40 protein-coding genes (1 of these 40 cut by a window edge) are annotated in these 42238 nt (G+C 72.2%); 21 read left to right on the top strand and 19 right to left on the bottom strand.

Annotation, left to right across the window (positions count from 1 at the left end; all coding sequences use genetic code 11):
- Positions 1 to 481: TRAP transporter large permease subunit (locus WDW90_RS10585; RefSeq protein ID WP_336487342.1), on the top strand; the 481-nt coding region annotated here is incomplete at its 5' end.
- Positions 482 to 566: 85 nt separating this feature from the next.
- On the opposite strand, the gene WDW90_RS10580 is transcribed toward WDW90_RS10585, so the two are convergent.
- From WDW90_RS10580 to WDW90_RS10555, 6 genes are all read right to left on the bottom strand, one after another.
- Entirely contained in the window at positions 567 to 1367 is an 801-nt protein-coding gene (locus tag WDW90_RS10580) for an enoyl-CoA hydratase/isomerase family protein (RefSeq protein WP_336487341.1), read from the bottom strand.
- Between the two features lie 190 nt (positions 1368 to 1557).
- A complete protein-coding gene (locus WDW90_RS10575; RefSeq protein WP_336487340.1) occupies positions 1558 to 2787 on the bottom strand; it encodes a CaiB/BaiF CoA transferase family protein in 1230 nt (409 codons plus the stop codon).
- A gap of 7 nt (positions 2788 to 2794) precedes the next feature.
- Positions 2795 to 4090: an MFS transporter gene (locus tag WDW90_RS10570; RefSeq protein WP_336487339.1), complete on the bottom strand. Its 1296-nt coding sequence runs from the start codon at positions 4088 to 4090 to the stop codon at positions 2795 to 2797.
- A 278-nt stretch (positions 4091 to 4368) separates the two neighbouring features.
- On the bottom strand, positions 4369 to 5619 hold the full coding sequence (locus WDW90_RS10565; protein WP_336487338.1) for a TetR/AcrR family transcriptional regulator: 1251 nt from the start codon (positions 5617 to 5619) through the stop codon (positions 4369 to 4371).
- 131 nt (positions 5620 to 5750) lie between these two features.
- The gene (locus WDW90_RS10560) at positions 5751 to 7007 is read right to left on the bottom strand and encodes a nitrate/nitrite transporter (protein ID WP_336487337.1); all 1257 of its coding nucleotides are present in this window, start codon (positions 7005 to 7007) and stop codon (positions 5751 to 5753) included.
- Positions 7008 to 7306: 299 nt separating this feature from the next.
- Positions 7307 to 7555, bottom strand: a complete 249-nt coding sequence (locus WDW90_RS10555) for a hypothetical protein (protein WP_336487336.1) — start codon at positions 7553 to 7555, stop codon at positions 7307 to 7309.
- A gap of 351 nt (positions 7556 to 7906) precedes the next feature.
- On the opposite strand from WDW90_RS10555, the gene WDW90_RS10550 reads away from it, so the two are divergent.
- Positions 7907 to 8815 carry a L,D-transpeptidase gene (locus tag WDW90_RS10550; RefSeq protein WP_336487335.1) on the top strand — a complete coding sequence of 303 codons (909 nt, stop codon included), beginning with the start codon at positions 7907 to 7909 and terminating at the stop codon, positions 8813 to 8815.
- Here the strand turns inward: WDW90_RS10550 and WDW90_RS10545 are convergent.
- Positions 8770 to 10635 (bottom strand): chloride channel protein, encoded by a 1866-nt coding sequence (locus WDW90_RS10545; RefSeq protein WP_336487334.1) that lies wholly within the window; start codon positions 10633 to 10635, stop codon positions 8770 to 8772. The genes WDW90_RS10550 and WDW90_RS10545 overlap by 46 nt on opposite strands.
- Before the next feature lie 274 nt (positions 10636 to 10909).
- Here WDW90_RS10545 and WDW90_RS10540 point away from each other — a divergent pair, with 274 nt between their 5' ends.
- On the top strand, positions 10910 to 11344 hold the full coding sequence (locus WDW90_RS10540) for a MarR family winged helix-turn-helix transcriptional regulator (RefSeq protein WP_336487333.1): 435 nt from the start codon (positions 10910 to 10912) through the stop codon (positions 11342 to 11344).
- 18 nt (positions 11345 to 11362) lie between these two features.
- Here the strand turns inward: WDW90_RS10540 and WDW90_RS10535 are convergent, their stop codons facing one another.
- The 3 genes from WDW90_RS10535 to madL form a co-directional block, all read right to left on the bottom strand.
- Positions 11363 to 12031, bottom strand: a complete 669-nt coding sequence (locus tag WDW90_RS10535; RefSeq protein WP_336487332.1) for a GntR family transcriptional regulator — start codon at positions 12029 to 12031, stop codon at positions 11363 to 11365.
- A 62-nt stretch (positions 12032 to 12093) separates the two neighbouring features.
- Entirely contained in the window at positions 12094 to 12858 is a 765-nt protein-coding gene (madM, locus tag WDW90_RS10530) for a malonate transporter subunit MadM (protein ID WP_336487331.1), read from the bottom strand.
- A 5-nt stretch (positions 12859 to 12863) separates the two neighbouring features.
- A complete protein-coding gene (gene madL, locus WDW90_RS10525) occupies positions 12864 to 13325 on the bottom strand; it encodes a malonate transporter subunit MadL (RefSeq protein ID WP_336487330.1) in 462 nt (153 codons plus the stop codon).
- A 246-nt stretch (positions 13326 to 13571) separates the two neighbouring features.
- Between madL and mdcA the strand changes: the two genes are divergently transcribed.
- The 7 genes from mdcA to WDW90_RS10490 are packed head-to-tail and all read left to right on the top strand — an operon-like array spanning position 13572 to position 19619.
- Entirely contained in the window at positions 13572 to 15218 is a 1647-nt protein-coding gene (mdcA, locus tag WDW90_RS10520; RefSeq protein ID WP_336487329.1) for a malonate decarboxylase subunit alpha, read from the top strand.
- Between the two features lie 12 nt (positions 15219 to 15230).
- Positions 15231 to 15539, top strand: a complete 309-nt coding sequence (gene mdcC / locus WDW90_RS10515; RefSeq protein ID WP_336487328.1) for a malonate decarboxylase acyl carrier protein — start codon at positions 15231 to 15233, stop codon at positions 15537 to 15539.
- 1 nt (position 15540) lies between these two features.
- A complete protein-coding gene (locus tag WDW90_RS10510) occupies positions 15541 to 16461 on the top strand; it encodes a biotin-independent malonate decarboxylase subunit beta (protein ID WP_336487327.1) in 921 nt (306 codons plus the stop codon).
- Positions 16448 to 17176: a biotin-independent malonate decarboxylase subunit gamma gene (mdcE, locus tag WDW90_RS10505; protein WP_336487326.1), complete on the top strand. Its 729-nt coding sequence runs from the start codon at positions 16448 to 16450 to the stop codon at positions 17174 to 17176. Before WDW90_RS10510 ends, mdcE begins: the two co-directional genes overlap by 14 nt.
- Entirely contained in the window at positions 17160 to 17828 is a 669-nt protein-coding gene (gene mdcG / locus WDW90_RS10500) for a malonate decarboxylase holo-[acyl-carrier-protein] synthase (RefSeq protein WP_431311011.1), read from the top strand. Before mdcE ends, mdcG begins: the two co-directional genes overlap by 17 nt.
- Complete coding sequence (gene mdcB / locus WDW90_RS10495; protein WP_431311010.1) at positions 17825 to 18688, top strand: triphosphoribosyl-dephospho-CoA synthase MdcB; 864 nt, start codon at positions 17825 to 17827, stop codon at positions 18686 to 18688. The genes mdcG and mdcB overlap by 4 nt, the downstream gene beginning before the upstream one ends.
- A 7-nt stretch (positions 18689 to 18695) precedes the next feature.
- Entirely contained in the window at positions 18696 to 19619 is a 924-nt protein-coding gene (locus WDW90_RS10490) for an acyltransferase domain-containing protein (RefSeq protein ID WP_336487325.1), read from the top strand.
- A 4-nt stretch (positions 19620 to 19623) separates the two neighbouring features.
- On the opposite strand, the gene WDW90_RS10485 is transcribed toward WDW90_RS10490, so the two are convergent.
- Positions 19624 to 19965, bottom strand: a complete 342-nt coding sequence (locus tag WDW90_RS10485; protein WP_336487324.1) for a hypothetical protein — start codon at positions 19963 to 19965, stop codon at positions 19624 to 19626.
- A gap of 100 nt (positions 19966 to 20065) precedes the next feature.
- Positions 20066 to 21106: an alpha/beta hydrolase gene (locus WDW90_RS10480; RefSeq protein ID WP_336487345.1), complete on the bottom strand. Its 1041-nt coding sequence runs from the start codon at positions 21104 to 21106 to the stop codon at positions 20066 to 20068.
- Between the two features lie 399 nt (positions 21107 to 21505).
- Here WDW90_RS10480 and meaB point away from each other — a divergent pair, with 399 nt between their 5' ends.
- From meaB to WDW90_RS10465, 3 genes are all read left to right on the top strand, one after another.
- The gene (meaB, locus tag WDW90_RS10475) at positions 21506 to 22495 is read left to right on the top strand and encodes a methylmalonyl Co-A mutase-associated GTPase MeaB (protein WP_336487323.1); all 990 of its coding nucleotides are present in this window, start codon (positions 21506 to 21508) and stop codon (positions 22493 to 22495) included.
- A complete protein-coding gene (locus WDW90_RS10470) occupies positions 22495 to 23115 on the top strand; it encodes a pyroglutamyl-peptidase I family protein (RefSeq protein ID WP_336487322.1) in 621 nt (206 codons plus the stop codon). Before meaB ends, WDW90_RS10470 begins: the two co-directional genes overlap by 1 nt.
- 221 nt (positions 23116 to 23336) lie before the next feature.
- The gene (locus WDW90_RS10465; protein WP_336487321.1) at positions 23337 to 23681 is read left to right on the top strand and encodes a CsbD family protein; all 345 of its coding nucleotides are present in this window, start codon (positions 23337 to 23339) and stop codon (positions 23679 to 23681) included.
- 49 nt (positions 23682 to 23730) lie between these two features.
- Here the strand turns inward: WDW90_RS10465 and WDW90_RS10460 are convergent, their stop codons facing one another.
- Complete coding sequence (locus WDW90_RS10460; RefSeq protein ID WP_336487320.1) at positions 23731 to 24516, bottom strand: 3-hydroxybutyrate dehydrogenase; 786 nt, start codon at positions 24514 to 24516, stop codon at positions 23731 to 23733.
- A 294-nt stretch (positions 24517 to 24810) separates the two neighbouring features.
- Here WDW90_RS10460 and WDW90_RS10455 point away from each other — a divergent pair, with 294 nt between their 5' ends.
- The 3 genes from WDW90_RS10455 (at position 24811) to WDW90_RS10445 (ending at position 28145) form a co-directional block, all read left to right on the top strand.
- Entirely contained in the window at positions 24811 to 25764 is a 954-nt protein-coding gene (locus WDW90_RS10455) for an acetyl-CoA carboxylase carboxyltransferase subunit alpha (protein ID WP_336487319.1), read from the top strand.
- Complete coding sequence (locus WDW90_RS10450) at positions 25761 to 26504, top strand: DUF1796 family putative cysteine peptidase (RefSeq protein WP_336487318.1); 744 nt, start codon at positions 25761 to 25763, stop codon at positions 26502 to 26504. Before WDW90_RS10455 ends, WDW90_RS10450 begins: the two co-directional genes overlap by 4 nt.
- A gap of 144 nt (positions 26505 to 26648) precedes the next feature.
- On the top strand, positions 26649 to 28145 hold the full coding sequence (locus WDW90_RS10445) for a L,D-transpeptidase family protein (protein ID WP_336487317.1): 1497 nt from the start codon (positions 26649 to 26651) through the stop codon (positions 28143 to 28145).
- Positions 28146 to 28452: 307 nt separating this feature from the next.
- Here the strand turns inward: WDW90_RS10445 and WDW90_RS10440 are convergent, their stop codons facing one another.
- From WDW90_RS10440 to WDW90_RS10430, 3 genes are all read right to left on the bottom strand, one after another.
- A complete protein-coding gene (locus WDW90_RS10440) occupies positions 28453 to 28704 on the bottom strand; it encodes a hypothetical protein (RefSeq protein ID WP_336487316.1) in 252 nt (83 codons plus the stop codon).
- Between the two features lie 134 nt (positions 28705 to 28838).
- On the bottom strand, positions 28839 to 29555 hold the full coding sequence (locus WDW90_RS10435) for a PhoH family protein (RefSeq protein WP_336487315.1): 717 nt from the start codon (positions 29553 to 29555) through the stop codon (positions 28839 to 28841).
- 427 nt (positions 29556 to 29982) lie between these two features.
- The gene (locus tag WDW90_RS10430; protein WP_336487314.1) at positions 29983 to 32361 is read right to left on the bottom strand and encodes an ATP-dependent helicase; all 2379 of its coding nucleotides are present in this window, start codon (positions 32359 to 32361) and stop codon (positions 29983 to 29985) included.
- A gap of 125 nt (positions 32362 to 32486) precedes the next feature.
- On the opposite strand from WDW90_RS10430, the gene WDW90_RS10425 reads away from it, so the two are divergent.
- Together WDW90_RS10425 and WDW90_RS10420 are read left to right on the top strand one after the other, a co-directional pair.
- The gene (locus WDW90_RS10425) at positions 32487 to 32723 is read left to right on the top strand and encodes a hypothetical protein (protein ID WP_336487313.1); all 237 of its coding nucleotides are present in this window, start codon (positions 32487 to 32489) and stop codon (positions 32721 to 32723) included.
- A 164-nt stretch (positions 32724 to 32887) separates the two neighbouring features.
- Positions 32888 to 36535, top strand: a complete 3648-nt coding sequence (locus WDW90_RS10420) for an AsmA family protein (protein WP_336487312.1) — start codon at positions 32888 to 32890, stop codon at positions 36533 to 36535.
- Between the two features lie 49 nt (positions 36536 to 36584).
- On the opposite strand, the gene WDW90_RS10415 is transcribed toward WDW90_RS10420, so the two are convergent.
- A complete protein-coding gene (locus WDW90_RS10415; protein WP_336487311.1) occupies positions 36585 to 38738 on the bottom strand; it encodes a S9 family peptidase in 2154 nt (717 codons plus the stop codon).
- Between the two features lie 475 nt (positions 38739 to 39213).
- Here WDW90_RS10415 and WDW90_RS10410 point away from each other — a divergent pair, with 475 nt between their 5' ends.
- From WDW90_RS10410 to WDW90_RS10400, 3 genes are all read left to right on the top strand, one after another.
- Positions 39214 to 39648, top strand: a complete 435-nt coding sequence (locus WDW90_RS10410) for a Ros/MucR family transcriptional regulator (RefSeq protein WP_336487310.1) — start codon at positions 39214 to 39216, stop codon at positions 39646 to 39648.
- 161 nt (positions 39649 to 39809) lie between these two features.
- Positions 39810 to 40007 carry a hypothetical protein gene (locus tag WDW90_RS10405; protein WP_336487309.1) on the top strand — a complete coding sequence of 66 codons (198 nt, stop codon included), beginning with the start codon at positions 39810 to 39812 and terminating at the stop codon, positions 40005 to 40007.
- Positions 40008 to 40105: 98 nt separating this feature from the next.
- Positions 40106 to 40957: a DUF6456 domain-containing protein gene (locus WDW90_RS10400; protein WP_336487308.1), complete on the top strand. Its 852-nt coding sequence runs from the start codon at positions 40106 to 40108 to the stop codon at positions 40955 to 40957.
- A 7-nt stretch (positions 40958 to 40964) separates the two neighbouring features.
- On the opposite strand, the gene WDW90_RS10395 is transcribed toward WDW90_RS10400, so the two are convergent.
- Together WDW90_RS10395 and WDW90_RS10390 are read right to left on the bottom strand one after the other, a co-directional pair.
- Positions 40965 to 41387, bottom strand: coding sequence for a SufE family protein (locus WDW90_RS10395; RefSeq protein WP_336487307.1), 423 nt, complete (start codon positions 41385 to 41387; stop codon positions 40965 to 40967).
- A gap of 79 nt (positions 41388 to 41466) precedes the next feature.
- Positions 41467 to 42238 carry the 3' portion of a sensor histidine kinase gene (locus WDW90_RS10390; RefSeq protein ID WP_336487306.1) on the bottom strand. 272 nt of this gene lie beyond the right edge of the window, so 772 of the gene's 1044 nt are visible here — the last part of the coding sequence; its start codon lies beyond the right edge, outside the window; the stop codon is at positions 41467 to 41469.

Raw genomic sequence — 42238 nt, 5'->3', positions numbered from 1 at the left:
GCTCAGGGAATCGACCATGCTGATGCTGATCATCGGCATGTCGCTCCTCTACGCCTACGTGATGAGCTACCTCCACATCTCGCAATCGGCCGCCGCGGCGATCGTGGCGATGCAGCTCTCCAAGTGGGTGCTGCTGGTGACGATCCTGGCGCTGGTGATCGTACTCGGCTTCTTCCTGCCGCCGGTCTCGATCATCCTGATGACGGCGCCGATCATCCTGCCGCCGCTCAAGGCCGCGGGGTTCGACCTCGTCTGGTTCGGCGTCGTGATGACGATCACCATGGAGATGGGGCTGATCCACCCGCCGGTGGGGCTCAACATCTTCGTGATCAAGAACATCGCGCCCGACATCCCGCTCTCGAACATCATCTGGGGGACGCTCCCCTTCGTGATCCTGATGGCGGTGGCGATCCTGATCCTCTGCCTGGTCCCCGGCATCGCCATGTGGCTGCCGAACACCCTGCTGCCGACGACGCGGTAGGACGGCTCAGGAACGACGGGAACGGCCCGGACCTTTCGGTCCGGGCCGTTCCCGTTCAGGCCTTTGCCGGGGGGCTCCTGCGAGCCTACCGCCCCGTCCAGTTCGGCGGCCGCTTGGCGAGGAAGGCCTCCATGCCCTCGCGGAAATCCTGGCTCATGTAGCACTGGAGGATCAGGTCCTCGCCCGCGCCCGCGTCGCCCTCCTGCAGGCGGCGCAGGCCCTCCTTGGTGGCCTGGAGCGTCAGCGGCGCGTGGCCGGCGAGCAGCGCCGCGAGCTCGGCCGCGCGCGCCTCCAGGGCGGCGGCATCCGCCACGACCTCGCTGACGAGGCCGATTGCGAGCGCCTCCTCGGCGCCGACGAGGCGGGCGGTGAACAGGATGTCCTTGACGCGGGCCGGGCCGATCAGGCCGGAGAGACGCTTCAGGTTGCCCTGCGACAGGCAGTTGCCCAGCGTCCGGGCGATCGGGAAGCCGAAGCGGGCGTCCCGCGTGGCGACGCGCAGGTCGCAGGCCGCCGCGATCGCGGCGCCGCCGCCCGTGCAGGCCCCCGCCACGGCCGCGATCGTCGGAACGCGCAGGCGCTCCAGGGCGCCGAGCACGCGATCCATGAAGCGCTCGTAGCCGAGCGCGTCCTCGGCCGTCTCGAAGCTCCGGAACTGCGCGATGTCGGTGCCGGCCGCGAAGGCCTTCTCGCCGGCGCCCGTGATGATCAGCGCCTTGACCGTCGCGTCGGCCTCGACCTCCCGCGCCAGGGTGATCAGGCCCTCGTACATCGCGAAGGTGAGGGCGTTGCGCGCCTGCGGCCGGTTCAGGACGATGCGGGCGATGCCGGACGCGTCCCGGCTGAACAGAAGCTCGTCGGTGAGCGGGGCGGCGGCGTCGGTCATCGCGGGGTTCCTGCTGGTTGATGTCCGTGCCGGCCCCTCGCGGCTTGAGGCCGTCCATGCCCCCGGGACCTGCGCCCGGCGGATCCGCGCCAACGGACCGGGAGAGGGATCAGGTCGGAGGCCCGCATCGTTGACGCCGCGCGGAAACCGGGAGCCCGCACCGGTGAGGGGCGGCGCAGGCCCGTCCCTATCACGCCAGCGTCTCGCGCACGATGCCCCGCGCGATCAGCCCGTCGATCTCGTCGTCCGGGTAGCCGGCCCCGCGCAGGATCGCGCGGCTGTGCTCGCCGAGGAGCGGCGCCGGCCCGTGCACCCGGCCCGGCGTGCCCGAGAACTTCACGGGCAGCCCGAGGGTCTGCATGGGGCCGATCCGGGTATGGTCGACCTCCACCACCATCTCGCGGGCGAGCGTCTGCGGGTCGCGGTGCATGGCGGCGACGTCGAGGACGGGGCCGGCCGGCACGCCGCCGGCCTCGAGCCGCGCGAGCCAGTCCCCGGACGGGGCATCTCGGAAATGGGGAGCGAGCGCGGCGGCCAGCGCCTCGCGGTTCGCCATGCGGTCGCGGTTCTGCGCGAAGCGCGGGTCGCCCGCGAGATCCTCGGCGCCGATCACGTCGAGGAGGCGCAGCCAGTTCGTCTGGTTGGCAGCCCCGATGGTGATCCAGCCATCCGCGGTCTCGAAGGCCTCGTAGGGGGCGTTCAGCGGATGGGCGGAGCCCATCGGGCCGGGCGGCACGCTGGTCGCCATGCTGATGGCCGATTGCCAGTAGGTCAGGGTGATGCCGGCCTCGAACAGCGAGGTGTCGACGACCTGCCCCTCCCCGGTCCTGAGCCGGTGCGCGTAGGCCGCGAGCACCCCCATGGCGGCGAGGATGCCGGCCGTGATGTCGGTGACGGGCGGGCCGCATTTCATCGGCGGCCGGCCCGGCCCCTCGCCGGTGACGCTCATCAGGCCGCTCATGCCCTGCGCCACGAGGTCGAAGCCGGCGCGGTCCGCGTAGGGGCCGGAGCGGCCGAAGCCCGAGAGCGAGCAGTAGATCAGCCCCGGGAACTCGGCCCGCAGCGCCTCGTAGCCGAGCCCGAGCCGCTCCATCGTGCCGGCCCGGTAATTCTCGATCAGGATGTCGGCGCCCTGGAGCAGGCGGCGCAGGATCGCCTTGCCCTCGGGCGCCTTGAGGTCGAGGGCGATGCCGCGCTTGCCGCGGTTCATCATCAGGTAGGCGGCGCTCTCGCCCTCGAGCGCCGGGGGGACTGAGCGGCGGGTATCGTCGCCGCCGTCGATCTTCTCGACCTTGATCACCTCGGCGCCCATGTCGCCGAGCATCAGCCCGCAGACCGGGCCCGCCATGATGTGGGCGAGCTCGACGACCCGCACGCCGCTGAGCGGGCCGCTGCGCTTCGAACTGGTTGCCTCCGCCATGTCGGCCTCAGCGCGTCGCCGCGGCGGCGGCCGGGATCGGCGGCGCCGCCTCGTCCGCCGCCTCCACGAAGGGGCGCTCCGGGTGCATGGTGAAGGCCAGCACCGCGCCGAGCAGGCACAGGCCGATCGAGCCGGCGAACGGCAGCGTCCAGTCGCCGGTCATGTCGACCACGAGGCCGAACACGATCGGCGAGACGATGGCGGCGATCGCCGAGCCGGTGTTCATCAGGCCGCTCGCGGTGCCGGCATATTTCGGAGCGATGTCCATCGGCACCGACCAGATCGGGCCGATGACGAGCTCGGCGAAGAAGAAGCCGGAGGACAGGAGCAGCGCCACCGCGGTGAGGTCCTTGGTGAAGAACACGCCCGCGAGGCTCGCGGCCGCGCCGAGGAAGCCGACCACGATGACCGAGAGCCGGGCGAGCTTCACGCTGCCGGTGCGCTTGAGGATTCCGTCCGAGAGCACGCCACCGAGCGTGTCGCCGACCACGCCCGCGAAGAAGACGCCCGAGGCGAACAGGGCCGAGTTCTTGAGATCGAGGCCGTAGCTCTGCTTGAAGAAGGTCGGCAGCCAGCCGAGGAACAGCCACAGAGTCCAGCCGTAGCAGAAATACGTGACGGTGACGGGCAGGATGCGCTTCGTCAGGCGGCCCCACGGCACGGATTGCTTGGCGCCGACCTTGCGGGGCGGCGGCAGCACGTCGAGCTCGGCCTGGGTGATGTTCTTGTGATCGGCCGGATCGTCCCGGAAGTAGAGATACCAGATCACCACCCAGATGAAGCTCGCGAGCCCCAGGACGACGAAGCTGTAGCGCCAGCCGAAATGGTAGATCAGGAAGGCGACGATCGGCGGGGCGACCGCGTTGCCGAGCCGCGCGAAGGCGTGGGTGATGCCTTGGGCGAAGCCGCGCTTGCCGGGCGCCGTCCAGTTCTGCATCGCCCGCGTCGCGGTCGGGAAGGTCGCGCCCTCTCCGAAGCCGAGGAGCACCCGAGCCAGAAACAGACTGACGATGCCGCCGACGAGGCCGGTCAACACCGTCGCCGCCGCCCAGATCACGCCGCAGACGAGGAGCGTCAGCCGGGCCCCGAAGCGGTCGCCCACCGAGCCGCCGATGACCTGAAAGATCGCGTACGGGTAGGCGAAGGCCGAGAGGATCAGGCCGAACTGCGTGTTCGTGAGGCCGAGATCCTTGCTGATCACCGCGCCGGCCGTGGCGATGTTCACCCGATCGAGATAGGTGATGAAATACATCAGGCAGAGCAGGAACAGCACGCTGTTCGTGGCGCTCAGGCGCTTCATCATGGGCGTTCCCTTTCGCTTCCAAACCGTCCGCCGGTTATCACCCGGCTTGGCCCGTGGCGCGGCCGCCCCCGTTCGGGATGCTCGCCGCGCGCGATCCGCGGCTGAACCTGGCCAGCCGCTCCGCATCACGTATAATGCATTCAATATCCGATGGTATGCGCGGATTGCAACCGATCGTCACACGTTTCGGTGCCCGGATCCATCCACGTCCTGTCGAGGAACGGTCCGCAGGCGCACGAATTTTTTGCAACCGAAGCGTGTAAATCCTCCGGATCGGCTCAGCGGGGCGGCGGCGCGTAGAGGCCGGCGAAAAGCGGGAAGACATAGTTCGCCTGCGCGGCCGCGCCGTCGATGTCCCGCGCCCAGCGGTCGAGCTCGGACGCCGCGTCGATCGCGCTGTTGACGACCTGCGCCGCCATGGACGGGTCGCAGGGACGGATCGAGCCGTCGGCGATGCCGTCGGCGATCGGGAAGGCGACGCGCTCCCAGAGGCGCTGCATCGTGCGCGTCACGTCGGCGCGCAGGCCCTCAGGCAGGGCCCCGACCGCGATCCAGCGCAGGAGCGGCCCGGATTCCGAGAGCTGGTGCCGCACGAGGGTGCCGGTCGCCGCCGTGATGCGTTCCCAGCCCGTCCCGCCCGCCGCGTCGGCCGCGTCCTGGGCCCGGCGGATCCGGTCGAAGGTCCGGGCGAAGCAATGGGCGACGAGGTCGTCCTTGTTGTCGTTGTGGTGGTAGAACGAGCCCTTGGTGACGCGCAGATGCGCCGAGATCTTCTCGACCGAGGCGCCGCGATATCCCTGCTCGTTGATCAGGATCGTGGCGGCGCGCAGGAAGGCGTCGCCCGGCGCCGTCTCGAGCGCCGCGGTCTCTTGCGGCGGGACGGCCAGGGCGCGGGCGGGCGGCCAGGGACTGGCGGGGCCGGCGAGCCCGCGCAGCAGCAGGTCCGCCACGCGCGCGCCGACGCGGGGGTAGTCGTTCGGCTCGTAGCGGTCGATCCAGACCCGCATGGTCTGCACCACCGAGACGAGGAGGTGCGTGCGGGTGTTGCGGGCGACCCGGTCGAGATCGGGGACCGCGTCCGCCTCCAGGCAGAGCGCGCGCATGCGACGGAAGAAGCCGTTATAGGCCGCGAACACCGTCTCGGCCTGCGGGCTCGGAAGGGCCCGCACGTCGTGGAAGCGGATCAGGGCCGGGCGCTCACCCGTCGCCATGGCCGCGAGCCCCCGGCAGTAGAGATCCAGGAAGGTGCGCAGGCGGGCCTCGGGCGGCCCGGCACCCTCGGCCTCGCCGATCAGCGCGTCGAGCCAGCCGATCTTCGCCAGGAAGCAGGCCGCCGCGAGATCCTCCTTGCGGCGGTAGTAGTAGGTGATCGAGTTCGTCATCAGGCCGACGCCGGAGGAGACGTCGGCGAGCGAGGTGCCGCGGATGCCCCGCTCGTTGAAGCGCTTGGCGGCGGCGTCGAGGATCGCCTCCCGCTTCTGCTCGAAGCGCTTGGTCTGGCGCGGTGCGGTCGGGCTGGCGTCTGGCATGGCGCGGGTTGAGCATGGCCGCGCGGGGCTGACAAGCGCGCGGGCAAGCCCGTACGGACCGCGCGCCCGCCGGTCCCGAGGGCGGGAACGGGGGCGCCCGGTCCCCGATCCCGCGCCCGGCGCGATGGCGGTCACACCGCGGCGGGCTCCAGCCGGCCCTCGGGCAGAGGCGCGCGCGCGGGCGGCGCCAGGACCTTGCCGCGCGGGCCGACCCAGGCGCCGACCCAGTTGCGCTGCCACAGGTAGAGGCAGCCGAGGACCAGGGCCGCGATGGCCGCGTAGGCGATGAAGCCCACCGCGAAGGAGCCGGTATACTGCTTGGAGAAGCCCATCACGTTCGGCAGGATCGCGCCGCCGAGCGCCCCGACCTCGCCGATCATGGAGCCCGCCACGGCCGTATTGGTCGGCCAGCGCAGCGGCACGAGCTGGAACAGCGCGCCGTTGCCGGCGCCGAGCGCCGCGAAGCAGAGCATGAACAGGATCGTGGTGAGCGCGAGCGAGGGCGCCGAGGTCAGGAGCAGGAACGACGCGATGGCCGCGAGCAGCACCACCGACAGGACCAGGATGCCGCCGACCCGGTCCGCGAAGTAGCCGCCGACGATGCGGATCCCCGAGCCCATGATGGCGGCGAGCATGGTGAGGCGCCCGGCCTCGATCTTGGTGACGGCGAACTGCTCGTAGAAGAAGGTCGGCAGGAAGTTCGACAGGCCGATGAAGCCGCCGAAGGTGATGACGTAGACGAGGCTGAAGGCCCAGCCGTCCTTCTCGAACAGGCAGGCGACGTGCTCCTTCAAGGACTGGTGCTCGCGGTCGGGCGGCTCCTTGGCGAAGACGATCATGACGAGGAGCGGGATCAGCATCACCAGCCCGGCGAAGCCGTAGACGGCCTGCCAGCCATAGGCCTGGGCGAGCGGGGGCGCGAACAGGACCGCCAGCACCGTGCCCGAGTTGCCGGCGCCCGCGATGCCCATGGCGAGGCCCTTGTGCTCGGGCGGGAACCAGCCGGAGCCCAGCGAGAGCGCGACGCCGAAGGAGGCGCCCGCGATGCCGAGCAGCACGCCCATCGCCAGCACCTCGTCGAAGGTGTCGACGAGGAAGAATCCGAACGCCATCGCGGCGATGATGAGGCTCATCTCCGTGATCGCCGCGTTCTTGCGGCCGATATACTGGGCGAGCACGCCGAGGGGGAAGCGCATGATCGCGCCCGCCATGATCGGCAGCGAGATCATGAAGCCGGTCTGGGCCGGGGTCAGCTTGTAGGTCTCGGTGATGAACGGGCCCATGGCGCCGTTCAGGACCCAGATCGCGAAGCAGAAATCGAAGTAGAGGAACGCGGCGAACAGGGTCGGGGGGTGCCCCGACTTCATCACGGTCTTGAAACTGGCCATGGGGGTGCTCGTCTCGCTGGGGCGGCGCGCCGCTAGGCTTCCGCTCGGGTCGGGGGACCGGACTCACACCGTCCGCGATGCGGGGCGCCGTTGCCCCGCGCGCCGCTTCGCGCGGCGACGCGGCGTGCCTTGCAGCAAGCGTGCCAGGCGGCGCGGCGCGCCGGCGCCCCGGTGCGGCGCGCGCCTTCACCCGCCCGGGTGCTCGTCCTTGCTGCAGCGCAAGGCAGCCTTGCCCAGGAAAGAGGCGCCCGCCAAGCCTGCCCAGGAAGGCGGCGCTGTCGCCAGTCGAAGCGGCGGCCTCAGCGGCAGGCCGTGATCGTGCGCACCACCCAGCCCTCGCCGGCCTGCCAAAACTTGCGCCGGCCGCGGGTGCAGTTCGGGGGCTGCGCCTCGCCCGAGGCCCAGGCGACGCCCGGCTGCGCGTCCGGCTGAGCCGCGGCGGAGGTCGCCGAGCGCCGCGCCTCGGCCGGTCCGGCACACAGGCAGAGGGCCGCACCCGCGAGCAGGAGGAAGCGCGCGCGCGAGGGCCGAGGCAGGAGAACCGGCACGGGATGGATCCGGGATTCGGGGGCGAGACGACCTGCGATATGCGCCTGGCTCCGCCGTCCCGCAATCGCCGGAGACCGGCTTTTCCACGCTCTCATCCGGAATGGTGAATCGGCCCGCCGCACCATCCTCGGCGAAATGGAGCCTGCCCGTTGACGGACCGTCGACCGCGTTCCGAAGGTGCGCGGCCGTCGACGCCGCCATGCAGATGTCGAGACGTGACGCGGGGCCCTCAACTTTGCTAGGACGCTCTCAAAGTCGAGCTTGGCCGCGTTGGGGCGGCCCAGGACTGATTGAGACCCCGGACCTCCCCGCGAGGATTGGCCGGGGCGCGAAGGGACGTCTCGAAACCCATGTCCAGACTGACGCGCCGCACCCTGCTCACCGGCTCGATGACGGGCCTCGTGCTGCTTCGATCCACGCTCTCCGGCCTCGCGCAGCAGGGCGGTCCGCTCCCCGACGGCGCCATCGACGGCTTCGGGGGCTACGACGACGACCGCCTCTACCGCGACCAGAACGGGGCGCTCTACCGCCGCCGGGGCGGCGAGTACGTGCCCTATTCGGGCCGCGAATCCTACGGCCGGCCGGTGCCGGGCTCCGAGCCGCCGCGCCGCCGCGCCGAGGAGCCGGCGCCGCAGCCGGGCATCCCGGGCGAGCCCCGGCAGAGGGCCGCCGTCGATCGGCCGTTGGATGACGGGCCGATCGACTATGCCCGCGCCTACGCGGCGATCACCGACGACCCGTTCCCAGTCCAGGCCTTCAACTGGCGGAAGGCGAACCCCGTCTTCCTGCGCCAGGAGGTCTCGTATTCGGGCCGCCACGAGCCCGGCACCATCGTGGTCGACCCGCGCGCGCATCACCTGTTCCTGGTGCAGTCCGGCGGCCGGGCACGCCGCTACGGCGTGGGCGTCGGCAAGCAGGGCTTCTCCTGGTCGGGCGCCTCCACGATCAACTCGAAGCAGGCCTGGCCGGACTGGTACCCGCCCAAGGAGATGATCGCCCGCACGCCGAAGCTCGCCCGCGAGGTCAGCCAGCTCCAGAGCGGCCTCGGCGTGCCCGGCGGCACGCGCAACCCGCTGGGCGCCCGCGCGCTCTACCTGTGGCAGGACAACAAGGACACGCTCTACCGCATCCACGGGACGCTGGAGCCGAACTCGATCGGCCACAGCGTCTCGTCGGGCTGCATCCGGATGATCAACCAGGACGTGATCGACCTCTACGGCCGCGTCGCGGTCGGCACCAAGGTCGTCGTGCTGACCTGAGCCTCCGCCGCCGCTGCGCCGGCGCCGCGGCGGCGCCGGACGTGACGGCGGTAGAAGCGCTCCCGCCGCCGTTCCAGGTGCCCGCTCGCCTCGCGGATGCGCAGCAGGTCCTTGCGCGCCACCAGCCCGACGAGGCGGCGGCTGCCGGGCTCGACCACGGGCACGCGCCCGTGATCGCCCGCGACCATCAGGTCGGCGAGGTGGCCCACCGTGTCCTCCGGATGGGCGAGCGGCAGCGCCGCGTCCGAGACGAGGTCGGCAAGGCTGCCGGTCACGGCGCCGCCCGAGCGCCGCCAGCGCATCAGGTCCCGCAGGGTGACGAGCCCGACCGGCACCCCGGCGGCGTCGAGGACCGGGTAGGCCCGGTGGCGCGGCGCCTCCGACGCGAAGAAGCGCAGGGCCTCCTCGACCGGCATCTCCGCCCGCAGGGTCTCGACCTCCCGGACCATGATGGACGAGACCCGCGTCAGCTCGAACGGGTCGACGGCGTATTCGCGGGTGATGTGCACGCCGCGCCGGGCGATCTTCTCTGTGAGGATCGAGCGCTTCAGGAGCAGCACCGTGACGGCGTAGGCGGTGGTCGTCGCCGCGAGCAGCGGCGCCAGGGCGTGCATGTCGCCGGTCAGCTCCACGGCGAAGAGCGCGCCGGTCAGCGGCGCGCGCATGGTGCCCCCCATCATCGCCGCCATGCCGATCAGCGCCCAGAAGCCCGGCGTGCCCGGCAAGACGGCGCCCTCGATGTAGCCGAGCGACCCGCCGAGGATCAGGAGCGGCGCCAGCACCCCGCCCGAGGTGCCGGAGGCCAGCGCCACGAGCCAGATCGCCGCCTTGACGACGAGGATGGCGGCGGCCGCGCCGAGGAGCAGGTGTCCGTCCAGGAGGTCGCCGATCACGTCGTAGCCGACGCCGAGCGCGCGCGGCTCGATCAGGCCGCCGAGGCCGACGACGAGGCCGCCGAGGGCCGGCCACCACATCCAGTGGATCGGCAGGCGCTCGAACGCGTCCTCGGCCCGGTACAGCAGCGTCGTCAGCAGGCCCGATTGCAGGCCCGCCACGGCCCCGGCGACGATCGCGAGCCCGAACAGCCGAGGCGAGAGGGGCAGGCCCGCCGCGAAGGGGAAGAGCGGGCCGGCCTCGAACAGGAAGGGCCGCCAGGCCGTCGCGATCACGCAGGCGACCGCGACGGGGATGAAGCTGCGCGGCTTCCACTCGAACAGCAGCAGCTCGACCGCGAGGAGAACCGCGGCCACCGGCGTGCCGAAGATCGCCGTCATGCCGGCGGCCGCGCCCGCGACGAGGAGCGTCTTCCGCTCCGCCGCGCTCATGTGGAAGAACTGCGCGAAGAGCGAGCCGATGGCGCCGCCCGTCATGATGATCGGCCCCTCCGCGCCGAACGGGCCGCCGGTGCCGATCGAGAGGGCCGAGGAGACGGGCTTCAGCACCGCGACCTTCGGGGACATCCGGCTGCGCCCGATCAGGATCGCCTCGATCGCCTCCGGGATGCCGTGGCCCCGGATCTTCTCCGAGCCGAAGCGGGCCATCAGGCCGATGGCGAGGCCGCCGAGAACGGGGGCGGCCACCATCCAGGGCGAGCGCGCGACGGCCGCGAAGCTGATCGGGTGCGTGCCGAGCCGGCCGAGCCAGACGAGGTTCGAGACGACGGCGATCAGCGTCACGAGCCCGTAGGCGGCGAGCGCGCCGCCCGACCCGATCACCACGGCCATCGCCGTGAGGATCAGGGTGCGCCGGTCGGCCGTGAAGTCGCCGAGCGCCCTGCGCGACGGTGCCGTGCCGCCATCCGCTCCCGTTCCCGTCGTCATGTCGTCCACCGGCTCCCGTTCGAGGATCGTCCGCGCGGCATCGACCCGACGCTGCAGCGCACATAGCAGCCGATTTATATCGTAATACGATGCAATCAAGTGTTTTGAGGGCGAGTGTTGCGCGGCCAGATGCTAGGAGGGGTTGCGCGGCGCGCATCCGTTCCCGGGCGCTGCCGTCGCGGTTGGGTTGCGCCCGGGCGACGATCCGCGAGTGACCGCGGGGCCGCGATCGGGATTGCCCCGAACGGGACGGCAAGCCTGGGAGATCCGATCGATGGCGCGGACCGAGGACCCGACGCTGGCGCAGGCCGATTACGCGGCGCTCGCGGCCTTCCGCCAGGCGCTGCGGCGGTTCCTCGCTTTCAGCAAGGCGGCGGCGCGGCGGGCGGGCCTGCCGCCGCAGCAGCACCAGGCGCTCCTCGCGATCAAGGGCGCGGAGCCGCCGGTCAGCGTCGGGCAACTCGCCGAGAGCCTGATCATCGCCCCCCACACGGCAGCGGAGCTGGCCGACCGGCTCGATGCCGCGGGCCTGGTCACCCGCTCGCCCTCGGCCGCCGACCGCCGCCGGGTCGAGCTGGCGCTCACCGAGAAGGCCGAGGGGGTGCTGCGGACCTTGAGCGAGGCGCACCGCACCGAGCTGCGCGCGGTCGGGCCGCTCCTGCGCGAGCTTCTGCAGGCGATCGAGGGCGGGCGCAGGGAGGCGGAGTGAGCGGCCGGTCCCTACGGATCAATCGCCCGTATGCTCGGCGATGTAATGCCCGAGCGCGCTCGCGGCGTTGAGCATATGCGCGCGCATGCGGCGCGACGCGGCCTCGCCGTCGCCCTCCGCGACCGCCGCCAGGATCTCGCCATGCTCGGCACGCGACCGGCGGATGCGCTCGCCCTGGCGCAATTGCGTGCGCCGGAAGGCCGAGAGGCGGGTGCGGATGGCGAGCGCCTGCTCGGCCATGAAGCCGTTGTGGGTCGCCCGGTAGAGCGTCTCGTGGAACTCGCGGTTGAGGGCGTCGTAGGCGTCGAAGTCGTTTGCCTCGACGATGTCGCCTGAGCGCTCGTGCAGGTCCATCAGGGCGCTGCGCTCCAGCGGCGTCATCCGGTAGGTGGCGAGCCGCACGCACATCGCCTCGAACTCGGCGGTGGTCTCGAACATGTCCATGATGCGCTCGGGCGTCATCCGGGTGACGACGACGCCGCGACGGGGGCGCACTTCCACGAGGCCGTTGAAGGCGAGCTGGCGCAGCGCCTCGCGGACCGGCGTGCGCGAGGCGCCGAAGCGGTCGGCGAGCTCCTGCTCGTCGAGGGCGATGCCGGCCGCCAGCGTCCCGGCCGCGATCTCGTCGGTCAGCGCGTTGCGGATCTGATCGGACAGGAGCCCGCGGCCCTCGACGATTCCGTCCATGCTGTCACCCCCCGGCTCGGCGCCGCACCGTCCCCGTCGGAAAACGTGCGGCGAGGCTCGGCTCATCCCACCAGCGCCCGCACGATCAGGAAGAACAGCGACGGGCCGACGAGGCACCCGATGCCGGTGTGGAACGTCGCCGTCAGCGCGCCGTAGGGCACGAGCTTCGGGTCGGTGGCGGCGAGCCCGCCGGCGACGCCGCTCACCGTGCCCATCAGGCCGCCGAATGCCATGGCCGAGCGCGGATTGTCGAGGCCGATCAGGCGGGCGACGAGCGGCGTGCCGACCATCACCATCACGGCCTTGGTGACGCCGGTGGCGATGGAGAGCGCCATGACGGTGGAATCGGCGCCGAGCGCGGCCCCCGTCACGGGCCCGACGATGTAGGTGACGGCACCGGCCCCGATCGTCGTGATCGAGACCGCGTCGTGGTAGCCGAAGGACACGGCGGTCGCCGCCCCCACGATGAAGGGCAGCACGGTGCCGAGAGCCAGCGCCACCACGCCGAGGATGCCGGCGCGGCGCGCCTCGACGACGTCCACCTCGAAGGCGGTCGCCACGATCGCGAAGTCCCGCAACATGGCACCGCCCATCAGGCCGATGCCGGCGAGCGCCGGGATGTCGGCGACCCCCTTCTGCCCGCCCGTGATGCGCCCGCCGACATAGGCGAGCACGAGGCCCAGCACGATCGCGATGGCGGATCCGTGGACGCGCCCCTTGGTCAGGCGCTTGCCCGCGAAGTTCGAGACCAGCATCAGCGCGCCGACCGCCGCGAAGGCGGTGACGAGGCTCTGCTCGACGAAGACGTGCTCGATCATGTGCATCATGGCGCTCACCTCCCGGTCGCCGGGAGGGCGGGCGCGGGATGCGCCGGCTCGCCGTCCGTGTCGCCGCCGATGACGGAACCGCCGTGCTCGACCTCCGGGCTCGTCCCGTCCGTGCGCCGGCCGAACCGGCCGAGGAGCGCCACGAAGGCGAAGCACAGGAGCAGCGACCCGGTGGCCGCGATGATCACGATCGGGCCGCCGCTCACCGCCGCCACCACGTTCTGCTGGGCCGCCATCGCGACCACGATGGGGATGTACATGGTCGCCCAGAACTCGACCCCGAGCTTGGTGCCGTGGCCGAGCTTGCCCTGCCGGACCATCCAGACCCGGGCCGCGATCAGCAGGATCATGGCGAGGCCGACGCCGCCGACATTGGCCTTCACGCCGAGCAGGATGCCGAGGAGATCGCCGAGATACACCCCGACCAGGGTGCAGATGGCGAGGAGCGCGACACCGAAGATGGTCATCGGCAATCCTCCGCTCCCGGGCATGTCGGGGGAGCCGATTTGGCTCCGACGCGCGTTGTGTATGCACACGGCATGGGGCGCTTCCTTCCTGTATCCCTTGATTCGTTTTTATTGGCCCAGAGTATACTTGCTATTGACTTTTTGGCAAGGCGGCATACAAGTTCATGAAGAAGCGCACATTCCGTATGCAACGAGGGCCTCCGGGAACTCTCCCGCATATGCGGGCCCAAACCAGGGAGCGGATGGATGACCGGCTGGCGTCAGGAGCGGGCAGCCCGCGACGCGCGGATCGAGGCGGGGCGGGCGCACGCGGCCGGCAAGGTCGTGGCCGCCGAGCAGGTGGTCGGCCTGCTCGAGGCGATCCTGCGGCCGGGTGACCGGGTCTGCCTCGAGGGCGACAACCAGAAGCAGGCCGACTGCCTCGCCAGGGGCTTGAGTCAATGCGACCCCAGCCGCGTCCACGACCTGCACATGGTGCAGTCGGGCATCGTCCTGCCGGAGCATCTCGATGTCTTCGAGCAGGGCATCGCGAAGCGGCTCGACTACTCGTATTCGGGCCCGCAGGGCGGGCGCATCGCCCGGATGCTCTACGGCGGCGAGATCGAGCTCGGGGCGGTGCACACCTACCTGGAGCTGTTCGCCCGCTACTTCGTCGACCTGACGCCGAACGTGGCGCTGATCGCGGGCGTCTCGGCGGACCGGGAGGGCAACCTCTACACGGGGCCGAACACCGAGGACACGCCGACGGTGGTCGAGGCCACCGCCTTCAAGAACGGCGTCGTGGTGGCCCAGGTCAACGAGATCGTGGACAAGGTGCCCCGCGTCGACATCCCGGGTGACCGGGTCGATTTCGTGGTCGAGGCCGACCGGCCCTTCTACGTGGAGCCGCTCTTCACCCGCGATCCCGCGGCGATGACCGAGACGCAGATCCTGATGGCCATGATGGCGATCAAGGGGATCTACGCCGAGTACGGCATCCGCCGCCTCAACCACGGCATCGGCTTCGGCACCGCGGCGATCGAGCTTCTGCTGCCGACCTACGCCGAGCGGCTCGGGCTGAAGGGCAGGATCGCCACCCACTGGGCGCTCAACCCGCACCCGACGCTGATCCCGGCCATCGAGTCGGGCTGGGTGCAGCAGATCCACTGCTTCGGCTCCGAGGTCGGCATGGACCGCTACATCCGCGAGCGGTCGGACGTGTTCTTCACGGGAAGCGACGGCAGCCTCCGCTCGAACCGGGCCTTCTGTCAGACGGCGGGCCTCTACGCCTGCGACCTCTTCATCGGCTCGACGCTGCAGATCGACCTGTCGGGCCATTCCTCGACCGTCACGCAGTCGCGGGTGGCGGGCTTCGGCGGCGCGCCCAACATGGGCTCGGACCCGCACGGGCGGCGCCACCCCTCCGACACCTGGATGAAGGCGGGCCGCGAGGCGCGAACCGGCGGCGATCCGGCCCTGATGCGCGGGCGCAAGCTCGTGGTGCAGATCGTCGAGACCTTCGGGGAGAAGCTGGTGCCGGCTTTCGTGGAGAAGCTCGACGCGCTGGAACTCGCCAGGAAGCTCGGGCTCGAGCTCGCCCCCGTGATGGTCTACGCCGACGACGTGACCCACATCGTCACCGAGGAGGGCATCGCCAACCTCCTCCTCTGCCGCACCGCCGACGAGCGCGAGCAGGCGATCCGCGGGGTGGCGGGCTACACCGAGATCGGCCGGGGCCGCGACCGCGCCATGGTGGAGCGCCTGCGCGAGCGCGGCATCGTGCGCCGCCCGGAGGATCTCGGGATCGAGCCCCTCGACGCCGACCGCTCGCTGCTCGCCGCCCGGTCGATCAAGGATCTCGTGCACTGGTCGGGCGGCCTCTACGAGCCGCCCGCCAAGTTTCGGAACTGGTGAGGGACCGTCGCGATGGAAAAGCTGACCTTCCGCCACACGACGAAGAAGCCGCTCGCCGGCGCGAAGCCGCAGGCGATCACCGGCGTCGTGGCCTCCGGCAACCTCGAAGTGCTCCTCGAGCGCGCGCTGCCGCCCGACGCCTGCACGGTCGAGGTCGAGACTCCGATCCACGGCTACGGCGACGTCTGGGAGGCGGTGGTCGCGGATTTCGTCGCGCGGGCGCAGCCCGGCGGCCTCCGCATCACCGTCAACGACGGGGGCGCGCGCCCCGACACCGTGTCCCTGCGCCTGCTCCAGGGCGCCCGGCTGATGGAGGCCTGACGTGAGCGAGCGCATCACCGACCCGCGCACCGCGAGCTGGTACGAGGCGAGCGCCCGCGCGCGCGTCGACGGCCTGCTCGATCCGGGCACGTTCCGCGAGTTCATCGGCCCCGAGCAGCGGCGGATGAGCCCGCACCTGCCGCTGTTCGACCTGCCGCGCGCCTTCGACGACGGCATGGTCGTGGGCGCCGGTGCGCTCGACGGCGAGCCGGTGCTCGTCGCCGCGCAGGAGGGCCGCTTCATGGGCGGCGCCTTCGGCGAGGTGCACGGCGCCAAGCTCGTCGGGCTGCTGCGGGCCGCCCTGGCGGTGAGGCCGTCCGCCGTGCTCATCCTGTTCGACACGGGCGGCGTGCGCCTGCAGGAGGCCAATGCCGGCGAGACCGCGATCGCCGAGGTGATGCGGGCGATCGCCGAGGTCCGGCGCGCGGGCATGCCCGTGATCGGCCTGATCGGGGGCCGCGCCGGCTGCTACGGCGGCGGCGGTCTCATCGCCGGCACCTGCTCGCGGCTCGCCGTCTCGGAGGGCGGGCGCATCAGCGTCTCCGGACCGGAGGTGATCGAGACCAACAAGGGCGCGGAGGAATTCGATTCCCGCGACCGGGCGCTCGTCTGGCGCACCATGGGCGGCAAGCACCGCCGGCTCACGGGAGGCGCCGACGCCTTCGCGGACGACACGGTGGCGGCCTTCCGCGCTGCCGCGCTCGACCTGATCGGGCGGGCGCCAGCCTTCGACCTCGCGACGCTCGAGGCCGAGCAGGCGCGCCTGGAGGAGCGCCTCGGGCGCTTCGGCGCGTGCCGCGACGCCACCGAGATCTGGGCGCGGCTCGGCGTCAACGACCCGGCCGCCGTGCCGGCGATGACGACGGGCGACTTCGACGCCCTCGTGGCCAGCCTCGCGGAGACCACCCATGACGCTCGCTGAGATCCTAACCTCGCTCTTCCCCGACGGCCACGCGGTCTCGGTCGCGGACGGGCTCGTGAGCGGCGACGGGCCGTTCCGGGACGGGCGCCTCGCGGTGGTGGGCGTCGACGGCAACACGCCGCTCGGCATCGAGGGCGCCGCCTGGCTGAGCCGCCACGTCCTCGACGTGGTGCGGGAGGGCGGCGGCACGCCGATCCTCGTGGCGATCGATTCCGACAGCCAGCGCATGAGCCGGCGCGACGAGCTGCTGGGCCTGAACGAGTACCTCGCGCATCTCGCGAAGTGCCTGCTGCTCGCCGATGCCGGCGGCCACCCGACGGTCGGCCTCGTCTACGGCCACACCGCGGCCGGCGCCTTCATCGCCACCGCGCTCGCCACGCGCGTCCTCGTCGGGCTGCCCGGCGCCCATCCGAGCGTGATGGACCTGCCTTCCGTGGCCCGCGTCACCAAGATGCCCCTCGACAAGCTGGAAGCCATGGCGAAGGACACGCCCGTCTTCGCGCCGGGGCTCGACAACATGGTGCAGACGGGCGCCGTGCAGGGCGTCCTCGATCCGGCCGCGCCCCTCGGGCCGCAGATCGCGGCCGTGCTCGACGCGCTGCCCGCGGCCGACACCCGCGACGCCGTCGGCCGCGAGCGTGCCGGCCGGCCCGTCGCGCAGGAGATCGCCGCTCAGGTGATCCGGGAAGCGAGGCAGCATGCCGGCCGTGCCTGACGGGCACCGGCGCCACGACCTCCTCGACGTGGAACCCGCCGCCTGGGCAGCGGCGCTCGCCGGGCGCCCCGACCTCGCGGGAGCGCCGCACCTGGCCGGCTGGGCCGAGCGGGGCTTCCCCGTGATCGTGCGCCGCCGCCATCCCGGCGAGGCGAGCGCGCGGGTCCCGGTCGGCCTGCCCCTGCCGCCGGCCGACGGCAAGCGCCGCATCGGCCTCGGCCTCGCTCCGGAGGCGGTCCGGCCGCGCGCGCCGGTCACGGTCGCGCGGGCGCTCGATGCCGCCCCGGAGGCATGGCATCCGACGCTTCGGGCCGTCATCGGGCTGGGCGAGCGCCACGGCCTGATGCCGCGGGTGTTCGGCGGCCTGCTCTGGCAGAGCCTGACCGGGTTGCCCTACCTCTCCGCCACCTCCGATCTCGACCTGCTCTGGCCCGTCTCCGGTCCGATCGCGCGCGGATTCCTCGACGCCATCGCGGCGATCGAGGCGCGCGCGCCGATGCGCCTCGACGGCGAGATCCTGCTCGCCGACGGCAGCGGCCTGAACTGGCGCGAGTTGCGCGCGCCGGGCGAGGCCGGCACGGTGCTCGCCAAGCATCGCGACGGGCTTGCCCTGCGCGCGGTCGGACCGGTCCTGCTCGGAGCCGACGCGTGAGCGCGCTGCCGGCCGCGCAGGCGCGCCCAGCCGAGGCCGGCCGGCCCGGGACCATCGCCCGCATCGCGGTCGCCTGCCTGGGCGAGGAGCTCGAGACCTACCCGAAGCCCGGCCTCGTCAGCCACGTCGACAGCGGCAGCCACGCCGACATGGATGCCGGCACCTTCCGGGCGAGCGCGGCGGCGCTCGAACCCTGGTTCTCGGAACTCGCGCGGGCGGGCGCGGCCGGCGCGCCGATGCCGGCCCTGCGCCGCATCGGCATCGCCGCGGAGGCCGCCATGCGTGCCGCGACCGGCGGCGTGAACACGCATCGCGGCGCGATCTTCGGACTCGGCCTGCTCTGCGCCGCGGCCGGGGGAAGCGCGTGTCGCCCTGCCGGTCCGGACGGCAGCCTCGGCGCCCTGGTGCGGGCACGCTACGCAGACGGCATCCTCGACGGGCCGGTGCTGCTGCACGCCCCCGGCGCGCGGGCGCGGCGGCGGCACGGGGTCGGCGGCGCGCCGGCCGAGGCGGCCGCGGGCTTCCCGACGCTCTACGGCGTCGGCCTGCCGGCGCTGCGCCGAGGCCGTCGCCTCCGGCCCGGCGACCCGGAGGCCGCACGGGTCGAGGCGTGCCTGGCGCTCGTCGCGCATCTTGAGGACACGAACCTCCTCCACCGTGGCGGCCCGGAGGGCTACGCCTTCGCGCGAGGAGCGGCGGCCCGGTTCATCGCGGAGGGCGGTGTCGGGCGGGCGGACTGGCGTCCTCGGGCGGAGGCGCTGCACCGCGCCTTCGTCGAGCGGAACCTCAGCCCCGGGGGTGCGGCCGATCTCCTCGCCATGACGCTGTTCGTCGGCGCGGTCGAAGGCGCGCCGGCATGACCCGCACATGACACTCGCGGTGCTGCTCTCGGGCCAGGGCGGCCAGCATCCCGGCATGTTCGACCTCACGGCCGAGCATCCGGCGGCGCAGCCCGTCTTCGCCGCGGCGGCGCCGCTCCTCGGCGCGGATCCCCGCGAGGTAGCGCGCGCGGGCGGCCCGCGGCTCCACGAGAACCGGACCGGGCAGATCCTCGTCTGCGCGGCGGCTCTGGCCGCCTGGACGCTGGTGCGCGCCGTAAGCCCGGCCCGGGTGATCGTTGCCGGCTACAGCGTCGGGGATCTCGCCGCCTGGGGCTGCGCCGGCCGGCTCGCGCCGGAGACAGTCCTCGCGCTCGCGGCGGCGCGGGCGGAGGCCATGGACGCGGCCGCCGCGCCCGGCCAGGGCCTCGCCGGCCTGCGCGGCTTGCCGCAGGCCCGCTTCGCAGCGATGGCCGAGGCCCGGGGCTGCCACATCGCCATCCGCAACGCCCCCGACAGCGTGGTGGCGGGGGGACCGCACGACGCGCTCGAAGCGCTCTGCGCGGAGGCGATCGCGGCCGGCGCGCAGCGGGCGATCCTGCTGCCGGTCCACACGCCCTCGCACACGCCGTTGCTGGCCACGGCGAGCGCGCGCTTCCGCGACGTGCTGGCGCGAGCCCCCCTGACCGGGCCGCCGCGCGGAAGCCCGCGGCTCCTCAGCGGGCTCGACGGCGCCCCGGTCTTCGACGCGGCCGCGGGCCTGGACAAGCTCGCCCGGCAGATCTCGCGGACGATCGACTGGGCCGCCTGCCTGGAGGAGGTCCTCGAGTACGGCGCGGACTCGGTGATCGAGCTCGGCCCGGGCCACGCGCTCGCCACCATGGCGCGGACCGCGCTGCCCGCGGCCCGGATCCACGCGATCGAGGATTTCCGCTCGGCGGCGGGCGTGACCGAATGGCTCGGCGCGGCCTGAACGCTCAGGAATGGAGCGTGTCGGTATCCTCGTCCTCGTCGATGTCGAGCAGGAATACGATGTCGGCCTCGTCCTCGTCGTCGCCCGCCGAATCGGCGTGGCGCGGGTCGGACTCGAAATCGCCCTCCGAATCGTCCTCGGCCAGCGCGTCCTCGAAGATCTCGACCTCGTCCTCGCTGGCGGGCCGCACCTTCAGTTCCGAGGTGCCGTTCCAGAGCGGCCGGCCGTCGCTCGTCATCGCCTGGATGTCTTCCTTGAAGCCGTCGCAGGTGAAGAGGTCGCGCGCGACCTCCTCGGTGCCGTTGATGACCGCCACCGCGATGCCGTCGATCTCGAGGGTGAACATGGAGGCGACTCCTTGGCTGCCGAGGCGTCCGTGTACGAGGGATGCTCCCCCGCGCCAACCCTCCCGCGCACCGACTTTCGGCCGCGGATGCCCGAGGGGATCAGGCGCCGCCGCCGCCCCGCACGATCGCGCGCTTGACCACGCCCTGAACCTCGGGATTCGACAGGAACAGATCGTGGTTGATGAGGCCGCCGCCGTAATCGGACGCGTCGGCCACGCGCACGCCGAGCGCCTCCAGGCGCTCCCGGTCGGCCGCGCCTGCCCGGACCACGCCGCCCGCGATCGTGCTGGACAGTTCGAGCGCCCGGTCGTTCGTCGAGGAGATCACCGTGATCTTGTTGACGTCGGGCCCCAGGCGCTCGACCCCCTTCGTGAAGAGGTCGATGTCGATGTCGGGCGCGGCCAGCACCACGGCGCCGATGCGTGCCATCGCGGCCTCGCCGGCCTCGGCGCGCAGCATGCGCAGGGTCTCGAGCGTCAGCAGCGTGCCCATCGAGTGGGCGACGATGTTGATGCGCCCCCCGCTCGGCGAGTTGGCGAGCGCCTTGAGCAGGTCCTCGAAGGCATCGCGCGACCAGAGCGCGCTCTCGCGGTCGTAGCCATAATCGAAGGTCGCGGCCGCCGAGGGCCAAGTGAACAGGCCCGAGACGCCGCGGAAACGGATGCCGTCCGACAGGCGCGCCGCGCTCACGGCGGCCGATTCGAAGGTTTCCCGGTAACCGTGGACGTAGATCAGCACGTCGCGCCCGAGCGCGGCCTGCGCGAAGGCGTCGGCCGCCGCCCCGCCCGTCTCGACCTTCGGCACGGCACCGATCGTCCAGTCGCCCGTGACCACGGCTGAGACCTTGCCGAGGAGCGAGCGGTCGGGCGGCGACAGGCGCACCTCGGCGAAGCTCAGGCCCCGCCCGCGCTCGGAGTTGAAATAGGGCGCCTTCGGCGGGCTGCCGACGGGCTTCCTCGTCGTGGCGACGAGCAGGACCGGCATGACGTCGAGGGCCGACTGACGCTCGGGCGCCACCACGGCGCCGGTCACGAGACCGTCGGCCACGCAGGCGCCGAGGCTCGGCGCGAGGCCGGCCACGCCCATCAGGGCGCCGATCCGCATGAGGCCGCGTCGGGTCAGCCGGGGTGTCTGGCGCATCATGTCGTCACGGTCCCGCACGGGTGGCCGGGCGCGTCGCGTCCGGTCCGGTCCCGTAGCCGGTGGCGTACAATCTTGGCCATGACAGGGCACATGCCGCACGAGGTGCGTGTGAATTGCGGGCAGGCGCGGGCTGTGGCGCGAACGGCACAGGGCCGCCGCTCGCCACTGGTTGCCTGCCGCGGCGGAGGACGGCTCGCATCGTCGATCCCGTTCCGCCGAACCTTTCCGATCCGCGACGGTCTGCGGGCGGCCAGACTTGGAGGCAGGCTTGGCGTCAAACTTCGAGGCAGACTTTCCGCCTGCGCCCGGCCGGCAGGGAAGATGATCCCATTTCTCTCCCTTCTCAATTTCGTCCGGCCCCTCGACGAACGGCGGCGCTCCCGGCATGAAGGCGGCATGGCCCCTCCCTCTCTCGACCTCGACCGGCTTCGCGAGCGCCTGCTCGCGGGCGACCGCGCGGCGCTCGCGCGCGCGATCACGCTCGCCGAATCGAAGCGGTCCGATCACCGGGCGCTCGCGCGCGACCTGATCGACGCCGTCCTGCCGCGGACCGGCAACGCGATCCGGGTCGGCATCACGGGCGTGCCGGGGGTCGGCAAGTCGACGACGATCGACGCGCTCGGCGCGAATCTGACGGGGGCCGGCCACAAGGTGGCGGTGCTCGCGGTCGACCCCTCCTCGACGCGGACCGGCGGCTCGATCCTCGGCGACAAGACCCGCATGGCCCGGCTCGCCACCGATCCGCACGCCTTCATCCGGCCCTCGCCCTCGTCGGGCACCCTCGGCGGCGTCGCGGCCAAGACCCGCGAGACCATGCTGCTCTGCGAGGCGGCGGGCTTCGACGTGATCCTCGTCGAGACGGTGGGCGTGGGGCAGAGCGAGACGGCGGTGGCCGATCTCACCGACTTCTTCCTCGTCCTGATGTTGCCCGGCGCGGGCGACGAGCTGCAGGGCATCAAGAAGGGCATCCTCGAACTCGCCGACATGATCGCGGTCAACAAGGCCGACGACGGCGAGGGCGAGCGGCGGGCGAATGCGGCGGCCGCGGAATACCGGGCGGCGCTCCACATCATGACGCCGGCCTCCGCCACCTGGACGCCGCCGGTGGTGACGATCTCGGGCCTCAACAACAGGGGCCTCGACGCGCTGTGGGACCGGATCGTCGATCACCGCGAAAAGCTCACCGCCACGGGCGAGATCGCCGAGCGCCGCCGCGAGCAGGACGTGAAGTGGATGTGGGCGCTCGTCCACGAGCGCCTGCATCAGCGCCTCGTCGGCTCGGCCGAGGTGCGCCGGGCCACGGCTCAGGCCGAGGCCGAGGTGGCGCGCGGCCTTCATTCGCCGGCCGCGGGCGCCGAGGCCATCGCGACGCTGATCGGGCTGTGATGGGGCGTGGGCCTCTCCTCATCACGGGGTTCGGGCCCTTTCCCGGCATGCCCGAGAACCCGAGCGCGAGGCTCGCCCGCAGGCTGGCCGCCCTGCCCCGCCTCGGGCTGGCGCTCGGCCGGCCGCCGCGACGGCTCGTGCTGCGCACCGCCTACGCAGCGATCCCCGGGGCCCTGGCCCCCGCCCTCGCCGAGGCGCCCGGCGCCGTGCTGATGTTCGGCGTGGCGGGCCGCGCCCGTCGGATGCGCGTGGAGACGCGCGGGACGAACCGGGCGAGCCGCCTGTTCCCCGACGCCTCCGGGACAATCTCCGCGCGCCTCGCCGTCGATCCGAACGGGCCACCGGAGCGGCGCAGCCCGGCCGCCGCCCTGGCTCTCGCCGCCCTGCGACGCTACGGCATCCCGGCGGCGCGGTCGCGCGATGCCGGGCGCTACCTGTGCAATGCGAGCTACTACCGTGCGCTCGCGGAGCCCTGCCCGGTGCTGTTCGTGCACATCCCGCCGGAGCCGCGCACGCGGCGCCCGCGGCGCGGCCGGATCGGTCCCGGCCCGGAGCGGACGCTGCGGGCGCTCGCCGAGGTGGCGGTCCTGCTGATGCGGCAGGGCCGCAGCCGCGGCTGACCGGACCTGCCGGGCCCGGGCCCGGAACCGCCGCCCCCGCATCGCCGGCCGGATGGACTCGACGGGGAGACGCGAGATGACGCGCCCGTACCCGCCCGGGTTGCGGCACGTAAAAACCTGGGCTTGGCGGTGCACAAACGCGTCCTCGGGCGTTTGGAGATCGACGGATGCCGGCGGCTGCCCCCGCGGCCGCAAGAGGCACCGAGATGAGGAGACCCACCATGGTTGATACGGATCGCGTCGTCGGGACCGCCAAGGAAGTCGGCGGCAAGGTTCAGGGAGCGGCCGGTGATTTCATCGGATCGTCCCGCGATTCGATGGAGGGCCGTTTCCGTGAGGCTCAGGGGCGCGCCCAGGATGCCTACGGGCAGGCCAAGGACACGCTGCGCAACGTCGCGGACGATCTGCAGGACTACGCGGGCGACGCCTACGAGCGCGGCGGCGCCTACCTGCGGGACGGCCAGCGCGTGGTCGGATCCCGCGTCGAGGAGAACCCGCTCATCGCGCTCCTGATCGCAGGCGCCGTCGGCTACGGCCTCGCCCTGCTCCTGCACGGGCGCCGCTGAGGCCGAACCCCGCCCCCCGGCCCGCCCGGGCCGGGGGCGGGCCATCGCGTCACTGGGCGGTCCAGCCGCCGTCGACCGAGAGGTTGGCGCCCGTCATCTGGGTGGCGGCCGGCGAGCACAGGAACACCGCGATCGCCGCCACCTGGTCCACGGTGACGAACTCCTTGGTGGGCTGCGCCTTGAGCAGCACCTCCTCGATCACCTGCTCCTTGGTCATCCCGCGCGCCTTCATGGTGTCGGGAATCTGGCTCTCGACGAGAGGCGTCCAGACGTAGCCCGGCGAGATGCAGTTCGCAGTGATGCCGTGCGTGGCGAGTTCGAGCGACACCGATTTCGTCAGCCCGACGATGCCGTGCTTGGCCGCGACATAGGCCGACTTGAAGGGCGAGGCGACGAGGGAGTGGGCCGAGGCGACGTTGATGATGCGCCCGAAGCCGCGCGCCTTCATGCCCGGCACCGCCGCCCGGATCGTGTGGAAGGCCGAGGACAGGTTGATGGCCAGGATGGCGTCCCACTTCTCCGGCGGGAACTCCTCGACGGCCGAGACGAACTGGATGCCGGCATTGTTGACGAGCACGTCGACCTGCCCGAACGCGCCCTCGGCCTCCGCGACCATGGCGGCGATCTCGGGCGGCCGCGTCATGTCGGCGCCGGAATAGAGCACCCGCACCCCGCACTCGGCTTCGAGGCCGGCTCGGGTCGCCTCGATCTCGTCGGGCCTGCCGAAGCCGTTGAGCATGACGTTCGCGCCCTCGCGGGCGAGCGCCCTGGCGATGGCGAGCCCGATGCCGCTCGTGGAGCCCGTGACCAATGCCGCCTTGGATGTGAGACTCATGAATGCCCTCAAGCTTGGCGGCCGGTGCGGCCGCGGCGTCCGCCCCGACTTGTAGCGGCTGGCGATCGGGATGGTCACCCTCGGTCGGGCGGTCCCCCCGACGCTCGCGCGAAGTTGTCGCCGGACGCACGCGCCGTTGACACGCCGGCCCCGCTTCGCCAGTTTCCGCGCCGCTCGGACGGGGCTTCTCGCGGCCGCGCCGCATCGTCGCCATATGGGCCTGCGAGACGGCCGGCGCGGCTCGGACGCGCGGCGAGCCGGTCCCATTCCCGAAAAAACTCCGACGACGGTGTGATGCGCTCCTATCTCGACTTCGAAAAGCCCGTCGCGGAGCTGGAGGCGAAGCTCGAGGAGCTGCGGGCGGTGGGCGCGCGCGACGGCGCCGTCTCCATCAGCGAGGAGGTCGGGCGGCTGGAGGCCAAGGCCGCCCAGGCGCTCGCCGAGATCTACGCGAGCCTGACGCCCTGGCAGAAGACGCAGGTGGCCCGCCACCCGCAGCGCCCGCACTTCGTCGATTACTGCGCCGGGCTGATCACCGAGTTCACGCCGCTCGCGGGCGACCGCAGCTTCGGCGAGGACGAGGCCATCGTCGGCGGGTTCGGGCGCTTCCGCGGCCGGCCGGTCTGCGTGATCGGCCAGGAGAAGGGCGCGACCACGGAGGCGCGGCTCCGGCACAATTTCGGCATGGCCCGGCCCGAAGGCTACCGCAAGGCGGTGCGCCTGATGGAACTCGCCGACCGCTTCGGCTTGGCCGTGCTCGCCTTCGTGGACACGGCCGGCGCCTTCCCGGGCGTCGAGGCGGAGGAGCGCGGCCAGGCCGAGGCCATCGCGCGCTCGACGGAAGCCTGCCTCGCCCTCGGCGTGCCGAACCTCGCCCTCGTCATCGGCGAGGGCGGCTCCGGCGGCGCCATCGCGATCGCCACCGCCAACCGCGTCCTGATGCTGGAGCACGCGATCTACGGGGTGATCTCGCCCGAGGGCGCGGCCTCGATCCTGTGGCGCGACCAGGGCCGGGCCCACGATGCCGCCACCGCCATGAAGATCACCGCGCAGGACCTCCTGCGGCTCGGCATCGTCGACACGATCGTGCCCGAGGCAACCGGCGGCGCGCACCGCGACCGCGACGCCGCGATCGCGTCCGCGGGCGAGGCGCTCGCGGCGGCGCTCGCCGAGTTCGACGGCATGGGCGCCGCCGAGATCCGCGACCGGCGCGCCGCGAAGTTCCTCGAGATCGGCCGCAAGCTGTGAGGCCGGGCGGGGGCGGCCCATCCGGGGCGGGCCCCTTCGGCGCCGGCCTCCTGCGCTCGCTCCGGCGGCTCGGCGGCCGGGAGGAGCGCGAGCCCGGCCTCGTCAACCACATCTCGCTCGGCACCCATTGCCACATGGCGCAGGTGCTCAAGACCCTCGGGCTGCGCACCTGGTCCGGCCCGTTCGACTGGATCTTCACCACGCCCGGCATGATCCGGGACTGCCTCGCCGACGATTTCGCCGCGCTCCTCGACCGCGCGCAGCTCGAGACCGTCCCGGTCGCCGAGAGGCCGCAGCCCGATATCGGCCGCTGCCGGCACCGCCTCTACCGCGAGCGCTACGACCATCCCTGCGTCTTCAACCACCACGACCCGGCCTCGAGCGAGGCCGATTACGCGTTCCTGCGCGAGGGCGTGCGCCGCTTCCGGACGGCCCTCGGGAACCGGTCCGCGCGCAATCAACTCTGGATGTTGACCGCTCTCGGCCTCTCGCAGGAGACGCTCGACCAGACCTGCGACGTTTTGGCGCAGAAGGGTGATGGGAACCTCTTAACGGTCATTGAGGTCGAGGCCGGCCGTCCCGCTCCCCGGGTGACGCGGCGCGCCTCGGCCGGAAACCTGCGCTGGCTGACGCTGGAGACGGCCTCCCCTTCCGTCGGATTGCGGTTCGCGGATCCGGCCGACGACGCGGCGCTCGCCGGGCTCGTCACGCGCGAGGCCGCGCGCGCCGGCGCCTTTTGACCGGTATTCACAAGCCAGGCCCGGCGTGTCTTCCCGATCATTGCGGTAAGGCCCAGGTAAGTTTAACGGGGCTAATGGGTTGGGGAGTGACGTTCGACGGGTGACACAACCCGCGGGCGGATGGTGTTGAGGACGGGGTTCCCCATGACTTTGCGTCCGCTCGCGGCTGCGAGCGTCATTGCCCTCGCGATCTCCCTCGGCGCCTGCCAGGACGGCACCTTCGGCGGCGGCGGCTCGACCCGGCATCTCACACCGATCCCGCCGAAGACCCTCGCGCTGATGCAGACGAAGGGCATGGCGCAGAACGACCCCATCCTGATCCGTGCCTACAAGAAGGAAGCGGAGATGGAGGTGTGGAAGCGCGGCACGTCCGGCCAGTACGCGCTCCTGAAGACCTTCCCGATCTGCCGCTGGTCCGGCCAGCTCGGCCCGAAGACCAAGCAGGGCGACCGGCAGGCGCCCGAGGGCTTCTACACGATCACGCCGGGGCAGATGAACCCGAACTCGTCCTACTATCTCTCGTTCGACACGGGGTATCCCAACGCCTTCGACCGGGCGAACGGGCGCACCGGCAACTACATCATGGTGCACGGCACCTGCTCCTCGGCCGGGTGCTTCGCCATGACGGACGAATCGATCGCGGAGATCTACGCGATCGCCCGCGAGGCCTTCGCGGGCGGCCAGCGGGCCTTCCAGTTCCAATCGTACCCGTTCCGGATGACGGCGCAGAACGTCGCCAAGTTCCGCAACGACCCGAATGCCCCGTTCTGGAAGAACCTCAAGGAGGGCTCGGACTATTTCGAGGCGCTGCGCGAGGAGCCGCGCGTGGGCGTGTGCGGCACCCGCTACGTGTTCGGCGGCACCGATGCGGCGGCGGGATCCTGCAGCCCGAAGGTCGACACGCTGGTGGCCGAGAAGCGCGAACGGGACGAGCGCGAGGTGGTCGAACTCATCGCCAAGGGCACGGCGGCGACCCGTGTCGTCTATCAGGATGGCGGCCAGAACCCGGTCTTCCGCCAGCAGCCGACGAACGCCTTCGCGAGCCTCGGATCATCCAACGAGGCGGAGCTCGCCTATGCGCCGAAGGATTACGCGCGCCACAATCTCGGCGAGGTGAGCCGGCCGGACAGCCTGGCCGCCGGCCCGCAGGAATTCGAGATCGACACCAAGGGCAAACCCGTGATGACGGCCGCCGCCGAGGCGCCGATCCCCACCAGGGCCGCGGCGGCCGCGCTCGCTGGGAAGGGCGACGGCAAGGCCACTGGCGGCAAGGGCGAGAAGGTTGGTGCCCGCACCCTGATGGCGAAGCAGGCCGAGCCGGCCGCGGAGCCGCAGAAGCCCGCGACGCCGGCGCGCGTCACCGTGGCGGATGCCGAGGGAGACCCGAGCGCCTACCGCAAGCTGTTCGGAAACCTGTTCGACAAGGCGGCGCCGGCGCCTGCCACGCCGGCCGTGGATGCCGCGGCCGTCCCGGCCGCGCCCGCCTCCGAGCCGGCCAAGCCCGTGAAGACGGCGCATGCGGCACGCCCAGCTTCGGCTGCGGCCCAGACGACCAGGAAGGACGCGCCGCCTCACGAGGCCAAGAAGGCCGAGGCGAAGGCGCCCGAGAAGACGGGATCGGTCGCGCCCGCGAAGAACTGATCGGGTCGGCGCCGTCTCGCCACGCGCTTGCGCGCGGTTTCCGCTCCCGCGCGGGAGAGTTTGCCCGCAAAGGGGCCGTGGCGAGGGGTTCGCCGTATCCGGAGGAACCTGCTCCCTCACCTGGCCCGCGTTCCGCGGCCTCGACCACTCCCGAACGGAACAGGGGGCGCGCTGGGCGGACGGCGCCGATGACGACGCGTTTCCCCTCCACATTGCGGAAGTCGGCGCGTCGCGATGCGCGAACCCGAGAGCCCGGCCCGCAACGGAAAAAGGGGCCCCGCAGGACCCCTTTTCCGTCGAGGGCGGGTCAGTAGCCGCGGCGCATGTCGCGGCGCATGTCACGGCGCATCATCTCGCGACGCATCATGCGGCGCTCCATGTGCCGGCGCATCATGCGCCGCTCCATCATGCGGCGCTCCATCGGGGTCATGTAGACGTGGGTGATGGCCTCGGGCGCGGTGACGCCCATGGGCATGCCCGGGGCGGCCGAGGCGGAGGTCGCGAGGCTGGCGCCACCGAGGGAGGCAACGACGGCGATGGCGAAGGACAGTTTCCTCACAGAGAAGACTCCTGGTCTCTGAAATCCGAGCACGACACCCGGTTCGTTCTCCGGGCACGGGGCGTCGGAGAGGATTGTCGCGCCGAGGCGGCGCGGCGGACCCCCGCCGGGGCCCGTCCGCTACAACTTTCGGATTAGAGATTCGTTTCCTCGAAAGCCTTCACCCATTCGGCGCAGATGCCGGACCGGACGATGTCGTCGCGGGTGAACTCGACGATCGGGATCGGCATCATCCGGCTCTTCACGAGGTGGATCACGGTGCGCAGGCCCGAGGTCTCGCGCAGGTCCGTCTGCGACACATCGCCGTTGATGATCACCTGGCAATCGTCCCCGATGCGGGTCAGGAACATCTTGATCTCGGCCGTGGTGGTGTTCTGCGCCTCGTCGAGGATCACGAGGCAGTTCTTGAAGGTGCGCCCGCGCATCACCTCGAAGGGCACGATCTCGATGTCGCCGGTCTTGAGGGCGATCTCGAAGGCGGCCTGCCCCATGCGCTCCTTCATGGCCTCGGTGAGCGGCGCCACCCAGGGAGCGATCTTGTCCTCGAGCGTTCCGGGGAAGAAGCCGAGGGACCGGCCCGAGGGGACGTTGGGCCGGGTGATGACCACCTTGGCGATGCGGCGCTGGCGGAGCTGGTCGGCGGCGCGGGTCCCGGCGATGAAGGTCTTTCCGGTGCCAGCCGGGCCGAGAACGATGACTTGCGCGTTAAGGGCGAGAGCGTCGAGGTATTGACCTTGTCGTTCGGTCAGGGGCTGGATGGGGCTTAAGTTCCGCTCCTCGTCGAAGCGTGTCCGGTGCAGCCGGACCGGGCGATCTTCCACCAGTTCAAGTCGTGCGCGCCGTCTTTTCATCGATCAACACTCCACTTGGACTTGCCAACCTGGACTTGCCAATGCGCTTTTTCACGAAACCTGTATTGCTGCGTCGCTCCTCGAGTTACCAAGCCAATCGCAAGCGGGCGCGCAGGTTCCACCGCGCCGCGCAAAGTCTGTGGAGAGCGCCCGTGGTGATGGTAGGCGCGCGGAGCTGATCTGACGCATGCAATGCCCGCACCATGCCCACAGCCAGACGACGGCGGCATGACTCCGCGGGCCGGGCGGTGCGGCCGATCGGCCACGGAGCGTGCGATCGAGACGGGATGGGCTCAGGCGCGATGTGAGCGCGTGCGGCAGTCGGGATGGCACGGCATCCTGCACGACCTCAGCCCTTGCTCGCCTGGTTCAGGCGATGCCGACGGCCCTGCCGCCCCCGAAGTCCGGGCTTGGCCGGCGGGACGCCTCACCCTGGTTGGATGAAGCTGTCGAGAACCATCTTGCGGCCGGCCTTGTCGAAGTCAACGGTGAGCTTGTTGCCGTCGACGCCCGCCACCGTGCCGGGACCGAACTTGGTGTGGAAGACGCGCATGCCGCCCGAGAAGGCGGAGGGGCTGCCCGTCGACTTGGCGATCAGCTCGCCCTCGATCTGGCGCGGCCCGCCGGAACGCTGCCCGCCGCGCCCGCCCGTGCCCGGCCCGAAGGCGCGGCCGGAGGCGGCCGTATTCGCCTGCGCCCGCTGCCAGCCGGGCGTCGCGTAGGAGGAGCCGAAGGGCGCCGGATTGCGATCGAAGCGCGAGGCGCCGGCGGCGAAATGCGCGGGCGCCTCCACCACGTCGACGCTCGCCTCCGGCAATTCGTCGATGAAGCGGGAGGGAATCGTCGACGACCACAGCCCGTGGATCCGCCGGTTGACGGCGAAGGACAGCTTGGCGCGCTTGCGCGCCCGGGTCAGGCCGACATGGGCGAGGCGCCGCTCCTCCTCGAGCCCGGCGCGGCCGCTCTCGTCGAGAGCGCGCTGGTTCGGGAACAGGCCGTCCTCCCAGCCCGGCAGGAACACGGTGTCGAACTCGAGTCCCTTGGCCGCGTGCAGCGTCATCAGGCTGACGCGCTCGGCTCCCTCAGCCTCGCTCGCGTCCATGACGAGGGCGACGTGCTCCAGGAAGCCCGCGAGGTCGGGGAACTCCTCCATGGAGCGGACGAACTCCTTGAGGTTCTCGAGCCGCCCCGCGGCATCGGCCGAGCGGTCCTTCTGCCACATCTCGGTGTAGCCGGATTCCTCCAGGATCGTCTGGGCGACCTCGGAATGCGGCATCGTCTCGACCGACCGCGCCCAACGCGAAAAACTCTCGACAAGGGCGCGCAGCGTCGAGCGCACGCGCGGCTTCAGCTCGTCGGTCTCGATCAGCTTGCGGGCGGCCAGCAGCAGCGGCACCCGCTCGGCCCGCGCGTAGGCATGGAGCTGCTGGAGCGTCGCGTCGCCGAGGCCCCGCTTCGGCGTGTTGATGATGCGCTCGAAGGCGAGGTCGTCGGCGGGATTCGCGGTGATGCGCAGATACGCCAGCGCGTCGCGGATCTCGGCCCGCTCGTAGAAGCGCGGCCCGCCGATCACCCGGTAGGGCAGGCCGAGCTGGACGAAGCGATCCTCGATCTCGCGCATCTGCGCCGAGATCCTGACCAGCACGGCGATCTCCGAGAGGGGGTGGCCCTTGGCCTGGAGCGATTCGATCGACTCGGCGAGAAGCCGCGCCTCCTCCTCCGAATCCCAGGCGCCGGTGACCGTCACCCGCTCGCCCGCCACGTCCTCGGTGCGCAGGGTCTTGCCGAGGCGGCCCTCGTTCCGGGCGATGAGGCCGGAGGCGGCGGCGAGGATGTGGCCGGTCGAGCGGTAGTTGCGCTCCAGGCGGATGACGGCCGCGCCCGGGAAATCGTGCTCGAAGCGCAGGATGTTGTCGACCTCGGCGCCCCGCCAGCCGTAGATCGACTGGTCGTCGTCGCCTACGCAGGCGACGTTGCGGTGGCCCTGCGCCAGGAGCCGCAGCCAGAGGTACTGGGCGACGTTGGTGTCCTGGTACTCGTCGACGAGGATGTAGCGGAAGCGGCCCTGATAGTTTTCCAGCACGTCCCCGTTCTCGCGCCAGAGTTTGAGGCAGAGGAGCAGGAGGTCGCCGAAATCGACGGCGTTCAGGGTCGCCAGACGCGCCTGATAGGCACTGTAGAGGGCGCCGCCCTTGCCGAACGCGAAGGCGCCGGCCTCGCCGGGCGGCACCTGCTCGGGCGAGAGGCCCCGGTTCTTCCAGCCGTCGATGGCATGGCCGAGCGCGCGCGCCGGCCAGCGCTTCTCGTCGATGTTCTGGTCGGCGATGACCTGCTTCATCAGGCGGAGCTGGTCGTCGGTGCCGAGGATCGTGAAATCCGATCTCAGCCCGACAAGCTCGGCGTGCCGGCGCAGGATCTTGGTGCCGATGGCGTGGAAGGTGCCGAGCCAGGGCATGCCTTCGCCCGCCGGGCCGATCAGACCGCCGATGCGCGCCTTCATTTCGCGCGCGGCCTTGTTCGTGAAGGTCACCGCCAGGATGTCGAAGGGCCGCGCCTTGGCAGTGGCGATCAGGTGGGCGATCCGGGTCGTCAGCACCCGCGTCTTGCCAGTGCCCGCGCCCGCGAGCACGAGGACCGGCCCGTCCGTCGTCTCGACGGCGCGGCGCTGCTCGGGGTTCAGCCCCTCGAGGTAGGCGGCGGCGCTCGGCTTCAGTCCCGCCATGGCGCGGGCGGCGAGCGAGGTCTGGGCGCGCTGGGCGCCCCCGTCGGGTCCGGGCGTCGCCGCCGCATCGGAGGGCTTCTGCATGCGGCCCTCACTGGACCAAAACGCGAACGGCGTCGAGGCCTGGGCCGCGCGGTACCGTCGCGGGCCGGAACCTGCGGGGCCCCCGAGGCGTCCTCTCTGCGAACCGCCGAGAGATGAGACCCGCCATGCGCCTCGTGCCGATCGCCGCCCTCGCCCTGCTGGCGAGCTTCCCCGCCCTCGCCCAGGGGGTCCAGGGCGGGAACATCAACAGCATGAACAACTCCCTGTCGCAGCAGAGCCAGATGCGCGAGATGCGCCAGCAGCAGACCACCCAGCAGAACCAGCTGCGCATGCAGAACCAGCGCAACGAACTGTTCCAGCCGAACCCGGCTCCCGGCCCGACCGTCGTGCCGCGGCGCTGAGCCGACGCACCGGGCGGATCGGGGCGGATTGGGCGCGAAGCCCGGCTCCGCTATGCTATGTCCGATCCGGGGGCACGGGTCGGCCAGCCTGCGGGCGCCGGACGCGGCATCGTGCACCCGCGGAATCCACCCCGGAGCACGGGGCGTGAGGCGGAACCAACACGGTGCGTGACATCCTGACCGCGCTCGCGGGCGCCGTCATCCTGATCCTCGTCGCGGCGCTCGCCGTCCCGCCCTTCATCGACTGGCAGGGGCAGCGCGCCGCCGTCGACCGGGCGATCAGCCGCTCCCTGAACCTGCCCGTCCGAAGCGAGGGCCGCATCGAGGTGCGCCTCCTGCCCTCTCCGCGCCTGCGCGTCGACCGGCTCCGCCTCGGCGACGAGCCGGGCAAGCCCGCCCTCGACGCGCGCTTCGTCAAGGCCGAGATCGCCCTGACGCCGCTCCTGAAGGGCGAGTTCCGCTTCACCGAGACCCGGATCGGCCGTGCCGAGGTGCGGCTGCCGGTCACCGAGGGCGACGCGATCCTGCTGCCGCCGGATCTCTCGGAGACCCTGCGCGGGCGCGATCTCGCGATCGAGGACCTGCGCATCCAGCAATTCCTGCTGACGACCCTCGTGCCCGCGACCGGGCGCACCGACCAGGTCGGCGCGGAGAACCTGCGCCTGCAGGCGCCGAGCCTCGCGGGACCCTGGCGGGTCGAGGGGACGAGCGGGGGCGTCCCCTTCCGGTTCGCCAGCGGGGAACCGGCTCAGGACGGCAGCGTGAGCGTCAAGCTCTCGGGCGGCGGCGACACGCAGCCCCGCTTCGAGGCGGATGCGCGCATCGCTCTGGTGCCGCTCGATCCCGCCGCGGCGCAGCCGGGCCAGACCCGCGCGCTCGTGCCCGAATCGGAGGGCTCGGCCCGGCTCGTCGTCGGCCCGCCGACCCAGGCGGCGGGCGCCTACCTGCCCTTCGCCCTCGGCGGCAAGTTCAAGGCCCGGGGGCCGATCGCCCGCTTCGAGGGCGTCAACGCCGAGATCGACCCGGGCGGCCAGGCGATCCGGCTCGCCGGGACCGGCCAGATCGACCTGCGCAACTGGCGCGCCGGACTGAACCTCGAGGCACGCCGGGTCGATCTCGACGCCTTCCTGCTGTCGACGGCGGGCCGGGCGCTCGTCGCGCGCGGCGTGCCGAGGGGGCTCGCCAAGGGCAGCATCGGCCTTCCCGTGATGCTCGACCTCGATCTCGCCGTCGAGAGCGTCGCTCTGGGCCTCGAGGATTGGTCGAACCTGAAGCTCGGCGGTACCCTCGACCGGACCGGCGGCTTCCTGCTGCGCCGGTTCCGCGCGCAGGCGCCTGGGGCGGCAAGCCTCGCGGGCAGCGGCGAGATCGACACCGAGCCCGGCCCCCGCTTCACTGGCGAGGTCTCCCTCGCGGCGCCGGCCTCCGACGGCCTCGGTCGCTACCTGCGCAGGCTCGGGCTCGAGGGACCCTGGATCAGCATCCTCGATGGCCGCCCCGTCGAGGTGAGCGCCGACGTCTCGGCGGCCTCGCCCGACTTTTCCGTGCGCAACCTTCGCCTCAGCCTCGGCGAGGCGCGCATCACCGGCAATGCCCGCTACACGGGGCCGGACAGGGGCGGGCGCGGGCGCTTCGACGCGCAGATCGCGGCGCGCGGCATCGACATCGCGGCGCTCCCCTCCTTCAGCACCGCGCTCGCGAGCCTGCACGGCCAGGATCTCGGTCTCACCCTCAAGGCGCGCGACGTCCGCTACGGGCCGGCGGGCGCGCATTCCGGCAACGGGACCATCGCGGCGAGCATCCAGTCCGACGGAACCAGCCTCGTCGTCGACAGCCTCGACGTCACCGACCTCGCGGGCGCCAACGCGAAGCTGTCGGGCCGGATCGACCGGGACGGCGCCGGCCGGATCAGCGGCCGGGTCACGGCCCCGGTCGCGGCGCCGCTTCTCGCCCTCCTCGACCGGGTCTGGGTGGCGGAGGCCCGGCTGATCCCGGCCTTCCTGCGCACGGGCGCCCTCGACCTCGGCGTGAGCCTGGAGCGGAACGCGGGCGAGGCGGACGTCCTGCGCACCGCCGCGAAGGGGACGGCCGCGGGCGGCAGCCTCGACGTGTCGCTCCTCAGCCGCGCCGGGCACGTGGAGGGCCTCGACCTCACGATCGCGACGCCGCGCGCCGGCATCTGGTTCGGGCGCGACGACATCGCGGGCCTGCGCCAGCCGGCGAGCCTCACGATCGCGGGCGCGCGGAAGCAGGCGGGAGCGGATTCGGCCGCGGCCGGCCTCGCCCTCTCGGCAAGCGGCATCGTGGCCGGGCTCAAGCTCGCGACGGACGAGCCCATCCGCGTCGCCACCGACGGGGAGCCGCCCTCATCGGGCGCGATCCGGGCGGAGACGCCCGATCTCGGCCCCTTCCTGGCGCTGCTCGGCACGGCGCCGCTCCCGGGTGCCTGGCCGGCGAATCTCGCGATCGGCCTGTCGCGCTCCGGCACCGACGCCGGGGCCAGGCTGACGGGCGAGGTCGCGGGGGGCAGCATCGAGGCGACGCTCGCCCGGTCGCCCGACGGCGCGGTGAGCGGCAGCGCCACGCTCGGCCGCCTCTCCCTGCCGCAGGTGGCGGCCGCCCTCGTGGTGCCTCCTTCCCCGCGCGGGGCGGAGGCCACGCCCGACGGAGGCTGGTCGGGGACGCGTTTCGCCTCCGCCCCGGCGAACCAGCCGCGCCTCGATCTTGATCTGCGCGTCGGCACCCTCGAACTCGGGCGCGGGCTCACGGCGAGCGCCACCGCGTTCAGGCTCGGCCTCGCCGACGGAGCGCTCACCCTGCGCGACCTCGCGGGCAATCTGGCGGGCGGCCGGATCGCCGGCACCGCCACCCTCGCCCGCCGGGGGAAGGACGCGAGCCTCTCCGGCGAGGGCACGATCAGCGACGCCGCGATCCCGCTGCTGGCGGATGGCGGCCCGATCCAGGGCAGACTGACCGCCGCCCTGCGGTTCGGCGGCGCCGGCGACAGCCCAGCCGCGCTCGTCGCCAACCTCGCGGGCAGCGGCGAGATCAGGCTCGCCGGCCTCACGCTACCCCGCGCCGACCCGTCCGCCCTGAGCCGGGCGCTGGCACGGGCGCTCGGCGAGGACGACCCGCTGCGGGAGGGCCGCCTCCAGACCCTCGTTTCGGAAGAATTCGCGGCTGGGCCCGCGCGGGCCTCCGCCCCTGCCGGCGCTCCCGCCACCATCGTGGGCGGCAGCCTGCGGGCGGGCCCGATCGAGCTCGATCTCGGCCCGGCGCGCTGGAGCGGCACCCTCGGCTACGATTTCCGCGCCGGGCGCCTCGACGCGCGCGGCACGCTGACGGGCGGCGGCGCCCCGAAGGGCTGGACGGGCGGCACGCCGAGCGTTCAGCTCGGCTTCTCGGGCGCGCTCGCGGCGCCGGAGCGCAGCGTCGATGCGGGTGCCCTGACGAACGGCCTCGCGGCCGTGGTGCTCCAGCGGGAATTGGAGAAGATCGAGCTTCTCGAGGCGGATCAGGTCGAGCGGCAGCGCCGCCGCGCCCGGGTCGAGATGGACAAGGCCCGTACCGCGGCGCTCAAGGCCGCGGCCGAGAGGGCGGCCGCCGAGAAGGCCGCCGCGGAGAAGGCGGCGGCCGAGGAAGCCGCCCGGCAGGCGCGGGCGCGGGCGCAGCAGGCGGCCGCCGAGGAGAATGCGCGCCAGACCCGGGCCCGCGAGGCCGAGGAGGCCGCGCGGCGCGCCCGCAGCGAGCCGGAGACCACGTCTCCGGAGAGCCGTCCCCTGGAGATTCGGCCGCCCTCGGCCCAGCCCTGAGCGCGCCCGGAACCGGCATCGCGACGTGATCCGTCGGCGTTCGACCGTTTCAGGCCTTGCCCACCGCCAGGAGCGCGAAAGCGTAGATCAGCCCGACTTCCTCCAGCCGGTCGAAGCGCCCGGCGGCGCCGCCATGTCCGGCCTCCATGTTGATCCGCATCAGGATCGGACCGCCACCCGTCATGGTGGCGCGCAGCCGCGCCACCCATTTCGCCGGCTCCCAGTAGGTCACCCGCGGGTCGGTCAGGCCGCCGAGCGCCAGGATCGGCGGGTAGGGCTTGGCCGCGACGTTGTCGTAGGGCGAGTAGGACAGGATCGTCTCGAAGGCCGCCTCGCTCTCGCCGGGATTGCCCCATTCGGGCCATTCGGGCGGCGTCAGGGGCAGGTCGCCGTCGAGCATCGTGTTGAGCACGTCGACGAAGGGCACGTCCGCGATGATGCCGGCGAACAGGTCCGGCGCGAGGTTCGCCGCCGCCCCCATCAGCATGCCGCCGGCGCTGCCGCCATGCGCCACGATGCGCCCTTCGGCGGTGTAGTTCGCGCCGATCAGGGCGCGCGCGCAGGCGACGAAATCCGTGAAGGTGTTGGGCTTCTTCTCGCGCTTGCCGTCAAGGTACCAGCGCCAGCCCTTCTCGGTGCCACCCCGCACATGCGCGATGGCGTAGACGAAGCCGCGGTCGACGAGCGAGAGCAGGTTCGTGCGGAAGGCGGCCGGCATCAGCGTGCCGTAGGAGCCGTATCCGTAGAGGAGGAGCGGCGCCGTGCCGTCGAGGGCGAGATCACGGCGGTGCAGAAGCGAGATCGGCACGCTCTCCCCGTCCGGGGCGGCGGCGAACAGGCGCCGCGTGACGTAGGCCGCCGGGTCGTGCCCGCTCGGCACCGCCTGGCGCTTGCGCAGTTGCCGGGCCCGCGTGACGCAATCGTAGTCGTAGGTCTCAGCCGGTGTCGTCATCGAGGAATAGACGAAGCGGATCACCGCCGTCTCGAATTCGTGGCCGGGCTGGAGGCCGAGCGAGTAGGCCTCCTCCGCGAAGGCGACTGCGTGCTCCGCGCCCTGCATGTCGCGCACGATGATGCGGGGCCGCGCGTTCTCGATCTCGAGGCGCACGAGGTGCTCGGCGATGACGTGCTGGTGGCGGATCATCACGCCGGCCCGGTGCGGGATGAGATCGCGCCAGTTCGCCCGGCCCGGCGCGTCGAGGCGCGTCGTGACGATCTTGAAGTCCTCGGCGCCGTCCGCGTTCGTGAGGATGAAGAGGTGCTGGCCCCAATGCTCCACCGAGTAGATCAGGAGCGGCGTGCGCGGCTCGACCACGCGCAGCTCCGCGCCCGGCAGGGTGCGGTCGAGCAGAAAGATCTCCGAGGTCTCGTGGTCGCTCGCCGTGACCGTCAGGAAGGTCTTCGACTGGGTCGTGCCGATATGGACGAAGAAGCCCGAATCCTGCTCCTCGTACAGCGCGGTGTCGTCCGCCTGAGGGGTGCCGACGACGTGCCGCATGACCCGGGCCGGGCGGTGATTGACGTCGACCGCCACGTAGTAGAAGGCTGCCCCGTCCGCGGCCCAGACCACCTCGCCCGAAGTGGCCTCGACGAGATCGTCGAGGTCGGCGCCGGTGGCGAGGTCGCGCACCCGGATCGCGTAGAGTTCGGAGCCCTTCGTGTCGGCGCTCCATGCGAGCCGCGCGTGGTCGTCCGCGTGGACCGCGGCGGCGAGCTCGAAGAACGGCAGGCCCTCGCCCTCGCGGTCCCCGTCGAGCAGGATGGTCTCGCCGGCCTCCGGGCGTTCGTCCGCGATCCTGTCCGAGTCCAGGCCGGTGAGGACCATGAGGTTGCGCGGCCGCCGGCAGACCAGGGGATGCTGCCCGCCCTCGCGGTGGCGGGTGTAGTAGGCGAAGGGACCGTCCGGCTCGGGCACGCCGCTCTCGTCCTCGCGGATGCGCCCCCGCATCTCGGCGACGAGGGACGTGCGCAGCCCCGACACCGGCGACAGGGTTTCCTCCGCGTAGGCATTCTCGGCCTTGAGATGCGCCATGATGTCGGCCGGCAGGGCTGCGGGATCCTTCAGCACGTCGCGCCAGTTCTCCGCCTTGAGCCAGGCATAATCATCGGTGAGCGTCCGGCCGTGCACCGTGTAGGCGTGCGGCCGCTTCTCGGCGGCCGGCGCCTCGGTTCGAGCGGTCAGGGGGGAGCGGTCAGACGCCATCGCCGGGATCCATTCGAGCACAGGAGGGCGGTTCGGGAGAACCGCGTTCGGCGTGCATGTGCCGCGCGGGCGCCCGATCGGCAAGGCGCAGATGCCGGAATGGGCGGGAAGCCGGAGAAGGCCCGCAAATCCGCATCCCCGCCCGCCGCCGCGGCCGGGCGCGGGCGCAACCGGCGGTCGCTTCTTGTCAGAGCAGTTGCCCGCTTTACGGGTTCGCTATTCTGTCAAATTGAAATATTGTGCAAGAAAGTTGAATTCACGTATCCGTACAGACCCGACCTGTCTTGCGGGTGCATTCTAAATACCCTAGAGAGATGTCGTGACGGGAGGGGCCGTCACAGTTCGAAGAGCATTGGCGGGCAGGCAAGCGGATTCTGGTCGAGCGTTGCGCATGACACGAACGCGGTCACGGCGCAGCGCGCGCAATCTGCCGCACATTCAGCGCCCGCAGCGTGTCAAAGGAAATGTTCCAATCATGAACGAAGCAGAGAAAGCGGTCGATTACGTCGAACTCGCCGCGGACATCGTCTCGGCCTATGTCAGCAACAATCCCGTCCCCCCGGGTGAGTTGGCCCAGCTCATCGCCCGCATCCACGGCGCCCTGGTGCAGGTCGCCAGCGGCCAGCCGGAGGCGAAGGCCGCGCCCGCGCCGATGCAGCCGGCCGTCCCGATCAGGAAGTCGATCACGCGCGACCACATCGTCTGTCTCGAGGATGGACGCACCTTCAAGTCGCTGAAGCGGCACCTGCGCGCCAAGTACGATCTCAGCCCCGAGCAATATCGGGCCAAGTGGGGCCTGCCGGCGGATTATCCGATGGTCGCCCCGAACTACGCCAAAGCCCGCTCGGACCTCGCCAAGGCGATCGGCCTCGGCCAGACCCGCACCGGAAACTACGACGCGGCGGCCTGACCGCGGCGGCGCCCATCGCGAGGCCCGGGACCGTCCGCGCGGCGGTCCCGGGCCTCGTCGCGCCCGCCGGAGCGGGGCGGCCCGGAACGGACGCCCGTCCGCGCCATTATGCAGACAGGCTCCCGCCCCGGCTCGGCGGGGCCGGGAATGCCGGAGGCCGCATGACCGAGCCCGAGACGCCCTCCGAGGCGCTGGCCCGCACGAACGCGGTGCTGGCCGAGTGGGCCGCGCGCACGGCCGCCGACAGCGCCCCCCTGATCGCGAAGCTGGAAGGGCTCGGCTACGCGGTGCGCGGCAAGTCCGAGGAGGAGATCGAGGAGGTGCTGAAGCACCCGCCCACCCGGCCTCCGTCAGCGTGACGCTCCCCAGGGAAAACGGCGTCAAGTCTTGAACTAGGATATTTTTCCGTTACCTGAGGTTCCATGCGCAACCTGTGACGCGTATCATGGAACAAAACATGAACATACAGCGCAAGACCGGCTCCGCGCGCCCGCCGCTCGCCCGGGCCTCCGCCGCCGAGGCCGCGATCCCGCCCGAGGCGGCCCGGCTCCTGGCGGCGCTCTCGGGCGAGAACGCCTTCGCCTTTCCCGACCCGATCGAGGCCGGCAGCCTGATCGTACGCAGCGGCGGTGCGGGGGTCTCGATCGGGGCCGGCCGCTTCCCGGCGGCGGCCGGCGAGCGGCTCGTGGCGGCCGACCTCGCCGAGCGGGAGCCGGGCCCGCGCGGCCGCCTCACCATCGGCCCGGCCGGCCGGGCGCGCCTGCGCCGGGAAGCGGGCGGGGGCGAGGCGGCCTACCTCGCCCAGCACCTCGATCTCGTGGAGGAGGAGGTACCCGGCGGCGGGCGCCGCCTGCGCGACGCCTCCGAGAGCCCGCTCGCCTGGATGGCGCGGCGGCGCGGGCGCGACGGGGCGCCGCTCCTCGACGCGGCCTCCTACGAGGCCGGCGAGCGGCTGCGCCGCGACATGACGGCCGCCCGGATGCTGCCCCGGATGGGCGCGGATTGGGGGGCGCCGCGCGTCGACGGCGGCGGCCCGCGCGATCCTGCCGCGGCCTCCGACGCGATCATCGCCGCCCGCCAGCGGGTGCGCGCGGCGCTCGACGCCGTCGGCTGCGACCTGTCGGGCCTGCTCCTCGACCTCTGCGGCCATCTCAAGGGGCTGGAGCGGATCGAGGCGGAGCGGCACTGGCCGGCCCGCTCGGCCAAGGTCGTGGCCCGCATCGCGCTCGGGCGGCTCGCCGAGCATTACGGCCTGGAGCGCGAGGCGGTGGGGCCGGCGCGCGCCCGCCCCCGGCTCTGGCGGGCGTGAGCCGGGATCAGGCCGCGAGCCGCACGGCGTCGCGGTGGATCCGGTCGGCCATGGCGCGCACGCCGTTCGAGCGCTGCGGCGTGAGGTGCTCGGCGAGGCCGAGCTTGGCGTAGAGCGCGAAGGCGTCGGTGCCGGCGGCCTCCCTGGGGGTCTTGCCGTCGAACAGCGCGATCATCAGGGCGACGAGGCCGCGCACGATATGGGCGTCGCTGTCGCCGCGCAGCCGGAGCCGCGGCTCCCCCTCCGAGCGGTCGAGGCCGAGGTCGAGCCAGACCTGGCTGGCGCAGCCCTGGACCTTGTTGGCCTCGCTGTGCAGCTCGTCCGGCAGCGGCGGCAGGGCGCGGCCGAGCTCGATCACGTAGCGGTAGCGCTCCTCCCAGTCCTCGATGAACTCGAAATTCTCGATGATGGTGTTGATCGGGGGAAGCATGGCAGCCGGTCGGTCGGGGAAGCGTCTTGCGGGTCGCCCCAGCATATAGGCGGGCCGGGCGGCCGATGCGAATCGGCCCTCAGCCCTGGCCGACCGCCCGCGTCTCGGGAAGCTGCAGCTCGAGCGGGTCTTCGGCGGTGGCGGTGCCGCGGACCGCGATCTCGGCCTGCGCCGCGTAGGCCGCGATCAGGCGCGGCCCGAGCTTCGGCACGTTCGGCCGGCCGGGCTCGGCCGCCTCGCCGGCGCCCGAGACGATGGCGAGCCGCACGGGCGCGCCCGCCCCCGCATCGATCTCGATGGCGATGGTGCAGGCGACGTTCTCGGCCGTGGCATCGAGGCATTCGGCGACGATCTCGGCCACGATCATCCCGAGGGCGTTGGCGGTGCGCGGCTCGACGAAGCCGGTGCCGCGCCCGCTCACCGTCACGCCGATCCGGCCGGCGCGGCGGAGCTGGCCGAGGCCCGAGGCGAGGCGGTGGAGATAGTCGCGCAGGTCGATCGAGGCGATGTGGGGCGCCTCGTGCAGGTGCTGCTGCACCAGCGCGATCGCCCGGACCCGCTGGCCCAGAGCCTCGAAGCTGCCCCGGCAGAGTTCCGGCGCGGCCCGGCCGTAGAGGCCGATCAGGCTCACCATGACCTGCAGGTTGTTGCGGACCCGGTGATAGACCTCCGCCAGCAGGGCCTCCTTCTCGGAGAGCGCCTTCTCGATATGCTCCTCGGCGTGCTTGCGGTCGGTGATGTCGAAGCAGGAGCCGAGATAGCCGTGGAAGCACCCGTCCTCCTCGAGCGGCCGCCCGGTCTCGAGGAGCCAGCGATAGGCGCCGTCGTGCCGGCGCAGCCGGAACTCCACC

The organism is Methylobacterium nigriterrae, assembly GCF_037106235.1.
GTDB lineage: Bacteria > Pseudomonadota > Alphaproteobacteria > Rhizobiales > Beijerinckiaceae > Methylobacterium > Methylobacterium nigriterrae.
The sequence above is the reverse complement of the archived record's forward strand: the minus strand, read 5'-3'. Positions and strand labels throughout refer to the sequence as shown.

Bases quoted from the DNA above. Each gene is read 5' to 3' on its own strand.
- WDW90_RS10580 (WP_336487341.1), bottom strand. From the start codon at position 1,367: ATGACCGACGCCGCCGCCCCGCTCACCGACGAGCTTCTGTTCAGCCGG.
- WDW90_RS10575 (WP_336487340.1), bottom strand. From the start codon at position 2,787: ATGGCGGAGGCAACCAGTTCGAAGCGCAGCGGCCCGCTCAGCGGCGTG.
- WDW90_RS10570 (WP_336487339.1), bottom strand. From the start codon at position 4,090: ATGATGAAGCGCCTGAGCGCCACGAACAGCGTGCTGTTCCTGCTCTGC.
- WDW90_RS10565 (WP_336487338.1), bottom strand. From the start codon at position 5,619: ATGCCAGACGCCAGCCCGACCGCACCGCGCCAGACCAAGCGCTTCGAG.
- WDW90_RS10560 (WP_336487337.1), bottom strand. From the start codon at position 7,007: ATGGCCAGTTTCAAGACCGTGATGAAGTCGGGGCACCCCCCGACCCTG.
- WDW90_RS10550 (WP_336487335.1), top strand. From the start codon at position 7,907: ATGTCCAGACTGACGCGCCGCACCCTGCTCACCGGCTCGATGACGGGC.
- WDW90_RS10545 (WP_336487334.1), bottom strand. From the start codon at position 10,635: ATGACGACGGGAACGGGAGCGGATGGCGGCACGGCACCGTCGCGCAGG.
- WDW90_RS10540 (WP_336487333.1), top strand. From the start codon at position 10,910: ATGGCGCGGACCGAGGACCCGACGCTGGCGCAGGCCGATTACGCGGCG.
- WDW90_RS10535 (WP_336487332.1), bottom strand. From the start codon at position 12,031: ATGGACGGAATCGTCGAGGGCCGCGGGCTCCTGTCCGATCAGATCCGC.
- madM (WP_336487331.1), bottom strand. From the start codon at position 12,858: ATGATGCACATGATCGAGCACGTCTTCGTCGAGCAGAGCCTCGTCACC.
- madL (WP_336487330.1), bottom strand. From the start codon at position 13,325: ATGACCATCTTCGGTGTCGCGCTCCTCGCCATCTGCACCCTGGTCGGG.
- mdcA (WP_336487329.1), top strand. From the start codon at position 13,572: ATGACCGGCTGGCGTCAGGAGCGGGCAGCCCGCGACGCGCGGATCGAG.
- mdcC (WP_336487328.1), top strand. From the start codon at position 15,231: ATGGAAAAGCTGACCTTCCGCCACACGACGAAGAAGCCGCTCGCCGGC.
- mdcE (WP_336487326.1), top strand. From the start codon at position 16,448: ATGACGCTCGCTGAGATCCTAACCTCGCTCTTCCCCGACGGCCACGCG.
- mdcG (WP_431311011.1), top strand. From the start codon at position 17,160: ATGCCGGCCGTGCCTGACGGGCACCGGCGCCACGACCTCCTCGACGTG.
- WDW90_RS10490 (WP_336487325.1), top strand. From the start codon at position 18,696: ATGACACTCGCGGTGCTGCTCTCGGGCCAGGGCGGCCAGCATCCCGGC.
- WDW90_RS10485 (WP_336487324.1), bottom strand. From the start codon at position 19,965: ATGTTCACCCTCGAGATCGACGGCATCGCGGTGGCGGTCATCAACGGC.
- WDW90_RS10480 (WP_336487345.1), bottom strand. From the start codon at position 21,106: ATGCGCCAGACACCCCGGCTGACCCGACGCGGCCTCATGCGGATCGGC.
- meaB (WP_336487323.1), top strand. From the start codon at position 21,506: ATGGCCCCTCCCTCTCTCGACCTCGACCGGCTTCGCGAGCGCCTGCTC.
- WDW90_RS10470 (WP_336487322.1), top strand. From the start codon at position 22,495: ATGGGGCGTGGGCCTCTCCTCATCACGGGGTTCGGGCCCTTTCCCGGC.
- WDW90_RS10465 (WP_336487321.1), top strand. From the start codon at position 23,337: ATGGTTGATACGGATCGCGTCGTCGGGACCGCCAAGGAAGTCGGCGGC.
- WDW90_RS10460 (WP_336487320.1), bottom strand. From the start codon at position 24,516: ATGAGTCTCACATCCAAGGCGGCATTGGTCACGGGCTCCACGAGCGGC.
- WDW90_RS10455 (WP_336487319.1), top strand. From the start codon at position 24,811: ATGCGCTCCTATCTCGACTTCGAAAAGCCCGTCGCGGAGCTGGAGGCG.
- WDW90_RS10445 (WP_336487317.1), top strand. From the start codon at position 26,649: ATGACTTTGCGTCCGCTCGCGGCTGCGAGCGTCATTGCCCTCGCGATC.
- WDW90_RS10435 (WP_336487315.1), bottom strand. From the start codon at position 29,555: ATGAAAAGACGGCGCGCACGACTTGAACTGGTGGAAGATCGCCCGGTC.
- WDW90_RS10430 (WP_336487314.1), bottom strand. From the start codon at position 32,361: ATGCAGAAGCCCTCCGATGCGGCGGCGACGCCCGGACCCGACGGGGGC.
- WDW90_RS10425 (WP_336487313.1), top strand. From the start codon at position 32,487: ATGCGCCTCGTGCCGATCGCCGCCCTCGCCCTGCTGGCGAGCTTCCCC.
- WDW90_RS10415 (WP_336487311.1), bottom strand. From the start codon at position 38,738: ATGGCGTCTGACCGCTCCCCCCTGACCGCTCGAACCGAGGCGCCGGCC.
- WDW90_RS10410 (WP_336487310.1), top strand. From the start codon at position 39,214: ATGAACGAAGCAGAGAAAGCGGTCGATTACGTCGAACTCGCCGCGGAC.
- WDW90_RS10405 (WP_336487309.1), top strand. From the start codon at position 39,810: ATGACCGAGCCCGAGACGCCCTCCGAGGCGCTGGCCCGCACGAACGCG.
- WDW90_RS10400 (WP_336487308.1), top strand. From the start codon at position 40,106: ATGAACATACAGCGCAAGACCGGCTCCGCGCGCCCGCCGCTCGCCCGG.
- WDW90_RS10395 (WP_336487307.1), bottom strand. From the start codon at position 41,387: ATGCTTCCCCCGATCAACACCATCATCGAGAATTTCGAGTTCATCGAG.